Below are 57011 nucleotides of genomic sequence, written 5' to 3'. Positions count from 1 at the left end.
CCTTAGATATCGCCTTGGCAGAAGATTCGACCATGCAAGAGGCGATCAACGAAGCAAGTCTCACTGATCTCATGATGGAGTTTTTTCGTCACCTAACTTCTCACCACTGGGCAGGTCATGTGATCGCAATGCGCGCCCCACGCGGCCCTGCCTACATGAGTCTTTCTGAGCGCATGTGTGTTCTACTCGAGCAGGCCGGTGTAGAAGATCCGTTGGGTTCGGCATACCGCCTATCGAACCTAGTGATAGGAAGTGCACTCACCGCCCCCATGGCTTCTAATGAGAGACACTCTCCGATTGACGCTGACCAAGCCCCGACATACGCTCGCCTACATTCCGACCACCACATTAGCCCGGAGGCAATCCTCACAGACGGCATCAACGGCATTCTCGCTCACACGAACAGCGGTATAGCGTCGATGTGATGATCTACTGAGTGTGGGCGAGCAAAGACGGTCAGGCACGTACTTTCGATACGTTGAACCGCCGCCAATGTCACAAAGTAATGGCGTCGATTCTCGGGCTGCGTCAGCTAAAGCCACCTCAAACGCGCCTTTGCCCCATTACGTAATTAGGTGCTCCATCCGAGGGGTCCGAAGATTCATAGCCTGTTCCCTCGTATTGGGGCGGGCTATGTTTGTTTCCGTTCCTTCATTTGGAGGAACAAACGTCGCTGGCTTCGGTATGGCTAATTCCTGTCCCTGTCTGGAAATAATCCAGGGAGATGCCACCGAAGGCAGGGACATACTCCAACTGCTTATAGGAACCCGACCACGCGACATAACAGCGTGAAGTCTCAAAGTAATCTGGATACCAGTGCACGGTATGGATGACCACCCCCAACTATGTCTTTGGGATCCTGAAGCGCTTCCCTACTTCGTGAAAAGACTCAGCAGCATGAACCTTCGGAAATCACTTGTAGCTACCCTCGCAATCCCTCTACTCGGTCTAGCCGCCTGCTCCCAGCATGAGGACGCTCCCAACTCGGGTAACTCTTCCTCCACGAACAATTCATCTTCCGAGACAACGAAGGAAACTAAAACTACCCCTGCGAAGGAAGCTTCACCATCGTCTTCTTCACAGGCAGCTTCCACCACGACCGCGTCCCAACCAACCGCTGCAGGAACCTACGTCGTTGAATGTTTGCCCGGCACCCCTGGGCCTTCCCGCATGTCGGACGGCACGGTCCGGAACACGGAGTATTGCGGCAACCAACCCGGAGCTGCCGAGATTCTTGAAGCGGAGCGCAATGCAGGTCTCAACCCTTCTGAAATCCCCTATGCAAACGGTGGAACCTGCCCTGCTTACAAGTGCGGATACGGAATTGCACCCGACGGAACCCCGAACCGCAGCAGTGGCGAAATCCAATTCGAATATGGCTGCCGTGAGGGGTACATCGATCCTCAGCAGTGCGCGGAGGCCGGAAACTAAGAGCCATCTCGCCCTGATCGGATAGGTCACCGTTCGCGTCGTTGAGGTGAGGGCGTCAAAAAGAAACAACATTTCACCCCCGACATGCCATAGGTCACAGCTTACCCGCCGGAAGAACGTGATCTCCGTTAGTATGAGTCGCGGAGAATACCCGCAGTCCTTTCTTAAGGGCTGTTAAGTTACATACTCGCGACATTAGGAGAACCATGACGGAAGAGAACTTCGGTTCCAACGATCCCGTGAACCCCGCCAACAACGGCGCACCGCAGCAGCCCGAACAGCCGCAGGCTCAGGCCCAGGGCAACTGGGGACAGAACCCCTACGCACAGCCGAACCAGCAGCCCCAGCAGGACTGGAACCAGCAGGCCGCGCCGCAGCAGCAGGGACAGAACGCCTACGGTGCTCCACAGAACGTGCAGAACGGCTACCAGAACCAGCAGGGCTTCAACGGACAGAACGGCCAGGCCGGACAGTTCGACATTAAGCAGTACCTCGACTTCTCGAACAAGTCCGTGCTGTGGCTGGTACTTGCGGCGGCTTCCGCGCTGATCAGCTTTATCGGCAGCTTCATGACCTGGGGCAAGTTTTCCGGAACATACTTCGGAGCTGGAACCGTCACTGCCACCAGGTCGGGTACTGATGACAATGGCACGCTGACTCTGATCCTGTCGCTGATTCTCCTCGGCGGTATTGCAGCGATGCTGTTCGTTGAGCAGATGATCAAGCAGTGGTGGCGTGCCATTCCGGTGATCGCCATCGGCGCCGTTATGCTCCTTACCGCAATCTTCTCTTGGTCGGATCTCGATTCCGACTTTAATACTTCAGAGATCGAAGTCAGCGTTGGCGCTGGCCTAATCCTGGTCCTCATTGCATCCATCGCAATCATCGTCTTCGGCGTGCTTGCCCTCCTGAACGACAAGAAGCTGGCTCCGTCCGCTCCGCAGGCAGCATTCGGCCAGCAGGGTTACGGTCAGCAGCCGCAGCAGGGTTACGGTCAGCCGAACCAGCAGCAGGGCAACTTTGGCCAGAACAGCTACGGCCAGCAGCCACAGCAGAACGGCTTTGACCAGAACAATTACGGTCAGCAGCCACAGCAGGGCAACTTTGGCCAGAACAATTACGGTCAGAACGACTACGGCCAGCCGAACCAGCAGTAAGGTTTAGCTTTAGCCGGAAAGCTCCCGCTCCTCCCTTCAGAGGATGCAGCGGGAGCTTTTTCATTCTTTACCCCCACTCCACCCGCAACTAAAGCAAACGGGAACCGATTCCGCCAAGCATGCGACTAATGAAGCATGTCTCGCAGAATTATTCGCAGAGTCCATACTCTTGCAGGACTCTTCATCGCACCCCTCATCCTCGTAGCCACCCTGTCTGGCTTCTTCTACGCCCTCGCGCCCACCATCGAAAGTTGGGTGTACGACGGAGAACTCACGGCAACATCCTCCAGCCCCGCGCAACCCGTAGCCAAGCAAATCGAAGCTGCCAAGCGCATCCACCCCGACCTAGAGGTCGCTAAGGTGCAGATCCCTGACGAAGAGGGCAAGACCACTCGCGTACTCTTTGCCGACCCGTCACTGCCCTCGGAAAGCTACAGCCGAGCAGTTTTCGTCGATCCGGGTGACCTGCACATCACCGGCGAACTGACTCAGTACGGCAGCGCCGCCTCCCTACCGTTCCGTGCATGGCTATCCGAAGGCCACCGCAACCTGTGGCTCGACACGCCCGGCCGAATCTACTCCGAAACCGCCGCCACCTGGCTTGGCCCCATGGCCGTCACCGGCGTGGCCATGTGGTGGTTAATGCGCAAGCAGAAGAACCAACGCGCACCCAAGAAGAAGTCACGACGCCAGGCGATGAAGCGCCACACCATCATCGGACTGATAGCCGCACCGGGGCTGATCTTCCTGTGCATCTCCGGTCTGACGTGGTCCCACTTCGCCGGTGACAACATTGCACTAGTCCGCGAAGAGCTGAACTGGATCGCACCCAAGCCGAACACGAACATCAACGGCGAACGGTCTGCGCAGGACAGCGGTTCTGGCCACGGCGAGCACGCAGGTCACGCAGGGCATGCGGAGCACGCGGGTCACGGCGGCGCAGCAGCGTCCGAAGTGGACTTCGGTCAGGCCGATACCGTCCTGCAGGTTGGCCGTGACGAAGGGCTGACCGGCACGCTGCAGCTGGTTCCCCCGAGCAAACCTGGCCAGGCATGGACAGTCAGTGAGCCCCGACAGGCTTACAAGATGTACAACGACGCAATCACCGTAAATGGCGAAAACGGCGACGTTGTCGACCGCCTCCCCTTCAAGTCGTGGCCGATCGCAGCCCAACTGACCAGTTGGATTATCCAGCTACACATGGGCACCCTGTTCGGCCTGACCAGCCAGATCGCGCTGGCGCTGCTGGCGCTGGGCATCGGTGCGCTGATTGTTTACGGCTACATCATGTGGTGGCGCCGACGTGGCGGAAAGAACACCGGCGCCCGCGTGGATTTGAGCGCACTGACCTGGAAGCACTGGCTGGCACTGGCCGTCCTGCTCGGCGGATACAGCGTGTTGGCTCCGCTCTTTGCCGTAAGCGGTGCGATCCTGTTCGTCATCGCTTGGGCCCTGGACTTCCGCTCTAAGAACACGCAGAAGAGCCCCAAGGTCATTCTTAAGGAGCCCAACGACGAGGAGAAAGAGCCGGTGACTGTCGACAGTCACTAACCATTCAGGAATATTCACATATTCCGATATAATCCACTCTATGAGAATAAGCCGCCCTCGCTCGCTGGTCCGTTCCGTGGCCGGCGGCACCCTCGCGATCCTTCTTTCAGCATCGCTGGCGGGATGTGTGACCAACGAAGAACTCGGCAATCCGGAAGGCTGGGAGGAAATCCTCCCAGCGAAGAATCCCCAGCTAGCCGCCCTAGTGCCCCCGGACGTCCAGGCCAAGGGAAAAATCACCGTCGGCACCAACCCGCCCTACGCGCCCAACGAGTTTAAAGACTCCGACGGAAACATCATCGGCTTCGAAATGGACCTCATCCGCGCCGCCGGTGCCATGATGGGCCTTGGCGTCGAAGTGAATCAAATGGACTTCAACCTGATTCTGCCCGCCCTCAGCGCAGGATCAGTCGACGTCGGAGCTACCGCCTTCACCGACACCGAAGAACGACAAAAGAACTACGACTTCGTCGACTTCTACAGCGCCGGTATCTCCTGGGCCACCCAACCGGGCAACGAAAACACCATCGACCCCGACAACGCCTGTGGTCTGAAGGTCGCCGTGCAAAAGGGCACTTACTCCGACACGGACGAAGTACAGGGGCGCTCCGAAGAATGCGAGGCCCAGGGCAAACCTCCGATTGAAAAGCTCGTCTACGAAAAGGCCGACGCCGCCGCCACCGCAACCATCCTGAAAAAAGCGCAGGCGTACAGCTCTGACTCGCCGGTGATCGACTTCGCCATCGCCCGTTCTGAAGGCAAATTGGTGCGGGTTGGCGAACCTTTCGATACCGCCCCGTTCGGTATGGGCGTCAAAAAGAACGACCCGCTAGGAAAAGCGCTGGCCGCAACGTTGCAGACCATGATGAACGACGGCACCTACGAAGCGATCCTGAAGCAGTGGGGGCTAGAAGACGGTGGGCTTGACGCCGTGACGTTCAACCTCAAGCCGTACCAGCTGCCCCGCACGCTCCAAACGAAAGAAGGCACCAAGTGAGCACCCCAAACGCCTCTACAGCCTCTGACGCCACACAGCGCAGGCGCCCCACCGAAAACAAAGCGATCCCACTGCGCCACCCCGGTCGCTGGATCGCGGCGGTGATCCTCGCGGGGCTCGTGGTGTGGTTCATCATCTCCGCAGCCCAGAACGAGGCCTACCACTGGGATACCTACTTCCAATACCTGCTGGATACGCGCATCGCGAAGGCGGCAATGCACACCATCGCGCTGACAATCCTGGCGATGATCATCGGCGTAGTACTTGGCGCCATCGTCGCGGTGCTGCGCATGTCGCCGAACCCGGTGCTGCAGGGCGTGGCCTGGCTATTCCTGTGGATCTTCCGCGGCACACCCGTGTATGTGCAGCTGGTGTTCTGGGGTCTGCTGAGCTCCCTGTACCAATCCATCAACGTCGGTTTCGCCGAAATCAATCTTGAACAGGTACTACAGAACGCTTTCATGCTGGCAGTGCTGGGCCTGGGTCTGAACGAGGCCGCCTACATGGCCGAAATCGTCCGCGCCGGCATCCAAGCCGTGCCGGAGGGACAATCCGAGGCGTCAAAGGCGCTGGGCATGACCTGGGGCCAGAACATGCGCCGCACCGTTATGCCGCAGGCCATGCGCATCATTATCCCGCCGACGGGCAACGAATTTATCTCGCTGCTGAAGACCACCTCTTTGGTCATCGCCGTTCCCTACGCCGCCGAGCTCTACGGCCGTGCGACCGACATCTCGAACTCACTGTTCCAGCCCGTTCCCCTGCTGCTGGTCGCCGCCACGTGGTACCTGGTGATCACCAGCATTCTGATGGTTGCCCAGTTCTACGTCGAGCGCTACTTCTCTCGCGGATCATCGCGCCAGCTCACGCAACGCCAGCTCGCCGCCCTTGCCGACGCCGAAGGCGTGCCCCCGCGCAACATCACCGTCGGGCCGAACGAAAAGAAGGACTAGTAACCACCATGTCTGACAACAACGCACCGATGATTGCCATCAAGAACGTGTGGAAGCGCTACGGCCGACTAGACGTTCTAAAAGGCATCGACCTGGAAGTCCCCCGCGGTGGCGTGACCTGCCTGATTGGCCCATCCGGTTCCGGCAAATCCACCCTACTACGCTGCGTGAACCACCTGGAGAAAGTAACCTCCGGGCGGATCGAAGTCGACGGCGAACTGATTGGCTACCGCGAAAAGAACGGCAACCTCTACGAGCTGACGCCGAAGCAAGCAGCGGCCCAGCGCGTGGACATCGGAATGGTGTTCCAACACTTCAACCTGTTCACCCACCGCACCGTGCTGGAGAACATCATCGAAGCACCCGTACAGGTGCGCGGCGAAAACAAGGACGACGCGATCGCACACGCCCGCAAGCTGCTGGACCAGGTGGGGCTCGCCCACAAGGCAGACGCCTACCCCGTGCAACTATCCGGCGGACAGCAGCAACGCGTGGCCATCGCCCGCGCACTGGCAATGCGGCCGAAGCTGATGCTCTTCGACGAGCCAACCTCCGCCCTGGACCCGGAACTGGTCGGCGAAGTGCTCAACGTCATGCGCCGCCTGGCCGACGACGGCATGACGATGCTGGTGGTGACCCACGAGATGGGATTCGCCCGCGAAGTCGCCGACGAAGTTGCGTTCATGGACGGCGGTGTGATCGTGGAGCATGGCCCGTCCCAGGAAGTCATTGGAAATCCGCAGCACGAACGCACCCAAGAATTCCTATCGAGCCTGCTCTAGGGGTGAAAATGAGGGGGCGTCGATAAGAAGGGGAAGGGGTTGTCCGGGGCCGTGTGTAAGGTAAGCGGCACTCGGACAAGAAGGGGGCAAAAATGGATGCCGACGAGATGCGGCGGATGTGTAATAGGGTCGACGCGGCGTATGCATACAGCGTGATCGACGACCCGACCGTGGCGCGGATACAAGCGCTGCGGAAGGCGGGGACGGCGGATGCGATAGTGTTCTCGCACGCGGCACAGATACTCGCAGTAATGAACATGCTCGGGCTGGCAGCGCTCAAAGCCGGAATGATCGGCGTGCGGCACCTAGAACAAGTGTGGCGGGTGCGGAAAACCTACGCAGCACAGCTGACAGAGCCCGACGATGCAGGGCACGCGATCATGGACATGGAACAGTTCAACCGCTACCTAGAAAAACACGCGGTGGACTGCATCAGCGCACGCGAAGACGGACCGACGGCGAAGGAGCTAGGCGAATACCTGTGCGAAGTGATCGCGCGAGACTTCCCTACCCCCTTTGCCGAAGGAGAGAAGGCAGCGGCGGAGGAACGATCCGCGACGCGGGGATCCGTGACGACGCTGGGCGGAACCGCCGAGCTTTCCCGGTGGACGCTGAACATGCCTAAAGACCAATCGCAGCGCATGTGGGAAGCGGTAACGAAGAAGGCGAAGGCCCTGGCCGACGAGACGGACTGCGATCTGGCGCAAGCGCGGCTAGACGTAATCGCAGGGCTGATCAGCGGCGAAGAACCCAACACGGTGGTGCACGTGCACGTATTCCGGTGGGAAAACGGGCCAGGGTTCATCCCGGGAGTCGGCGCAATCAGCACTAAACAGGCCGATTACTACGAAGGGTTCGCCACGAAAGTCGATAGCGTGACAGTGCCGCCGGCCGTGGAACAGTACACACCAAGCAGGGAAATGAAGGAATTCATAGTCGGACGGGACGGGACATGCCGATTCCCCGGTTGCGAACACCCCGCACCAATGTGCGACAAAGACCACATCGTTCCGTACAACCACAAAGCGCCCGCGGACGGCGGACCGACGGATGTGCGGAACATGCAGTGCTTATGCCGCACCCACCACAACCTGAAAACCAACGGTCAGTGGCGGGCAAGCACCGACGACGGGGGCTGGACGATCAAGTGGGTGAACCACCACGGGGAGGAATTCACCACACACGCAAGGGGGGTTATACCGAAGCCACAGTGACGTGCCACGGCACGCGGGGTGTGCCAGGATCATCCTGAACCTGGCGCAGAATCGGCTCGGCAGGTTCCTTCTCGCGAGTCGTGAGGAGCTCGGCGAAGTGCATCGCTAGGCCGGATACGGAACCGATGTCATAGCGGATAACGTCGACAGTTAGCTCGGCGCCGGTGGCGGGGTCGGATCCCTCATCGGGGCTTTCGCCGAAGAGCTCCACCCAGGTAGCGACCAGTTCGGGGTCTGCAGGGAGCCCGGACTGGAGATTCAGCGTGCCCTCAAACGCCTCGCCGAGGGCGGAGATCATGGAGCGGAAGTCCTGCACGATGGCAGCCAGCTGCTCTTTGTTGGCCAGCAGCCGGAAAATAATCTTTGGCATTCCCCTAGTGTGGCAGCACGCGGTGGCGAACAGCAAGCACGGTCAAGCCCCGACAGTGTGATCGGCGGAATAGGAAAACGACTAAACTGTGTGCCGTGATTGGTTCCCATGCTTCGCACCCAGCGCCCGTGCCACCCCTAACCACCCTGCCGGACGGGACGATCAAACAGGTCAATCCGTTTTCCGGCACCGAAGTGTGGACAGTCCCCGGCCGCGGCAACCGCCCCATCGCCGAGCACCGGCCGGAGGTCCGCACCGTAGGCGACCGCGACTCCGCCACCGCATTTGGGCTGAATCGCAAGCTGGATACCCCACCGGAGAAAGCCCGCCTGGTGCTGGACGAAGACGGCAAGGCCCACATCCTGCGAGGTCTGCCCGTCAGCAAGCTGGAAGACACCGAGCCGCTATTCCGCCGCGTGGCCAACCTCTTCGAGATCCTGACCTACGACTACTGGCTCATGAACTACGGCTACCGCATGAACCCCGCGGCGGCGAAGCACATGACCGACTACCTTGCCGAAGAAGCCGGCCAAGACCACGTAGAGCAGATACTGCGTGCCAAGTGGTCTGCCAGTGGCATGACTCGGGAAGAACTCGACGAGCTCTTCTCCCCCGACAACCGCCTACAGACCCTCTACGAAAAAAGCACCGGCCTCTTCGCTGGCGGCCACGATGTGATCATCGCCCGCGACCACTACGTCCCCGGCGCCGACACCACCGACCAGCTGGCCTCCAGTGGCACGCTCGGCTGGGAAAACCACCGGCACTTCATCGCCTTCACTGTCGACGGCATGGATCACCTCTACCGCGCCAACCGCTACGTGCGCTACGTTGCCGCCTTCCAGAACTGGCTAGCCCCCGCGGGCGCCAGCTTCGAGCACCTCCACAAGCAACTCGTCGCCATCGACGAGCACGGCCTGCAGAACGAACTCGAAATCGCCCAGGTCCGCGCTAACCCGAACATGTACAACGAATGGGCTGTGGACTACGCTGCCCGCCACAACCTCGTCTTCGCCGAGAACGACCACGCCATCGCCTTCGCAGGCTTCGGGCACCGTTGGCCGACCCTCGAGGTTTTCTCCAAGTCCGCCACGACCGAACCTTGGCTGATGTCGGACGCCGAACGCGACGCCGTCTCGGATTTGGTTCACGCCTGCCACGTCGCCGCCGGGCCACACGTCTCCTGCAACGAAGAGTGGCTGCACCGTCCCCTCGACGTTGACGTGCCCATGCCCTGGCGCATCGTGATTAAGTGGCGCGTGTCCACCATGGCTGGATTCGAAGGCGGCACGAAAATCTACATCAACACCATCTCCCCCGCCGACCTGCGCGACCGGGTTCTCAATGCCCTGTACACCGCCCAGGAGGAAGGCCTGCTCGCCCCAGGGATCCGTCTCGGCGACGACTGCGCCACTCGCCCCAACATGCTGAAGTACAACCCAGCGATCCGTTAAGCGGAGACGTAGGCGTCAATAGGAAAGAAAGAGAGCACCGCAATGAGCAACGAAGCGGCAACAGCGAACATCGCCGAGTTCATTTCGAACCACGGTGTCGACCTCAGCTGGCAGGACAGCTTTTACCAGTGGATGCACGAAAACCCCGAACTGTCGCTGCAGGAAGAGCAGACGGCGAAGCACATCACCGCGCGACTGGCGCAGATGGACTGCGAGGTCACGACGGGCATCGGCGGCCACGGCATCACGGCGGTGTTCCGCAATCCGGGGAGCGCCGAAACCAACGCAGACGAGCCGACCGTGCTGATGCGCGCCGACTTTGATGCCCTGCCCGTGCAGGAAATCACGGGCCTGCCCTATGCGTCCAAGAACGACGGCGTAATGCACGCCTGTGGCCACGATATGCACGCCACGGCGCTGATGGGGCTGTGCGCCGTCCTGGACGAACGTCGCGACGCATGGCACGGCACCTTCATTGCGCTGTTCCAGCCCGCGGAGGAAGTAACCGCCGGCGCCAGCAACATGATCAACGATGGCCTGGCTGACAAGATCCCCACCCCCGATGTGTGTTTGGGCCAGCACATTCTGCCTGGTCGGCTCGGCACTGTGATGTCGGCGCCCGGCCCGGTTTTGGCGGCGTGCGACACGATCACCATCACTCTGCACGGCAAGTCTTCCCACGGTTCGAGCCCGCAGGATTCCATCGATCCGACGTTCCTCGCCGCGATGATTGTGGTGCGCCTGCAGGGCATCGTTGGCCGCGAGGTTGCGCCGTCCGATTTCGCCGTCATCACCGTCGGCACGCTATCGGCCGGGCACACGAACAACACGATCCCCGACACGGCAACTTTGGTTCTGAACTGCCGTTTCTACGACACGGGCGTGCGCGACAAGACCTACGCCGCGATCGAGCGGGTCGTCCGCGCCGAGTGCGATGCCTCTGGCTGTGAGGTCCCGCCCGAGTTTGTTTACTCCGCCCACGGTGAGTTGACCGACAACTCGCCCAGCACGTTCGAGCATGTTCGCCCCGTGTTCGATGCGGTTTTCGGGGAAGATTCTATTGACGCCGAACCGTGGACCGCTTCCGAGGATTTCTCAGAGATCCCGCGTCATTTCAAGGTGCCGTACTTGTTCTGGACGATTGGCACCACGGATCCTGAACTGTGGAATTCCGGCGAGCCGGTGCCCGGCAACCACCATGGTGCTTTCGCGCCGAGCATTGAGGCGCTGGGCACTTCCACGGACGCGGCGTTGGCCGCGACCTTGAGTTACCTCTTCCGCTCCTGACCCAGCAGGTGCACCTGGATCATGTTGGTGTTGCCGGAGATCCCGGGCGGGGAGCCGGCGACGACGACCATCATGTCGTCGTACTTGTACTCCGGCATGGCCAACAGGTGGTGGTCGACTGTGTCCATCATTTCGTCGGTGGACTTCACGTCTTCGATGAGGAATGTTTCCACGCCCCACGTCAGCGCCAGCTGCGAGCGCACCGCCTGGGAGGGCGTGAAAACCAGCAGCGGCAAGTGCGAACGTAGGCGCGCCACGCGTTTGGCAGTATCGCCGGAGGACGTGAAGGCCACGAGTGCCTTCGCGTTGAGGCGCTCGCCGATATCCTTGGCTGCGTAGGAGATCACGCCGCGGCGGGTGCGCGGGCGGTGCGTCAGCGGCGGTACTTCACCGTCGATCTCTGCGGCGCGCACGATGCGGGCCATGGTCTCTACTGTGGTAATCGGATGCTTGCCCACGGAGGTTTCGCCGGAGAGCATCACCGCATCCGCACCGTCGAGCACGGCGTTGGCCACGTCGGAGGCCTCGGCGCGCGTCGGGCGGGAGTTCTCGATCATGGAGTCCAGCATCTGCGTCGCCACGATCACCGGCTTGGCGTTCTCGCGGGCGATCTGGATGGCGCGCTTTTGTACCAGTGGCACGTCCTCCAACGGTACTTCTACGCCCAGGTCACCACGGGCAACCATGATGGCATCGAAGGCCAGGATGACGGGCTCCAGCGCGTCGACGGCTTCCGGCTTCTCTAGCTTGGCGATCACCGGCACGCGGCGGCCAACTTCGTCCATGATGTCGCGCACCAGCTCCACGTCGGAGGGGCTGCGCACGAAGGACAGGGCAATGAAGTCCACGCCCAGCTGCAAGGCGAAGCGCAGATCCTCGGTGTCCTTCTCGCTCAGCGCCGGCACGGAGATATTCATGCCCGGCAGGGACACACCCTTGTTGTTGGAAACCGGGCCACCCTCGGTGACCTCGCACACGACGTCGTTGCCGTCGACTTCCTTACACACCAGCGCGATCTTGCCATCGTCGACCAGCAGCCGGTCGCCGGGGCGTGCGTCGCGAGCCAGACCCTTGTAGGTCGTGGACACGCGATCGTGCGTGCCCTGCACGTCGTCGACGGTAATACGCACGGTTTCGCCGGTTGCCCACACGGTTGCGCCCTCGGCGAAGCGTCCCAGGCGGATCTTCGGCCCTTGCAGGTCGGCCAGCACACCGACGGCCTTGCCGGACTCGTCGGTCGCCTCTCGAACCCAGTTGTAGTTCTGCTCGTGATCAGCGTGCTCGCCGTGGGAGAAGTTCAGGCGCGCAACGTTCATTCCTGCGTCTACGAGCCCGCGGATCTGCTCTTTCGAGGCGACCGCGGGACCCAGGGTGCATACAATCTTGGTTCTTCTATTCACGAGTTCGAGGATAGCCCTGCGCCGTTGTCCTCGCTACTTCTTAGGTAGTGACGCCCTCTCGCTTGCGTTCCTTGATTGTCCACCAGACGAACAGCGCTGTCGCAGCGAGGAACACCACTGCCGAAACCACGACGTTGATGCGTATATCCCCGAAGACAGTGGTGGCTGCATCGGTGCGGATGTTTTCGATGAAGAAGCGCCCGAAGGTGTACCCCATGACGTAGAGGGTGAACAGCCTGCCCCCGCTGACCCGCCAGTGGCGCTCGGCGATGAGCACCAGCGCAACGACGAGCAGGTTCCACAGCAGTTCGTAAAGGAACGTCGGCTGTACCGTGGCCAGCACTTCGCCGGTGGAGTGTCCGGTGACTGGTGCGGAATAGCCGTTTTCATCCACGCGACGGTAGATTTCCAGGGCCCAGGGGGAATCGCTTGGCCCTCCGTAGAGCTCTTGGTTGAACCAGTTGCCCAGGCGCCCGATGGCCTGCGCCAGCGGGATCGTGGGAGCCGCGGCGGCGGCGAAGGTGCCTAGTGGCAGCTTCTTCGCCTTGAAGAGCAACCACACGGCCAGGGAGCCGAGCACGATTCCGCCCCAGATTCCCAATCCTCCGTTGGTGATGTTGAAGACCTGCGTTGGGTCTTTCCCCTCGCCGAAGTACTTATCGTGGTCGGTGATCACGTGGTAGAGCCGGGCGCCGATAATGCCCGCGGGCACGGCAACCAGCAGCGCGTCGACGGCCACTTCCGGGTCGCCGCCGAGCTTGGCGTAGCGCCGGCGCGTCCAGAAGTAGGCCACGATCACGCCGGTGAGGATGCACAGCGCGTAAGCGCGGAGGGGGATGGGGCCTAGCTCCCACACCCCTTGGGGCGGCGATGGAATGGCCGCCGCGATCATGCGCGAACACCTCGTGCCAGCTCGGCGGCCAGCTCGCCCAGCTTGCCTTCGGCAGCGGCCTGGATGAGGGCGGAGCCGACGATCACGCCGTCAGCGTAGGAGGCGATGTTCGCCGCATGTTCCCCTGACTTCACGCCCAGCCCCACTGCCACCGGCAGATCCGTGGCTTCGCGGACGCGGGCAACGAGTTCCTCGGCGGAGTGCGAGACTTCATCCTGTGCCCCCGTTACTCCCATGTGGGACGCAGCGTAGATGAAGCCGTCGGCGGCGTCCACAGTTAGGGCCATACGCTCGGGCGTGGTAGACGGCGCGACAAGATAGACCGGCGATAGGTCGTTGGCCTTGCAGGCCTCCGCCCAGCGCTCGGCTTCCTCCGGCAGCAGATCCGGGATGATGGATCCCAGTCCCCCGGCGGCGGCCAGGTCGGCGGCGAACTTTTCCGGGCCGTACTGCAGCACGGGGTTCCAATAGGACATGATGACGGCCTGGCCGCCGGCCTCGGTGACGGCCCGGACCACGTCGAGAGCGTCTCTCACGCGGAAGCCATTAGCCAGCGCCTCGTCGGCGGCGGCCTGGATGGTGGGGCCGTCCATCATCGGATCGGTGAATGGAATTCCCACCTCAATCAAGTCGGCGTGCTGCGCCAACTCCTCGACCAGTTCCTTGGACTTAGCCACCGTAGGGTAGCCGGCCGGGAAGTAGGCCACGAGTGCGGCCCGCCCATCGGCGCGCGCGTCGGTGAAAACCTGTGAAAGTCGGGAGGTCATGGGTTAGCTGTCCTTCTTGCTCGTTTGGCCCAGCATGTCGAACCACTTCGCAGCCGTCGTTACGTCCTTGTCGCCGCGGCCGGAGACGTTGACGATCAGCGTCGCGCCCGGCTTCTCGGCGGCAACCTTGACTGCGGCGGCCACGGCGTGGGAAGACTCGATGGCGGGGATGATGCCCTCCAGGCGGGTCAGCTGTTGGAAACCGTCCATGGCCTCCGCGTCGGTGATAGGCAGGTAGCGGGCGCGCCCCTCGGCGTGCAGCTTGGAGTGCTCCGGCCCCACGCCCGGGTAGTCCAGGCCAGCAGAAATGGAGTGCGATTCGATGATCTGCCCGTCCTCGTCCTGCATCAGGTCTGCGTATGCGCCTTGGAACACGCCCTGCATTCCCAGGGTGATCGGCGCAGCGTGGCGGCCGGTCTCCATACCGTCGCCGGCGGCCTCGGCACCGATGATTTCCACGCCCTCGTCCTCGATGAACGGGTGGAAAAGACCAATTGCGTTGGAGCCACCGCCCACGCAGGCGATGACTGCGTCGGGCAACTTGCCGGTCTCGGCCAGCAGCTGCTGGCGCGCCTCCACGCCGATGACGCGCTGCAGATCGCGCACCATCTGTGGAAATGGGTGCGGGCCGGCGGCGGTACCGAAGCAGTAGTAGGTGTCATCAGCGTTGGATACCCAGTAGCGCATGGCCTCGTTGATGGCGTCCTTGAGGGTGCGGGAGCCGATCTGCACCACTTCCACGTGGGCACCCAGCAGGCGCATGCGGGCGATGTTCAGGGCCTGGCGTTCGGCGTCCACAGCCCCCATGTAGATCCGGCACTCAATACCAAGCAGAGCGCAAGCCGTCGCCGTGGCCACGCCGTGTTGTCCCGCGCCGGTCTCCGCGATCACGCGGGTCTTGCCCATGCGCTTAGCCAGCAACACCTGGCCCAGCACGTTGTTGATCTTGTGGGAGCCGGTGTGGTTCAGGTCCTCGCGCTTCAGCCACACGTGCGCACCCACAGCCTCGGAGAAGCGCGCGGCGTAGTACAGCGGCGACGGGCGCCCCGTGTAGGTGCGATGCAGCTCGTCGAGTTGATCCAGGTAAGCCTGGTCAGAGCGCGCCTTCGCCCAAGCATCGGTGATCTCCTCGATCACGGCCATGAGGGCTTCCGGGACGTAGCGGCCACCGAATTCCCCCCAATGTCCGCGCTCGTCGGGTTCGTGGTGGGTGGCGGTGCCCAGAATCTCGCCTACCGTCGGCAGGCGCTTGCCCTGCGCGTCGGCGTTCTTGGAGGTCTTTTCGGTAGTCACAGTGTCACATGCTATCGGTTAGGAACTCTTCTGTGGGCAAGCGGGGTGTTTCCCGGCTGCTGCGAGGTCCCGGCACGCCTGTGCGGGGTTACCTGCGGTGACCAGCCCCTCGCCGACAAGCACTGCGTCCGCGCCCGCTGCGGCATACGCGTTGAGGTCGTTTTTATTCTTGACGCCTGATTCTGCGATCTTCACGACGCCGTCCGGAAGCAGCGGGGCGATCTTGCCGAACACTTCCGGGTCAACGTCCAGGGTCTTGAGGTTTCGGGCGTTAACGCCGATCACCTTCGAACCGGCCGCGACGGCGCGTTCTGCTTCCTCTGCGGTGTGTACTTCGACGAGGGCGGTCATGCCCAGGGTCTCGATGCGATCCAGCAGGGATTCCAACCGCTGCTGTTCGAGGGCGGCGACGATCAGCAGCACAATGTCAGCGCCGTGGGCGCGGGCTTCGTGGATTTGGTAGGGGTTGACGATGAAGTCCTTGCGCAGCAGTGGAATATTCACGGCGCTGCGCACTGCGTCGAAGTCGGCGAGTGAGCCTTTGAACCGGCGCTCTTCGGTGAGGCAGCTGATCGCCGTCGCGCCGTTATCCTCGTAGGCCTTGGCGAGAACTTCAGGCTCGGCGATGTCGGCGAGGTGGCCCTTGGAGGGGCTGGCACGCTTCACTTCAGCAATGAGGCTGACCCCTGGGGCGGCCAGCGCAGCGTGGGCATCCATTGCCGGAGGGGCGTCCAGCGACATGGCCTTGATTTCCTTATAGGGAATCTTGGCTTCGCGCTCGGCCTGGTCTTCGAGTACTCCGGCGATGATCTGGTCGAGAACAGTCATGTGTGTCACATTTCAAAGCTTATCGCCCGCGCTTGGTGCGGGAGAAATCGGATTCTTCGGTCGGATCCACCCCCGCATCCAGGGCATCCCACAGCACGCGGGTGGAGTCCGGATTCTCTGCGAGGTCTTCCTCTGCGTCCGCGCGGCGCACCTCCGGGGTTTCGTAGCGGCTGTGTCCCTTGGACTGCTCGCCCGGGCGCAGAATAAGGATCGCACCGCCGACCACGCCGAGGGCGGCGGCGAGGAGCACTAGCACGATTCCCATCGTGTGCACTTCGCCGCTGACCACCTGTGCCCACTCGGAGATCTGCACCGGGTCGGATTCCTTCTGCGTGGCCGCCCCGCTGGATAGCAGGCTCTTGGCTCGCGCGAGGTCTACGTCGTTGCCCAGCAGCTGCACGGCACGGAAGCTGGCGGTGGCCGCCAGCGCTGCGATCACTACGCCCAGGATGCGTCGAACCATCGGCTGCACCGCGATCGACAGGATCAGCGAGGCCACCATCGCCAGCGCCAAGGGCACCAACGCGGGATCCCACACGGAGCCCACGAGCTCCTTGGTCGAGGCTCCGGCCTTGTCGTCGTCGACGGCCACGGTCACGAACTTCAGGCGACTTGCGCCCCACAGCCCCGCGGCGCTCAGCACCACGCACAGCAGAGCGATCTGTCGGATGCGCTTGGCTTTCTGTGTTACGTCCTCTACCTTGCTCACTGCTTCTCCCCTGCGTTCTTCATGGTCTCCGCCGCCGCTACTGCTCGCAGCACTGCCGCGGCCTTGTTGCGGGTTTCCAAGTCCTCAGCCTCGGGGTCCGAATCGGCAACGATTCCCCCGCCAGCCTGGACGTACACCGTGCCGTCCTTGTACAGCCCGGTGCGGATGGCGATGGACTGATCGGTGTTGCCGGAAAAATCGAAGTAACCGACCGTGCCGCCGTAGACCCCGCGGCGCGTGTCCTCCAGCTCGTCGATGATCTTGAGCGCCGAGGGCTTCGGCGCTCCCGACAGCGTGCCAGCCGGGAAAGTCGCGGTGAACGCATCCACCGCTGTCTTGCCCGCGGCCAGCTTGCCCGTCACACCGGAGACCAGGTGCATCACTGCGGAATAGCGCTCCACGTGCCTAAAGTCGTGCACCTCCACCGTGCCGGGTTTACTCACGCGCCCGAGGTCGTTGCGCCCCAGATCCACCAGCATCAGGTGCTCCGAGTTCTCCTTCTCGTCATTGACCAGCTCGCGCTCGAAGGCGAAGTCCTGCTCCACCGTCTCGCCGCGCGGTCTGGATCCGGCGATCGGGAATGTCGTGACATCGCCATCCCGGACCTGCACCAGCGATTCCGGGGAGGAGCCGATGATGTGGAACGCTGTGGCGTCAAAACCCTCGGTAGGAACATTGACCAAGTACATGTAGGGCGAAGGGTTCGATACCCGCAGCATGCGATAGATATCGATCGGGTCAACGTCGGTATCCATCTCGAAGCGCTGCGACAGCACCACCTGGAAGGCATCGCCAGCCTTGATGTGCTCCTTGACCTTGCCGATGCGCTCGCGGTGGTCGTCGTAGGTGCGCTGTCTGCGGTAGTCGGGCGCAGGGTTGTCGTAGGTAGTGACGCCCCCCGCGTCGCCCGTGGCCAGCCGTTCCACCATGGTGCCTAGCCGCTCCACTGCCTCGTCGTAGGCCTCGTCCACGCGCTCGTCGGAGTTATCCCAGTTGATCACGCTGGCGATCAGCCAGATCGTTCCCTCGTGGTGATCGACGACGGCCATGTCCTCGACCAGCAGCTGCACCATGTCGGGAATATCCAGGTCGTCGGTGCAGGTGTCCGGCACGGATTCGATGTAGCGGATCATGTCGTAGCCCATGTATCCCACAAGGCCGCTGGTCAGCGGTGGCAGGCCCGGCATCGGAGCGGTCTGCAGGTGGGTCAGGGTGTTGCGGATCGCGTCCAGCGGATCGGTGCCCGCGGGGATGTCGACGGGCGGCTGGCCAATCCAGCGCGCAGCGCCGCCGTCCACGCTGCCCTTAGCGGTCAGCGCGCAGCGGGCGCCAGTGCCGATGAAGGAGTACCGATCCCACGACTGGCCGTGCGCTGCCGATTCCAACAGGAACGTGCCGGGGCGGCCGTCTGCGAGCTTGCGGTAGGCCGACAGTGCGGTCTCTCCATCGGCGAGGACTTTGCGCACGACGGGCACCACGCGGTGCTTCGCCGCGAGCTCGCGGAAAGTGTCGCGGCTTGTCAGTTCACCGACGGAATGGCTCGAAGTATTGTCACCCATGGCTAACATGCTAGGCCAAGCGGTCGGCGTCGAAACAAGTGCGGTCGCCGGTGTGGCACGCAGCACCGGTCTGCTCGATCTTCAGCAGCACCGTGTCGCCGTCACAGTCCAGGCGCACCTCTTCGACGCGCTGGGTGTGGCCGCTAGTTTCGCCCTTGATCCAATAGGACTGGCGGGATCGGGACCAGTAGGTGCCCTTCTTGGTGGCCAGGGTATGGGCCAGGGCGTGGTCGTTCATCCACGCCATCATCAGCACATCGCCATTGTCGACGTCCTGGACGATAGCGGGCACGAGGCCGTCTGCGTTGAAGCGGACGCGCTCGGCGATGACTGGGTCTAGGTCGTAGGTTGCCGGATCTGTGTTGGGGTCTGGGCTGCTCACAAGCGCACCTCGTAGCCCGCGTCGGCCAGGGCCTGCTTGACTTCGCTGATCTCCACTTCTTGGAAGTGGAAGATAGAGGCAGCTAGTACCGCATCTGCGCCGGCTTCCACGGCGGGCGGGAAGTGCTCCGGGGCGCCTGCGCCACCGGAGGCGATGACCGGGATGGAGACGGCCTTGCGTACGGACTGCAGCATCTCGATATCGAAGCCGGCCTTGGTTCCGTCGCCATCCATGGAGTTCAGCAGGATCTCCCCCACGCCCAGTTCCTCGCCCTTGCGGGCCCAGTCGATGGCGTCCAGCCCAGCGGACTTGGTACCGCCGTGGGTGGTGACCTCGAAACCGGAGGGGTACTTGTCCGCCTCGGAGGGATCCTTCACGCGGCGGGCGTCCACCGATAGCACGATGCACTGCGCGCCGAAGCGCTGCGAAAGCTCCCGCAACAGCTCGGGGCGGGCGACGGCGGAAGAGTTGACGGAGACCTTGTCGGCTCCGGCGCGCAGCAAGGCGTCCACGTCTTCCTCGCTGCGTACTCCCCCGCCGACGGTCAGCGGGATAAATACCTGGTCTGCGGTGCGGCGGACGACGTCCAGCATGGTGCCACGGCCGTCCTTGGAGGCGGAAACGTCCAGGAAGGTCAACTCGTCAGCGCCGAGCGCGTCGTAGCGCTTCGCCAGCTCCACGGGATCACCCGCGTCGCGCAGACCCTCGAAGTTCACGCCCTTGACTACGCGGCCGTTGTCCACGTCCAAACAAGGGATGACGCGCACGGTAACGCTCATCGGATGCCTCCTCGATCGCGGATCTCCTGGGCGTTGCGGGCGGCTGTGCCGATCGGCACAGCCTGGATGTGCTGCAGGATGGTGGCGTGTACCTCTGGCTCGCCGGCGACCAGGCCGGACACGCCCGGGCGCCAGGGATTGCCCGCGAAGTCGGTGGCAATGCCGCCGTTTTCTTCCACCGCGAGGATGCCCGCAGCGTTGTCCCACAGGTTCGGGCTGAATGTCACCGTCCCGCCGAACACGCCGGCGGCGGTGAAGGCCAGGTCGATGCCCACCGAGCCGGTGACGCGCATGCGTGGGTAGGACTTGCCGATCTCGTTCAGCATGTCCTGGCGGTAGGAAATCGGCAGGTTACCGCGGCGCTGCGACAGGATAGAGCCGAAGCTGATCTGGGTCACGCCCGGGTCCGATGGCGGCATGGCCCGAGCCGGGTGCCCATCCACCAGCAGTCCCTCGCCACGTCGCGCGGTGATGCGCTTGCCCAGCAGCGGCATCTCGGTCACAGAAACCATGGTCTGCCCCTGGTGCACCAAGGAAACCAGGATGCAGGCAAAGGGGTTGCCCACCGCGTAGTTGGCCGTGCCGTCGATGGGGTCGACGACCCAGAAGGTCTCCGGCAGCTCTTGGTCCCCGGCTTCCAGGGATTTCCGTCGCGGGCCGTCCAGGCCGTCGGCCATCGCGTCGCTGGGGTTCGGCTCGGTGATATTCTCCCCCGGAACCTCACCGGGGCGGACCGTGCCGAACTCCTCGCCGTGCACGGGCAGGCCAGTGTATTGGGTCAACAGAGTGCGTAGCTGGCGCTCGACGGTCAGATCCGCCTCAGTGGCGAAATCACCGGGGGACTTGATGACCTCGGGCTCCGCGCCGACGGCTGCGGTGAAAGTCGTTTCCGCTTCGTCCACTGCGGCCTCGGCAATGGCCAGCAGCGAGCGGGTATCCAGCTCTTCTGGGGGGACTCCGTGGAAGGCTGTCATTAGTTATCGACCCCGCTCGCGACTTCCAAGGCCTGCTCCAGGGTGAACTTGCCGGCGTACAGGGCCTTGCCCACAATCGCAGAATCCACGCCCTCGTTCACCACGGCGGTCAGCGCACGGATGTCATCCAGGCTGGAGATACCACCAGAGGCCACGACCGGCGCATCGGTGGCAGCCGCCACGTCGCGCAGCAGATCGATGTTCGGGCCGTTCAGCATGCCATCACGGCTGACGTCGGTGACCACGAGTCGGGACACTCCCTGGGAGTCCAGGCGCTCCAGCACCTCCCACAGCTCACCGCCGTCGGAGGTCCAGCCGCGACCGCGCAGGCGCCACTCGCCGTCAATCTCGCGGGTATCCAGGCCGATGGCGACCTTGTCGCCGTAGCGGGCGATAACAGACTCGCACCAGTCGGGGTCTTCCAGTGCGGCGGTGCCGATGTTCACCCGGCGGCAGCCGGTGGATAGGGCGCGCTCCAGCGACTCATCGTCGCGGATGCCGCCGCTCAGCTCAACGTTGACGTCCAGCTGGCCGGTGACTTCCTTGAGAAGCTCAAAGTTGCTGCCCCTACCGAACGCGGCGTCCAGATCCACCAGATGGATCCACTCCGCCCCCGCGTTCTGCCAGGCCAGGGCTGCCTCGATCGGCGCTCCGTAGCTGGTTTCCGTGCCCGCTGCGCCCTGTACTAGGCGGACGGCTTGGCCGTCGGCAACGTCGACGGCAGGAAGCAAGGTCAGGGCACTGGAGTTATCTGTAGAAGCCATAGGGAGAATCCTAACGCGTATAAACTTCGGCGACGTTTGAAACAGGGAAACTAGTGCTAGTTCTAGAGCTAAAGTGTCTCCACCCAGTTGCGCAGAAGGCGAATGCCCGCCTCCCCCGACTTCTCCGGGTGAAACTGCGTGGCCCACAGCGGGCCGTTTTCCACGGCCGCCACGAAGCGGCTGCGTCCGTGAGCTGCCCAGTGCACCAGCGGGGGCTCCGTGCGTCCGTCGGTCATTAGCTCCCACTCCCGCACGCCGTAGGAGTGCACAAAGTAGAACCGCTCAGAATCCTCGATCCCGGCGAACATCTTCGACGGCTCGCTCGCCGCCGCGCCCAGAGCGCTGGCGGAGGATCCGTCGCCACGCTCTACCGTGTTCCACCCCATGTGCGGCAGCACGTCGGCATCCAGCTTTTCCACGGTGCCCGGCCATTCGCCCATTCCTTCAGTAAAAGCACTTTCCCCATCCCCAGTACCAGTGCCGTCCCCAGCGCCGTCCCCAGCGCCTTCCGCGAACTCCACTCCCCGATCGAAAAGGATCTGCATGCCCACGCAGATGCCCAACACCGGGCGTCCTCCCGCCAAGCGCTGGCCGATCAGGCGATCACCGTACACACTGTGCAGCTGCTTCATGCACGCGCTGTATGCCCCCACACCCGGCACCAGCAAGCCGTCGGCCCGCTGTACCACTTCCGGGTCCTTCGTCACTTCTACCTCGGCGCCGGCTTTTTCTACGGCTCGCTGGGCAGAACGTACATTTCCGCTGCCGTAGTCCAGCAGGGCGACGTGTGGGCGTCGAGAAGAAAGAGAAGTCGAAGGAGTCATAACCAGTTAGTCTAGCCGGACTTACCCGGGCGCAATTCACGTCGGCGTACTCTACGCAGGGTCTCGCGGACATTGCCGTAGTCGGTTACGCGGTGACGCCCCACGATTCGGTCGAGGACAGCCACCACACAACCGAACGCGGCAACCGCCCCGGCCGCCACGAACGCACCCTGGTACGTCAGCGCTCCAGCAACGAAGCCCAGCAGGATCGCACCCGCTCCCGTGCCACCGTCGAAGGTCATGTTCCACAATGCGGAAGCCTTGGCGGATTCCTCCCTGGGAAGGCGATCGAACAGCATCAACAGCGCCTCGGTCTGGTTAATGCCGAAGCCCGCACCGAACAGCGCAGCCGACAGCAACGACCATCCCAGTAGCAGCCCGCCACTGGGATGCACACCCAGCATCACCGCGGCGGATCCGAGGCCCACCACGCACAGAACCAAGCCCAGCGCGTTGAGGCGCCCCGGCTCGCCCACCCGGTCGGCGTACCAACCGCTGAACAATCGCGAACCGATCTGCATCAGCCCCACCACGCTCAGCGCCAGGCCAGAGATCGTGGCGGCCACGCCAGCGTCGATCTCGCCCGCGGCAGGCGCCAGGAACGTGCTGAAAGAGGCAAAACCCACGGCCGCCGCACCGATGGACAGACCCGGCACGGTGGCCAGCTTCCACGTCGCCACGCGCGGGGCTGCCGGGGTGAAGTCCGCCTGTGCGGTCGCGTTAGCGGGAATGTCGGCCGCCACGCCGGGCGAATTCTCGCGCTCCACCTTCGGCAGGCGCAGCGCCGCCAGCGCGCCGACGATCGAGTACACCGCAGCCGCGGCACACGCCCAGGCCAGGCCGTAGCTGTCGTATAGCCACATGCCCAGCGGGAAGCTGATCAGCTGTGTCACACCCACCGTCGCGCCGAACACGCCAGACGACCGGCCCACCAGCCTGGGCGGCACCAGCTCTGCGATCAGCGCAGCCTCCGTCACCGTCACCGCGCCGAAGCCCACGCCACGCACCGCGGCGATCGCCAGCACCGTCACCGCCGACATGTCCGCAACATAAACCAGAGCCGGTAGTCCCAGCAGCAGACCCGCGCCGAACATCACCGGGGTGTAGCCCACTCCGCGCAGCAAGCGCGGAGTAAAGGCCTGCGTAAGAACAGTCGCGGCCATGAACACGCCCGTGGACAGGCCGGCCACGCTATCGGTTCCGCCCCCAGCGATCACGGCCATGGGGATGACCGGCAGAAGTAGCGCCCAACCACCGAAAGCACAGAAGACCGAGACCAGCGTGGCCTTCAGCCCGGGGGCCTGCCACACGGAATCGATCTTTTCTAGTTCTTCAATGCTCAGCGCCTTCGGGCGCGCCATTACAGCGTTCCCTTGGTCGATGGCACCCCACCTACGCGCGGGTCGTCCTCCACTGCGGCGCGTAGCGCGCGGGCCACGGCTTTAAACTCCGCTTCGGTGATGTGGTGCGGGTCGCGGCCGTACAGGCAGCGCACGTGCAGCGCGATGCGTGCGTTCAGCGCCAGCGTCTCGAAGAAGTGCTGGTTAATCACCGTGGCGTAGTGTCCACCGATCACGGCGCTCAGCATCTGCTCCGGCTCCCCCACGCCCACGTAGTACGGACGACCGGATACGTCCACTGCCGCGTGCGCCAGAGTTTCGTCCATGGGGATGAAGGCATCACCGAAGCGACGGATGCCCGCCTTGTCTCCCAGGGCCTGCGCCAGCGCCTGGCCCATGACGATGCCGGTGTCTTCCACGGTGTGGTGGGCGTCGATCTCCACGTCGCCACGGGCGTGCACGGTCAGGTCAAAAGAGCCGTGTGCGCCGAGGGCAGTCAGCATATGGTCAAAGAACGGCAGACCCGTATCGATGTCGGTCTTGCCGGTGCCGTCCAGGTTCCACTCAACCTGAATGTCCGATTCTTTGGTGGCGCGCTGGGCCTTCCCGATGCGCGGGGTGGGGTTCGTTGCCACGGTGTCTCTGTACCTACCTCTCCGTCTTTTGCTGTCTTTTCCTCTTGAAACGTCAGCCTAATCGTCCATCATCTGCGCCGCGGCGGCAAGAAAAGCGTCGTTTTCCTCCGGCAGTCCGACGGTCGCGCGCAGCCAGCCCGGCACGCCGACGTCGCGGATCAGCACTTCGCGGTCGAGGAAGCGCTGCCACACCGTGGGCGCGTCGCCTAGCTTGTCGAAGTTGCCGAAGAACACAAAGTTGGAATGCGAATCAATGACGTCGAAGCCCAGCTCGCGCAGCTCGGCGACAACCCGGTCGCGTTCCTCGCGCAGCTTCGCCACCGTCTGCAGCGTTGCCGCGGAGTGTTCCAGTGCCACCTCCGCCGCCGCCTGCGACAGGGTGGCCAGGTGGTATGGCAGGCGCACCAGCATCACAGCTTCGATGAAAGCCGGGTCGGCCACGAAGTACCCCAGCCGTCCGCCGGCAAAGTCGAAGGCCTTGGACATGGTGCGGGAAACCACCAGCTTCGTCGGGTAGTCCTCTAGCAGTCCCACCGCTGAAGGCTCGTCGGAAAACTCCGCGTAGGCCTCGTCCACGATCACGATTCCGGGGGCTGCCTGTAGGATCCGCTCGATGTCGGCCAGGGGCGTGATGTTGCCGGTGGGATTGTTGGGGGTGGTGATAAACACCACGTCAGGGGCGTGTTCCGCGATGGCCGCGAGCGCCTCTTCAACATTAATCGCGAAGCGGTTCTCGGCGCGACGCTCGACCGAAATGAACTCGGTCTGCGTACCTGCCGCCAGGATCGGGTGCATGGAGTAGCTCGGCACGAAACCCATCGCACTACGCCCGGGCCCACCAAATGCCTGCAGGAGTTGCTGCAGTACTTCGTTGGAACCGTTGGCCGCCCATACCTGTTCTTTTGTGACGCCCACACCCGTCTGCTCGCTCACATAAGCCGCTAGGGCCGCACGTAGCCCCACTGCGTCGCGGTCGGGATAGCGGTTCAGCTGCTGGCCCAGCTCCGCCACGCGCCGGGCGATGCCCTCGACGATCTCCTGCGACGGCGGATATGGGTTCTCGTTGGTGTTGAGTTGATTGGCAACATGCAGCTGCGGGGCGCCGTAGGCGGACTTGCCGCGCAGCTCCTCGCGCAGCGGCAGGTCGGATAGCGAAATCTTCTGCTCGGTCATGGTTCTTAACCCTCCGTCGCGTTGATACGTGCGCTGATGGCCTCGCCGTGCGCGGGCAGCCCCTCGGACTTCGACAGGGTAATCACCGTGTCGGCCACGCCCCGCAGGCCTTCTTCGTTGTAGTCGATGACGTGCACGGACTTCAGGAATGTCAGGGTGGACAGACCGGAGGAATGCCGGGCCGCGCCGGAGGTCGGCAGCACGTGGTTGGAGCCCGCTGCGTAGTCGCCCAGCGGCACCGGGCTGAAGCGGCCGATGAAGATCGCACCAGCGTTAGTGATCTGTGCGGCTACCTCGTGGGAGTCCTTGGTGTGAATCTCCAGGTGCTCCGCCCCATAAGCGTTGGCCGCACGGATGCCCGCGGCGATGTCGTCGACCAGCACCACACCGGACTGCTGGCCGTTCAGTGCCTCTGCCACGCGCTCCGAGTTCTGGGTGATGTGGTAGCGCTCGTTCATCTCGGCCACCACTGCGTCGGCCAGCTTCTCGCTATCGGTGATTAACACGGAGGCCGCCATCGTGTCGTGCTCTGCCTGGCTAATCAGGTCGTAGGCGATCTCCACCGCATCGGCACTGTCGTCTGCGAGCACGGCGATCTCGGTCGGCCCTGCCTCGGAGTCGATGCCCACCACGGAACGGCACAGTCGCTTGGCCGCGGTGACGAAGATGTTGCCCGGGCCGGTCACCATATCCACCGGCTCCAGCTCCTCCCCACCGTCGGCAGTGGAACCGTGAGCCAGCAGTGCGACCGCCTGCGCGCCACCGACAGCCCAGACCTCTTCCACCCCCAGCAGTTTGCAGGCCGCCAGCACGGTCGGGTGTGGCCAGCCGCCCCCCTGGGGCGGGGAGGCCACCACGAGCGATTCCACTCCGGCCTCCTGGGCTGGCACGACGTTCATAATCACGCTCGACGGGTACACCGCGTTGCCGCCCGGCGCGTATAGGCCCACGCGCTGAACGGGGATGAAGCGCTCGGTCACAGTGCCACCCGGCGCGACCTCCACCTGCTTGTCGGCGGGGCGAATGGCGGAGTGGAATGCACGCACGCGCTCAATGGCATCCTCGAGTGCAGCGATGACGCCGTCGGCCAACGTGCCCACGGCGGCGTCAATAACCTCGGCAGGAACCCGCACCGAATCCGGGGTCACGCCATCGAAACGCTGCCCGATCTCCAGCGCCGCGCGCGCACCACCCGTACGCACCTGGTCGACAATGGGAGCGACGGTGGGAATCACCGCGTCTACGTCTGTCCCTCCACGGGGAAGTCGGCGGCGCAGCTCGGCGGTCGTTGGGGCCTGCCCACGCAGGTCGATCCGGCTAAAGTCCAGCTGGGCGAGGGTCATGGTGTACGCAGCTTCCTTCCGAGTGCTTCATTTAATGCTGGGCTAGAGTTTACGCCATGGCCCAGACACTCCTTTCACTGCTCCGCGACAGTCGCTCGGCCGCCGCTTCGGGGGCGCACGCTGCGACGAGTTGGCGCCTAGCCAGCGACTTCGCCCGGCAGTACTGGCTGGCCACCCCGGACGAGGTTCCGGACGAGCTGCGCGGCGAGTTCTACAGCATGCGGGCCAGCGCCGCGGACCACTTGGGCTTCGCCGACGAGGCGGTCGGCGCGCTACGCGACCTGCGGCATTGGGCGCGCAGCCACGACGATCACGCGCTGGCGCTGGAGGCCTTTGCTCTGCTGGCCCACCAGGCTCTCGCCCAGGAGGAAGACCCCACCGCCTTCGCCGAGCTGCACTCGCCGAGCGAAATGCTGGCACAGCTGGCGCAGGGGTTCGACGACTTTCGCCCGCACCCGGATTCCCCCACCCTCGGCGAGGCTCCGCACATCACGCACCGCGACCTCGACCCAACTGTTGCCGATCGGCTGACTTCGGCGGCCACGACGGGCTTTGCGGTGGCTACGAACCTTTCTGGTTCTTTGGAGGATGACGCCACCGCGTGCGACTTCGCCGATACCTTCGCCAAACTTGTGCGCCGGTTCGGCCGGAAACCCCCGAGCGCGGCCGACCGGCAGCTGTGGTTCGCCCAAGAGGCCTGGTTCCGCGGGCGCCGCGAAGAGGCTTTCGAGCTGGTCACGGCACTGGTCGAGAGGCTGGAAGAAGGCGAGGAAGACTCTGTGTCGAGCGGTGGCGGCTCCGGCGCGCAAACAGTTTCGCTGTACGAGGCGCACGACATGCTGGCGCATTTCGAGATGTTCCGGGCGGCAGAGAGCGAAGCGAGTTCCCTTTTGTCCGTCGCCGATCACTGGAGAACCTGCATGGCGCTGGCAGGTGAACTCGACGCGGGAGTGATTGCGTTGCGCTGCGCGGGGTTGGCGGCGATGGCTCTGCTGGGCGAGGGATACCCCGGCGAGGCCTGGGAACTGGCCAACGCCGAGCTGGACGCCACCGCGGGCTGTCCCCTATCCCCCGCGGTGCTAAACCTGCGCTACACACTGGCGGAGGCCGCACTGAACTGCGGACTGTTTGAGGAAGCCCTGGCGAATGCGCGCCTGGTGGCGGAGTGGTCCGAGTTCAGCGCCGACGACGAGCGCACCATCGGCAGCTACACGATGGCACTGGTGGCGGCCACAGAATTGGGCCACGAAGCGATCGCCGCGGAGATCGACGAACGCCGCCTGGCCGCGCTGGAGCGGTGGGAATCTTGATAGGGTACGTGGCTTAATCCAGCCCGATGTCCAGCGCCTGCACGCTGTGGGTCAGGCCCCCAACGGCCACGGACTCCACGCCGGCAGCGGCGTAGTCCCCGGCGACGTCGAGCGTCAGCCCGCCGGAAGATTCCAACAGCACCTGCGGGGCCAGCTGGTTGCGCAGCTCCACTGCCTTGCGGGTAACTTCCACGCTGAAGTTATCCAGCAGCACCTGGGGCGGGTGGGGCCGATCAGTGGCCAGCAGCTCCGCGAGCTGGTTAAGGTTATCCACTTCGACCTCTACCCACGTGGTGGCGTCCTCCCCCAAGAAATCCCGCACCCGCGCATAGGCTTCGGCGGCACTCGACAGTTCGACGTGATTGTCCTTGACCATCACCTGGTCGCCCAGGTTGTAGCGGTGCGGGTAGCCACCGCCGTGCACGATCGCGCGCTTTTCCAGCATGCGCATGCCCGGCAAGGTCTTGCGGGAATCGCGCACCCGGCATCCGCGCGGGCTAGTGGCCGCAGCTTCCACCACGTCGACCCAGGCGCGGGTCTGCGTGGCGATGCCGGAGGCGTGGCTCAGAATGTTCAGCAGCGTGCGCTCCAGCATTAAGATGTGCTGGATCTTGCCTTCGACGCGGGCGACCTCGTCCCCCGCTTCCACCCGGTCTCCATCGGCCACCACCGCGGTGACGTCCACGTGCCGATCTGCGGCGACCTCCGCGACAATGTCCACTGCATCCAGACCACTAATAACACCCGACTGTCGAGCGCGCATGACCTTCACACCGGTCGCCTCGGCGGGCACGGTGGCCAAGGTGCTGACATCCGCACCATCACCGAAGTCCTCTTCCAGCGCTACCTTCGCCATGCGCAGGTACGCAGCCCTTATACGGGAGGGATCTGTGAGTTGGTTCGGGTAAGGCAGTTCCGTTTCGCTGTGTTCGATGTCTCCGTGTTCGACTTCTCCGTGGTCGACTTCTCCGTGGTCCACTATTCCCCACTTCCCGGGTTGCCGATAGCGATCATGCGTTCCACGGACCGGCGCGCCGCCGCCGCGGTCTCCTCATCCACCGTCACCTCGTCCTCGCCGAGTGCCAGGCAGCGCAGCAGCGCCGCCGGGGTGATCATCTTCATGTACGTGCAGGCTGCCCGGTCGTTGACGGCACGGAAGTCCACGCCCGGGGCTGCTTGCCGTAGCTGGTGCAGCATGCCGACCTCGGTAGCCACCAGAACGGTGGACTGGCTGGTTGCCTTCGCTTGCGTGATCATGTCGCCGGTAGACAGCATCTTCACCCGCTCGGGTTCCACAATGCCCTCCCCGGCCAAGTAGATCGCGGAGTTCGCGCAGCCACACTCCGGGTGGATAAACAGGTCGGCCGTCGGGTTGTCGTGCGCCTGCTGGCTTAACTCTTGCCCAGAGATCCCCGCATGCACGTGGCACTCGCCCGCCCAGACGTGGATGTTGTCCCTCCCGGTTTCGCGGCGCACGTGCGCGCCGAGGAACTGATCGGGCCCGAACAGCACCTCCTGATCCTCCGGCAGGCTGGCCACCACATCGACAGCATTGGAGCTGGTGCAGCAGATATCCGTCAATGCCTTCACGTCGGCGGTAGTGTTCACGTAGCTGACCACCACGGCCTCCGGGTGCTCGGCCTTCCACTCGCGCAGCTCGTCGGCCGTAAGGGAATCAGCCAGCGAACACCCCGCGGCGGCGTCCGGAATAAGAACGGTTTTCTCCGGCGACAGAATCTTCGCGGTCTCCGCCATAAAGTGCACACCGCAGAAGACGATCACGTCGGCGTCCGTCTCCGCGGCAATGCGCGACAGCGCCAGAGAATCGCCGGTGTAGTCGGCAATGTCCTGGATCTCCGGCAGCTGATAATTGTGCGCCAGAATCAGCGCATTCTTCTCTTCCTTGAGGCGACGAACCTCCGTGGCCCACTCGTCGAGGGAGACTGTGTCCGGCATGTCCCACCGGCCATCCACGCGAGTGATGCTCTCTAACATGTTGCTCAGCATTCCATCCACGCTAGTACGAATGCTGAGCTAAAGGGGCTACTTCCCCTTTTCCCCTTTCCCTTCACCTTCAAAGTCCTCCGGGTCGGCGAACGTTGCGCCCAGCCAGTACACAATCAGCGCCAACGCCGGGGCCACCACCAGCCCCACCGAGGGGTTAGCTACCTCCAGAAGCTGGATCACGTCCCCCGGCTGCGGGTCGGCAGGCACCGGGTCGGAGTGCAGCTTATCGGCCACCCACGCCCCCAGCGACCAGGTCGCCGTCGTGCCCCAGAGCACCGCCAGTGTGGTCCACAGCATCATCAGCAGACCACGGATGCGAGTGCGATAAGCCCAGATGGTAATCGCAACGCCGCCCACAGTGGTCAGGCCAAGGTAGTAAACATAAGCCCGGAACGAGGCATCCTCCGTCCCCGGCACTGTGTCAGCGCTCCCGTGGGCCGTGACCTTCAGCTCTGATGTGGGGTGAATCGCGCCCCACACCACGCCCAGCAACAAAAACGTGACCAGCGTGACGAATAAGACCAGCGCTGCTTCCCCGATCGGGCGGGGGATTAACTGGCGCTGGTTCTTCTGGTCCAGCGCACCGTCACGAAACTTCATGTGGCTCACCCTACGGCAATCTAGTCCACTACTCTGGGACACTGTGCAGTTAAACCGCAAGAAAATCGTGAGCACCGCAGTCGACATCCTGCAGCAGTACGGCCTGGCCGACCTCACGATGCGGCGGCTCGCCCGCGCCCTCGACGTCGCGCCCGGCGCCTTGTACTGGCACTTCCCCAACAAGCAGGCCCTCCTCGGAGGCATTGCCGAGTCAATCCTCACCGCCGTGCCCGCCTGCCCCGGCAGTGCGGCCGATTATTGTTCTTTTCTTTTTGACGCCCTCACCTCCCTCCGCGATGGCGCCGAAATCACACTGGCAGCGGTGGCCAGCGACACGCTTGACAGAGAACTGGTGGCCGAGCTGGGCGCAGAACTGGCCACCGAGTTGAATGCCGGTGTAGTGGACGATGCCGTGGACGGTGCCGTGGACGTCACAGAGGCCGCTTCCAAGCTGCTCCTGCGTTTCGTATTCGGCTCCGCGCTGGAGCTGCAGGCGCGCCAGGGCGTGGCCTTGAGTCTGGGCACGGCAGAGGAAGATGCAGGAAGTTCCCACCGCCTAGCACGGGAGGATCTAGTGCTGGGAGTAGAAACAATATTGCGCGGTTTTAGCCGTTAGAATGGTGCACATGACTTTCGGACTGTCAGATAAAAGTGGATTGCGAGCGCCCGGCGAACCCCTGGTCGGGTGGCCTGGAAAGCCCTACCCTCTCGGCGCCACCTTTGACGGCAACGGCACCAACTTTGCCCTGTTCACCGAAGTAGCAGAAGCCGTGGAACTCTGCCTCTTCGATAGCCAGGGGGCGGAGACTCGGGTGAAGATGGAGGAAGTCGACGCGGACATCTGGCACTGCTACCTGCCCGGCATCGTCCCCGGCCAGCGCTACGGCTACCGAGTACACGGCCCGTGGGATCCGGCTCGTGGCTTGCGCTGCGACCCCTCGAAGCTGCTGATGGACCCCTATGGCAAGTCTTTCGACGGCGCCTACGACGGGCACCCTTCGCTGTTCAACTACGACATCAACGATCCTGATAATCCGGAGGCGCGCAACCAGGAGGATTCCGCGCCGCACTCGATGCGCTCGGTGGTTATCAACCCCTACTTCGACTGGCACAACGACCGTCGCCCGAACATCGAGATGCACAAGACCGTCATCTACGAAACCCATGTCAAGGGCCTGACGATGACGCACCCGGATGTCCCAGAGCACCTGCGTGGCACCTACGCCGGCCTGGGCCACCACTCGATCGTGGAGTACTTCAAGGATCTGGGCGTCACGGCCGTGGAGCTGATGCCGGTTCACCAGTTCATCCACGACGACCGCCTGCGGGAGCTGGGACTGCGCAACTACTGGGGCTACAACACCCTGGGCTTCTTCGCCCCGCACCGCGACTACGCGGCCTCCCCCAGCGCGGAGGGCGCGATTGCGGAATTCAAGCAGATGGTGCGCAGCTACCACGACGCGGGCATCGAGGTGATCCTGGATGTGGTCTACAACCACACCAGCGAGGGCAACCACATGGGCCCCACCCAAAACTTCCGTGGTATCGACAACGCCGCCTACTACCGCCTGGTCGATGGCGACGAGGCCCACTACATGGACTACACGGGTACGGGTAACTCCCTGAACGTCCGCCACCCGCACACCCTGCAGCTGATCATGGATTCCCTGCGCTACTGGGTCACGGAAATGCACATCGACGGTTTCCGCTTCGACTTGGCCTCCACACTGGCCCGCGAGTTCCATGACGTCGATCGCCTGTCCGCCTTCTTCGACCTGGTGCAGCAGGATCCCATCGTTAGCCAGGTCAAGCTCATCGCCGAGCCCTGGGACGTCGGGGAGGGTGGCTACCAGGTGGGTAACTTCCCGGCTCTGTGGAACGAGTGGAATGGTAAGTATCGCGATACGGTCCGCGATTTCTGGCGTGGCGAGCCCTCGACGTTGGGCGAGTTCGCCTCCCGCCTGACGGGCTCCTCCGACCTCTACACCGGTCGCCGCCCGACCGCGTCGATCAACTTCATCACCGCCCACGACGGATTCACACTCAACGACCTGGTCAGCTACAACGAGAAGCACAATTCCGACAATGGCGAGGACAACCGTGACGGTGAAAGCCACAACCGTTCCTGGAACTGTGGCGTGGAAGGCCCGACGGATGACGAGGAGATCCTGCAGCTGCGCGATAAGCAGCGCCGCAACTTCCTGACCACCCTCTTGCTCTCCCAGGGCACCCCGATGATTTCCCACGGCGATGAGATCGGCCGCACCCAGGGCGGCAACAACAACGTCTACTGTCAGGACAACGAAATCTCCTGGATGGACTGGGAAAACATGGACGAGGATCTGCACGCCTTCACGCGCTACCTCATCCACCTGCGCCAGGCGCACCCGGTGTTCCGCCGCCGTCGCTTCCTGGCCGGCGGCCCGCTGGGCCAGGACGTGGCGAAGCGCGACATCGCATGGCTCACCCCGGACGGCTCCCTGATGTCCGATTCCGATTGGAACGCGGACTTCGGAAAGTCGCTGATGGTTCACCTCAACGGCATGGCCATCGAGGAGCCGGATCCACAGGGTCGCCCGGTGGAGGACGATTCCTTCATCTTCTGCTTCAACGCCCACCACGAGCCGATCACCTTCACCCTGCCGCGTCGCCACAACGTGATGCACGTCGAGCCGAGTGAGGAGGAAAGCTGGACCGTCGTCGTCGATACGGCAGAGCCGACCGGTGTGCCAGAGGAAACCCGCCGTTTCTCCGGTGGCAATACTCTAGAGATCGCCGCGCGGAGCACGGTGGTTCTGCAGCGCCCGATCACCACGGAGGTCAAGCTCTAAGCATGGCTTCCGGATCGTCCCCCTCCCCTGCGTCTTTCCCCGCCCGGGGCGCGACCGTCACGCTCTCCGAGCAGGAAATCCGGGTGACTCGCTCGCCGCTGAATTCCTCGCTGTACCCCGATGTTTCTCGCCGACCCGACGAGCTTATCGGCTGGTACAAGCAGGCGCCCGATGGCTGTTCGCCGGGGTATATCCAATTACTTTTTGACGCCGAACGCCCCCGCGTGAACTTCTCTCCCTCGCACGCGGACGAGTTCGCCGCCCTTGATCTGCAGCTCACGAATTTGCAGGCTGGGTACCCTCTGGAGGCCGGCCAGGAAAGCGCTGGCTCGAACACGGAGAACAGCGGAAGCGTCTCCGCCGCGGAGTGGGTCAGTTCCGCTGAATCCGCCGGTGGCGGGGACGAGGGGGCGTCACCAAGAAAGAAACAGAAGCGCTCCCCCGCGCCGTGGGCGAAGGTCGCTACCCCGGACGAAGTGCCGGAGGCGAACGATGAAGCAGATATCGACGGCCCCATCTATGGGCAGACGGTGTGCGTGACCGGCGACGTGGAACCCTACGACAAGGGCGAAGTGTGGGACATGATTGCCTCCCGCGGTGGCGTGGTGGCGAAGAACGTCACCAAGAAGACGACGATGTTGATCGTTGGCGAATGGCCAAGCGTGACCTCGAAGGAAAAGCGTGCCCGCGAGCTGCAAAGCAAGGGCCAGGAGCTGCAGATCATAGGGTTTGAGGAGTTCCTGCAGCTAATCAAGTAGGCAAGTAGCCTAGGAGGCATGTCAGCGACCTATCGCCTTCAGCTCCGTGGCCCCGGATCCGACCCCGCCCAAGCCTTCACTTTCGCCGATGCGGAAAAGCACCTGCCGTACTTTTCGCGCCTGGGTGTCTCGCACCTCTACCTGTCCCCGGTGATGCAGTCGCCAAAAGCCTCCACGCACGGCTACGACGTGACAGACCCGTCGACCATCAACCCGGAACTCGGTGGCATCGAAGGCTTGCGGTCCCTGGCCGACAGAGCGCACGAGCTGGGCATCAAGCTGCTGCTGGACATCGTGCCGAACCACGTAGGTGTGGACGACCCGCAGCTAAACCCCTGGTGGTGGGATCTGCTGAAGAAGGGCAAGGAATCCGAGTACGCGGACTACTTCGACGTGGACTGGTCGCAGGACAACGGCGCTGGCGGACGGCTTGGGCTGCCGGTGCTGGGCAGCGAAGAAGACGTGGCGGAGCTGCGGATCGAAGAAGGCGCCGAGGCTGGGGCCGACGGCGAGGGCGCCGAACCGGTGCTGTGCTACTACGACAACCGCTTCCCCATCGCCGAGGGCACCCTCGGCGGCACCCCGCAGGAGGTGCACGACCGCCAGCACTACCGCCTGATGTACTGGCGCGACGGGGTGATTAACTACCGTCGCTTCTTCAGCATCAACGGTCTGGCGGGCTTGCGACAGGAAGACCCGGTGGTGTTCGAACATTCCCACCGCATTCTGAACCAGCTGATCGCGGCGAACATCATCGACGGCGTGCGCGTGGACCACCCGGATGGCCTGGCCGATCCTTTTAACTACCTGAAGCAGCTGCGCAAGCTGATCGGCGAGGATCGCTGGCTGCTGGTGGAGAAGATCCTGGGGGTCACCGAGCCGCTGGATCCCCGCCTGACGGTCGACGGCACCACCGGCTACGATGCGCTGCGTGAGCTCGACGGCGTGTTCGTGCACCGCCCGGCCGTGGGCACCATGGGTGAGCTGGCGCTGGACATGACGGGCTCTAAGTGGGACGCCGAAGCTTTCGACAACGCCGAGTACGAGCTGAAGTCCGAGGTGGCGGGCCAAGAACTCGCGGCGGAGGTGCGCCGCCTGGCCCGCGCGATCCGCAGTGATAACTGGTCGACATCCGGCGAGGCAGTGTCGGACGAAGAACTGCGCGACACCCTCATCGAACTCATCGCGGCAATGCCGGTCTACCGCGCGGACTACGAATCCCTGTCCCGCGTGACCAGCACCGTGATCGCCCAGATGATCATCCGCTACCCGGAACGCGCAGACGCGCTGGACCTGATCGCCACCGCCCTGATTTCCCGCGGCGAGGCAAACGTACGCTTCGCCCAGGTCTGCGGCGCGGTGATGGCCAAGGGCGTGGAGGATACCGCCTTCTACCGCGGTTCGCGCCTGGTGAGCTTGCAGGAAGTCGGCGGAGCTCCCGGCCGCTTCGGCGTTTCCCCCGCCGAGTTCCACCTGCTGCAGGCCGAGCGCGCCCGCCTGTGGCCGAAGGCGATGACGACCCTGACCACGCACGACACGAAGCGAGGCGAAGACGTGCGTAGCCGCATCAGCTGCATCACCGAATCCGCCGAGCGTTTCGCCGAACTCTGCGATGGCATCGAGTACACCGACGGCGGCACCTGCCACTTCCTACTGCAGAACATGATCGGCGTGTGGCCGGTGGACGGCAACGTCTCCAACGAACTGCGGGAGCGCCTGCACGCCTACGCCGAGAAGGCCATGCGCGAAGCTGGAGTACACACCACCTGGTTCGATGTGAACGAGGAATTCGAAACCTCCATCCACCAGTGGATCGATGCCACCATCGATAACCACGGGGAGGACATCACCACCTTTGTTGCGGAGATCGCACCTGCGGCGGAGATGGTCTCGCTATCCAAGAAGCTGCTGCACATCATGGGGCCGGGTATCCCGGACATCTACCAGGGCACGGAGTTCTTCACGGATTCGCTGGTCGACCCGGATAATCGCCGCCCGGTGGACTTCGCCCAGCGCCTGGAGGCCCTGGATCGCGTCTCCCGCGGCGATGTGCGCGACAAGGACGATGAGCGCCTCTACCTCATCGCCACCGCCCTGCAGATCCGCAACCAGTTCGAGCTGGACAATGCCAGCTACCTTCCCGTCATGGCCACCGGCACCATGGAGCGCCACGTGCTGGGCACCCTGCGCGGCGACGACGTGATCACCCTGGTCACCCGTCGCCCGCTGGATATTCTGCGCGACGGTTGGGCAGACACGACGGTGGCTCTGCCAGAGGGCGTGTGGGAGGATCGCCTCTCCGGCAGCATGTGGGAGGGCGAGGTCCCGCTGGCCAGCCTGTTCAGCGAGCGCGGCCAGGCGATCCTCACGCGCATGGGGGCCTGATGTCTGCGCTGCAGGATTACGACGCCTGGATCCACGCCCACCCCACCGTCGCCGCCGACCTGGAGGCGCACGTCATTGATGTTCTTGATGACGCCGGCCTGACGTTTGACCGCGTCAGCGTTCGCATCAAGGATCGAACGAGCTTCGCCCGCAAACTCTCCAACGAGGCGTACCCGGATTACGACTCGTTTACCGACGCGCACGACGTCATCGGCGTGCGGGTCATCACCTTCCACTCCTCGGAGATCCCCCAGCTCAAGGATGCACTATCCGACCTTTTCACCGTGGTGCGAGTCATCGACAAGGCCGCCGAGACCGCCCGCGAGGGGCGCTTCGGGTATGCCAGCCAGCACCTGATTGTGTCCGCAAAGGACGAGCCGTGGGCGGCTGACGAGGGGGCGTCACCAAAGTACATAGAGATACAACTGCGTACGGTGCTGCAGCACGCATGGGCCGAGTTCGAACACGACGTGCGCTACAAAAACCAGGAGCACCCAGACACCAGCGCCCCTGAGGTTCAACGCGCGTTTACGCTGGCCGCGGGGCTCATCGAGCTGGCGGATGAGCAGTTCGACAAGATCGCGAGCATCATCGGAACCCCCGGCGAGGACGTCGAGGGGGCTCTGGACGAAGCATCGCTACCACGCGTGCTTACGCGGATTGTGGGCGAGAAATACCCGACCTCGCGCGTGGATTACTACCGCTATGCCATCGACATGCTGGCGGCTCACGAGATCACGACGGTAGCGCAACTGCGGGAACTGCTGGCTCCGAAGCGACTGAAGGCGCTGCGTAAGGCCATGAATTACCCCTACTACCCCGGCCAGGTGCGCCTGGTGGACGACATGCTGCTGTTCGCCTATGGGCGCGAACACATCCGCAAGACGGTGCACATCGGCGACAATGCGCAGTCGCGCCCCGGCAGACTGGGCACCAGGTGGCAGCAATTGGGGCAAAAGACGGGCTAGAGCTCGCCGGGGAGTTTAGATCTCGCCGCGTTTGAAACGCTCCAGCTGGCGGCGCTCCCGCTTCGTCGGGCGGCCCGCTCCCCGATCCCGGCGCGGCATCGCGGGGATCACGGGCGGGGGTGGCGAATGGTCGATGTAGGCCTTGCGAGCCAGCTCCGCGCCGACGCGCTTGGACAGCAGCTGAGTGACCTCCACGATGTGCTCGCGGTGGTTGATCCACACGCGCACGGTATCGCCCACCACAACCGGCTGGGCGGGCTTCACCGACACGTCGTTGATTTTTACGTGCCCGGCGCGGCAGGCTTCCGCGGCCTGGGAGCGAGTCTTGCACAGGCGGACGGCCCACACCCATGCGTCGATGCGGACCTTGCTAGAAGGGCTAGAAGGGCTAGAAGTTGCAGGGCTGGCCAACGGGGTGCGTCACCACTGATCTTTGTGCTCGACGATCCCCTTGATCTGAAAGCCGCTGTAGGCGATGAACGCCACTGCCAGGAGGGGCACGATGATGGCGAAGAAGGTGGTGGGCAGGATCGTTAGGCCACCGACCAGGCTGACTGCACCCACGGCACCGGCGATCTGAATGTTCCGAGAGTGCTTGCGAACCTCGGCCTTGCGCTGGGCGATGGGGTCGTTGCCCGCACGGCGGGCGGGCAGGTTGCCGTAATTGCTCATGGTTCTCCAGTGTAGTTAATCGGCGTGTCGTTAATCGGCTACAGCGTGTCCTCGATCCAGCGCTGCCCCTCCAGGTGTGGCTCCGCTGCCCCGCTGGTGATGCTGGCCAGGAAGTCCGGCAGCGGCGCGCCGGGCTCACAGGCGATTGATAGCTCCGCCACGGCCTTGTATTCCACGCCCACCACGGTGTAACCGGCGGCGCGCACTTCGGCTTCCACACGCCCGGCATCTGCGTGCGGCACGTCGCAGGTGTATAGATCTAGCTGTCGGCGCAGCACCAACGGCACCTGTTGCAGAACCTCGCGGGTGGCCTCCTGGTAAGCGCGCACCAGTCCGCCGGTGCCCAACTTCACCCCGCCGAAGTAGCGCACCACGACGACCGCAACATCCTGCAGCGGTTCCGGGGTGTGCCAGCCCTTCAGCACTTCCAGCATGGGCTGACCCGCAGTGCCGGCGGGTTCGCCGTCATCGCTGGAACGTTCAATCGGCTGCGCGGAGTCCACGTGCACCACGAAGGCGCTGCAGTGGTGACGCGCATCCGGGTACTCGCGCCGTATGCTGCTTATAAACTCGCGCGCCTCGTCCTCGCTGGTGCAGCACTCGGCCAGCGCGATGAAGCGGGAGCGTTTAATCTCCACCTCCGCGGTGAACCGCCCCTGCTGCGGGCGGACGTAGGAAGGTTCGGGCCGGGAGGCGCTGAGTGGCGCTGTATCGTCGGGCATTCTCCCATTATCGCAGCTAGGGTGGAACCCATGTATTCCGTGTGGGCTCCTTTGGCCGAAAACGTAGAACTAGTCTTGCGACCTGCAACAACCGGTACCGAACAGCGCATCCCCATGACCCGCGAGGCCGATAGCTGGTTCCTCGCCGATGTGCCCGCCAATCCCGGCGACCGCTATGGATTTTCCGTCGACGGTTCGCCCGTATTCCCCGACCCGCGCTCCAAGCGCCAGCCCGACGGTATCCACGGCTTGTCGGAGGTCTGGCAGATCGACAAACCCCGCACGCAACTGAACCGCCCGCTGCAGGGCGAGGTTATCTACGAACTTCACGTCGGCACATTCACCGCGGCAGGCACCTTCGACGCCGCAATTGAGAAGCTCGACGAACTCAAAGCGGTGGGCGTCACCGCCATAGAGCTCATGCCCGTGCAACCCTTCGGCGGCAAGCGCAATTGGGGCTACGACGGCGTGATGTGGCAGGCAGTCACGGACGTTTACGGCGGTCCGGACGGTCTGTTGAGGTTTATCGACGCCGCCCACGACCGCGACCTGGCCGTGGTGTTGGACGTGGTGTACAACCACTTCGGCCCCGACGGTAACTACACCGGGGTGTTCGGCCCCTACACCGCCGGCGGCTCGACCGGTTGGGGTGATGTGGTGAATCTGCAGGGCCGGGATTCCGACGAGGTGCGCGCCTACATCCTGGAAGCGGTGCGCCAGTGGACCCAGGAGTTCGGCATTGACGGCCTGCGCCTGGACGCGGTGCATGCGCTGGATGATACGGGCGCGGTGAGCCTCATCGAGCAAATCCGCGACGCTGCGGAGCCGGCCTGGATTATCGCCGAGACGGACCAGAACGATCCCGTGTACACCGAGGGTTACAAGGTCGCGCAGTGGAACGATGACATCCACCACGCGATCCACACCGTCGTTTCCGGCGAGGATCACGCCTACTACTCCGATTTCGGGACGGTCGAGGTACTCGCCACGACGTTCCAGCGGGTGTTCTGGCACGACGGGCGCTTCAGCTCCTTCCGCGGGCGCACGCACGGCCGGCCGGTGACGGATCCGGAGCTGTGGCGTTTCGTGACGTACACGACCACCCACGACCAGACGGGCAACCGCGCGGCAGGCGATCGGCCGAGCATGAACCTGTCGGTGAAGCAGCAACTGGCCAAGGCCACCTTGGTACTAACCAGCCCGTTCACCCCGATGCTGTTTATGGGCGAGGAATGGGGTGCATCCACGCCATTCGCGTTCTTCGTCGACCACGAGAACGAGGAACTCAACCAAGCCACCCGCGAGGGTCGCATGCGCGAGTTCGCGCGCGCCGGGTGGGATCCAAAGGACGTGCCGAACCCGGCTGCCGAGGAGACCTTCCGGGACAGCGTGCTGAAGTGGGCGGAGCGCACGGAATCCCCGCACGCGGAAGTCCTGCGCGGCTATACGGACCTGCTGGAGTTCCGCCGCACCCACCGCCTGGCCGAGGCCGAGCTGCTGGACGTGAGCTGGTGGGCCGACGGCGAGGAACCAGTCAGCGAAGCCCTGGCGGGTGTGAACCCGACGGTGCCGCCGATCGACGCGGACGACGAGCTAGCGAGCGGCCGCTGGATCGAGCTGACCTACCAGGCCCCCGATTCCTTGGTGAAGGTCACCGTGAACTTGGCCGACACGCCCCACGATGGGCTGGGGCTCGGCCCGTGGGAGGCGCGCTACGGCACCGAATAGTTAGTTGGCCAGTAGCTGGCCGCGCAGCAGATCTAGGAGAAAATGCCCTCCCAGGTGGAGGCCTTCAAAGCGCCCATCAACGATGGAGACTTGTTCACACGCATCTCGGGGCCGAGCAGGAACTGAACTTCCTCCTCCCCGTCGATGAGGGTCAGGTAGACATCTGAGTCACCCTTGTTTTGGCTGAGCACGCGGCGCAGGTTGGCCATGTTGCCCGGCGTGGCCTGATCCACGCGGATGTTCAGCCGCAGTGGCACACCGGATCCAGCGCCAACCGTGAGCTCTGCGGACTTGAGATCCTGGCAGAACAGACGCATGTCGTCTTCTCGGTAGTTAATCTTCGCCTTCGCCAGCACGATGTTGTCCTCGACGATCTGCGGGGCCACCATCTGGTAGGTCTTCGGGAACACCAGCAGCTCTACCTGTGCACCATGCTGATCCTCCAGCGTAGCGATCGCCCAGGGGTTGCCGTTGCGGTCGATGCGGCGCTCGACGGCCGAGATGATGCCGCCGATCTTCAGATCCTTGTTGTTCGGCAGTTCGCCGGACAGCACGGTCGTCAGGGGCGTGTCGATCTGCGCGTCCAGGGCATCCTCAAAGCCGTCCAGGGGGTGGCCCGAAACGTAGAGGCCCAGCATGTCGCGTTCCAGCGCCAGCTGGTGCTTGCGCTCCCACTCTTGGTCGGGCACCTCCACGCGGAAGACATCGCCCGCGTCGTCGTCCCCGCCCAGGCCGGCGAACAGGTCGAATTGCCCCTTCGCTGCGGCCTTCTTGGTGGCAGTGACGGCGTCCACCGCGTCCTCGTGCACCAGCACCATGCCCTTGCGCGGGTGGCCCAGCGAGTCGAAGGCGCCGGCCTTAATCAGCGACTCTGTGACGCGCTTATTCGCCGCTACCAGGTCGATTTTGTCCAGGTAGTCAGAGAAGTCCTTGAACGCGCCCTTTTCCTCGCGGGAGGCGATGATGGAATTCACCACGTCCTCGCCCACGTTGCGCACCGCACCCAGGCCGAAGCGAATGTCCTTGCCAACGGATTGGAAGGTGTAGCGCGAATCGTTCACGTCCGGGGACAGCACGTGAATGCCCAGGTGGCGGCAGTCTGCCAGGTAGATCGCGGACTTGTCCTTCTTGTCCGCCACGGAAGTCAGCAGCGCAGCCATGTACTCCGGCGCGTAGTTCGCCTTCAGGTAGGCGGTCCAGAAGGAGACCAGGCCATAGCCCGCGGCGTGGGATTTGTTAAAGGCGTAGCCGGCGAACGGCAGGATCGTATCCCACAGCGTCTTGATGGCATCGGCGGAGTAGCCGTTGGACTTCATGCCCGATTCGAAGGTGACGAATTCCTTTTCCAGCACTTCCGGCTTCTTCTTACCCATCGCCTTGCGGAAGCCATCTGCTTGGCCCGCGGTGTAGTTCGCGACCTTTTGGGAGATCTTCATGATCTGCTCCTGGTACACGATTAGACCGTAGGTCTCCTCCAGGATTTCGTGCAGCGCCTCTTCCAGCTCCGGGTGGATCGGCACAATCGGCTTGCGGCCGTTCTTGCGGTCGGCATATTCCCAGTGCGCGTCCACACCCATGGGGCCCGGGCGATACAGCGCCAACGCGGCCACGATGTCGTTGAAGCCCGTCGGCTTCATGCGCTTTAGCAGCTTCTGCATGCCCGCGGAGTCCAGCTGGAACACGCCCAGCGTCTCACCGCGCGCCAACAACTCGTAGGTGGGATCATCCACCGTATCGAGGTTCTCCAGGTCCAACTCGAAGTCGCGGTTGGTCTTGATGTTATCGAGGGCGTCACCAATAACCGTAAGGTTTCTAAGGCCCAGGAAGTCCATCTTCAGCAACCCGATGGCCTCGCAGGCGGGGTACGGCCAGCCGGTGATCAGCGCGCCGTCCTGCTTGCGCTTCCACATGGGGATGCAATCCAGCAGCGGCACGCTGGACATAATGACGGCACAGGCGTGCACACCGGCCTGGCGGATCACGCCTTCCAGACCGAGTGCATCCTTGTAGATCTTCGCCACGTCCGGGTCGGTTTCGATCAGCTGGCGCACCTCGGCGGCCTCGGGGTAGCGCTCGTGCTCCGGGTCGGTGATGCCGTGCAGCGGAATGTCTTTAGCCATGATCGCCGGGGGCAGGGCCTTGGTGATCCGGTCGGCCATCTGGAATCCGGCCTGGCCGTAGTGGGCGCGGGCGGAGTCTTTAATGGCCTGCTTCGTCTTCACCGTACCGAAGGTGATCACCTGTGCGATCTTGTCCTCGCCCCAGCGGTCGGAGGCGTAGCGGATCATCTCACCGCGACGGCGATCGTCGAAGTCGATATCGATATCGGGTGCGGACGGGCGCTCGGGGTTCAGGAAGCGCTCGAACAGCAGGCCGTGTTCCATCGGGTCGATATTCGTGATCGTCAGCGCGTACGCGACCAGTGCACCGGCGGCCGAACCACGGCCGGGACCGACACGGATGCCCACGGAGCGGGCGTACTTGATCAGCTCGGCGACGATCAGGAAGTAGGACGGGTAGCCCTTCATGTCGATCACACTGATCTCGTACTTGGCGCGGTCGATGTACTCGGCAGGGACGTCCTTGCCCGGGAAGCGCTCCTCCAACCCCTTCATCACTTCGTGGGTCAGCCAGGTCGTCGGCGTGTGGCCTTCCGGCACGTCGGCGATGGGCATGCGGTCGTGCGGGTGCTCCTCCCAGATCTCGGAGTAGTCCTGCACGCGCTCGGCCACCCAGAGGGTGTTGTCGCAGCCCTTCGGTACTTCCTTATCCCATTGCGCGCGGATGTCCTCGGCGGTGCGCAGGTAGTAGCCGGTGCCGGAGAACGCAAAGCGCTTACCGCCCTGATCCAGGGTGGGTTCGTCCAGCGTGGAGCCGGTCTGCACGCACAGCATCACCTCGTGCGCCGGGGCCTGCTGCTCCAGTACGTAGTGGCAGTCGTTGGTCACCAGCGGCGGCAGTTCCAACTTGCGGCCGATCTCCAGCAGGTCGTCGCGCACCCGCTTTTCGATCTCCAGGCCGTGATCCATCAGCTCCAGGAAAAAATTTTCTTTGCCGTAGATGTCCTGCCACATGGCGGCGGCTTCCAGGGCCTTGTCGAACTGTCCCAAGCGCAGGCGAGTCTGCACGTCGCCGGACGGGCAACCGGTGGTGGCGATGATGCCCTCGGAGTGTTGGGCGATCAGTTCGGCATCCATGCGCGGCCACTTGCCCAGCTGACCTTCGTAGCTGGCCATCGAGGACAGATAGAAGAGGTTGCGCAGCCCCGTCGCGTTCTCTGCGATCATCGTCTGGTGCAGGTACGCACCGGAGGCTGAGACGTCGTCAGATTTCTGCTCCGGCTTACCCCACCGCACGCGCTGCTGGTTGAAGCGGGATTCGGGGGCGATGTAGGCCTCAATGCCGATGATGGGCTTGATGTCGGCGGCGGTCATCGCCCGGTAAAAAGCATCCGCACCGAACATGTTGCCGTGGTCCGTCATACCGACTGCGGGCATCCCCTGCCGCTTGGCTTCCGCGGCCAGCATATCGACTTTAGCCATGCCGTCGAGCATGGAGTATTCGGTGTGGTTATGCAGGTGGACGAAGGAGGAACCGCTCATGGTTGGCCATCTTAGCGTGTTGTAATAATCCCTTTTTTCGGCACATGGGATTCCTTATCGCTATACAGTTACTTTCCATGAAGAAAGATACCCGCCTCGCAGTGGCGCACCTGGACGCACCCTTCGCGGTGCTCGATCTGGATGCCGCCAGAGCCAACGCGCAAGACATGGCGCACCGTTCTCGCGGTACCCCGATTCGGGTGGCCAGCAAGTCGCTGCGTATCCGTTCGCTGATCTCGGAGGTCCTTACCCTCCCCGGTTATCGCGGCATCTTGGCCTACAACCTGAACGAAGCGCTATGGCTCTGCAAGGAGCAGGTCAGCGATGACATCCTCGTTGCCTACCCTTCTGCCCACCGCGAGGCGCTGCATCGTTTGATCCACGATGCGCGCGCCCGCGAGGCCATCACCCTCATGGTCGATTCGGTCGCTCACCTGGACTTTATCGACTCTGTGGTGCCGCCCCACGAGCGTGGAGACATTCGGGTTTGTATTGATATTGACGCCGCGTTGCGCGCCGGCCCCGTTCACATCGGAGCCTTACGTTCCCCTCTGTACACGGTGGCGGAGGTTCGCGACTTCGCCCGCCAGGTCCGCCAGCGCGAGGGATTCCGTTTGGTCGGCCTCATGGCCTACGAGGGTCAGGTCGCCGGCACCACGGACACCTCCCCTGCCATCGCGGCGATGAAGGCGCTGTCAGTGCGTGAGCTGGCTAGCCGTCGCGCAAAGATCGTCGCCGCCGTCGCCGAGGAACTGCGCGTGGCGGGTCTGCCTCCTCTGGAGTTCGTCAACGGTGGCGGCACCGGCTCGATCGAAACCACCAGCGCGGAGGCCGCCATCACCGAGATCGGCGCGGGCTCCGGCATCATCGGCCCCGGACTTTTCGACCACTACCGCCAGTTCCAGCCAACTCCGGCGGAATGGTTCGTCGTGCCAGTGGTGCGCCGCCCTGGGCCGGAGACAGTGACGGTCGCCGGCGGAGGACGTATCGCCTCTGGTCCCCCGGGCAAGGATCGCCTGCCGGTCGTCGACTGGCCAAGGGATCTAAAGATGGCCCCGCTGGAAGGCCCCGGCGAAGTGCAGACTCCGCTGAGCGGTTCCGCAGCCCGGAACTTGCGCCTCGGCGACCACGTGTGGATGCGCCACGCGAAAGCCGGCGAAGCAACTGAATACATCGATAGCGTGCTGGTCGTCTCGGCCGGTGAAATTGTCGCGGAATGGCCCACCTACCGCGGCGAAGGAAAGAGTTTTGTCTAATGAGCACCACTATTACCCGCAAGCCCGCCCATAACTCCCGCTGGTCCAACTGGTCCGGCGTGACCACCGGCCAGCCGCGCAAACAGGTGGCTCCGCGCGATGAGGCGGAACTAATCCAGCTGATCCAGCGCGCCGCCGCATCCGGGGAAAGGATCAAGCCCATCGGCGCCGGGCACTCCTTTACCTCCGTCGCCGCGACCGATGGCATCCAGGTCAGCCTGGACAACCTAGCGGGCTTGATCCACTTTGACCCGCAGAAGATGACCGCCCGCCTGCGCGCCGGAACCCGCCTGCGGGATGTGCCGGGCATCCTGGCTCCCCTGGGAGTGGCACTGGCCAACCAGGGGGATGTCGATCCGCAGTCGTTGGCTGGCGCGATCGGCACCAGCACCCACGGCACGGGTCTGGGATTCACCGGTTTTGCTGGCATGTTGCGAGCTTTCCGCATCATCACCCCGGACGGCCACGCCCACGAATGCTACGCCGGCGCAGAGGGCATCGCCGGAGAGCTCTACGACATCGCCCGAGTCTCGCTGGGCGCCTACGGCATCATTACCGAGGTAGAGCTCGACGTAGTGGATACTTTCGTTCTGCATGCGGTCGAGCGGGCGGAACCAAACGCACAGGTGGTGGATAACTTCGCCGAGCGCGTGCGGGGCGAGGACCACCTGGAGTTCTACTGGTTCCCCGGCACCGACGTGGCCCACGTGAAGACAAACACCCGACTGCCGGGCAATACTCCAACCAACCCAGTACCACGCTGGAAGGAGGTCTTCGACGACGAACTGCTCAACAATGGCGCCTACCGCGCGATGTGCGACCTGGCGCACTTCTTCCCCCGGCTGAGCAAGCCCTTTGCGAAGCTGAGCGCGAAGACCCTGGCGCAGCGCGAATACTCCAACGGCGCCCACGACGTGTTCGTCAGCTCCCGGCGCGTACGTTTCAACGAAATGGAGTACAGCGTTCCCCTGGCGGACGCCCGCGAGGTACTGCGAGAGGTCCAGCACACCATGAACACGTGCGGCGAGCAGGTGCTGTTCCCCATTGAGGTCCGCGCAACCGCGGCCGATGACGTGCCACTGTCCACGGCGAAGGGGCGTGAATCCTGCTACATCGCCATCCACCGCTACAACAAAGACAGCCACCAGGCTCTGTTCCGGCACATCGAGCCGATCTTCAAGTCCGTTGCTACGGGGCGCCCGCACTGGGGGAAGCTGCACACCCTCACCCACGAGGACCTCTTGGCGCGGCACGAGGATCTGGCGCGTGCCTGCGAGGTACGCGCAAAGGTGGATCCGCAGGGCATGATGCGCAATGCGATGGTGGATCGGGTTTTCGGCCTGGCCTAGCTCAGCTTCTTCACCCGCCGTACCCGCGGCGGGCGGTTGCTTACCAAGTCAACGATGAAGACAACCACCGCAAGCCAGATCAGCACGAAGCCGACCCAGCGGGCGGGTTCGATGTGCTCGCTGTTCACAAAGACCGCCCACAGCATCTGGATCACCGGCGTGATGTATTGAACCATGCCCAGGCTCGTCAAAGACATCTCCTGGGCGGCGCGGGCGAAGCACAGAAGCGGCAGCGCTGTCACCACGCCCGCCAGCATCAGCAGTGCGGCGTGGCCAGCGCCCAGCTGCACGTAAGTGTTGGCGCCCCGGGACTGCAAAAATCCCAGGTAAATCAGCCCTACCGGCGCCAGGACAAGGGTCTCGGCGGTGAGGGACTGAATGGGCGTCAAACTAACCTGCTTTTTGACGAGCCCGTAGAACCCGAAGCTAAAAGCCAACGCCAGGGAGATCACCGGCGGCGACCCCAGCGCGACGGTCAACACCACGACGGCGATGGTGGCGATGCCGACAGAGACAAACTGCAGACGGCGTAGCTTCTCCCCCAGCACGATCACACCCAGCAGCACGCTGACCAGGGGGTTAATAAAGTATCCAAGGGCGGCATCGGCAACGTGATTGTTGTTGACCGCATAGATGTACAGCCCCCAGTTCACACTGATCAGCAGCGCGGCGATGGCGACGGTCCGCCACTGCCGGGCTGTGATGGAGCGCAGCTGCTTAAACCCGCGTATGGCGGCGAGCACCAGCAGCATAAACACCAGCGTCCACACAAAGCGGTGCGCCAGGATCTCCATCGGCGTGGCCGGTTGCAGCAGGGGGAAGAAGGCGGGAAACAGCCCCCACATCAGGTAACACAGCAGGCCCCAGATCAACTATCTCGCTCCCATCGGTCGAATCCCAATGCGTCCGTACACCGCCCCCGGATCTGCAGGTTCCACGGCATAGGCGCGTTTCGCCAGCTCACGGAGCTGCTCCGGGGTTGCGTGGACTAGCACTCCGTCGATACGCAGCTTATCCGGTTGTGTGTGCGCACTCCGCGCCATGCGCCCCACGGCGCGGTTGATAACGTCGGCGCGGGTATGCCCCACCGCAGGTTCCGGCAGCGTCGCATAGGCCGTCGCGCCGAAGTAGAGGGTGCTCACGCGCGCATCGATGCCCTTGAGCAGCTCGATCACCTCGCTGGAATTCCATGCGTGCTCCGGTGCCGGGGAAACTAGCGCCCAGCGCGGTTCTTCGCCGGTCATGTGGTCGAGTTGTGCGCGCGCGTGCTCGCGGTACTGCGCCGGGGTGCCTTCGAAGGGGCCGAGCTGGTCGCCGTTGATGTTCGGCGCTTTGGAGGTCAGGTCTGATGCGCCCATGGCAATGACGCCACATCCCATCGCAATGAGGCAAATGCCGGACAGCCAAGCGACCCATCCTGGTCGGCGGGTGTCCTCCCAGTCCAGCTGGCGCTGGCGCTTCTTGTTAGCTTTCAGCTGCTGCGGGCTACGCCCCCGATACTGCTGATCGGGGTGTTGCTGGAACTGGCTCACGGCTGGTGGCCTCCAGCGTTCTTCGTGCCTTTCGCGCCGATGCCGTTGGCATCCCGCAGCCTATCCAGCGCCTGCTGCAGATCCTGGGGGTATGGCGATTGCACGGTTCTCCACGACCCATCCGGGTGCGGGAACCCCAGCTCCACGGCATGCAGCCATTGGCGGTTGAGGCCTAGCCTTTCGGAGAGCTTCGGATCGCTACCGTACATCGGATCCCCACACAGTGGGTGGTGCAGGGCAGAGAAATGCACGCGGATCTGGTGCGTGCGGCCAGTCTGCAGTTTGACCTCCAGCAAGCTGGCTTGGCGGTGAGCCTCCAGCGTGTCGTAGTGGGTAATCGCGTGCTTGCCATCCTCGCGCACGCTGAAGCGCCAGCCTGCGGAGGGGTGGCGTCCGATGGGGGCATCGATGGTGCCGGACGTCGGGTCGGGGTGCCCTTGCACCAGTGCGTGATAGGTCTTGGAGACCTCGCGATCCCGGAAGGCGTTCTTCAGCACGCTGTAGGCACGCTCGCTGGCTGCCACAATCATCACGCCGGAGGTGCCGACGTCCAGCCGCTGCACGATTCCCTTGCGCTCAGGCGGACCGGAAGTAGAAATGCGGAAGCCCGCGGCCGCCAGACCGGAGGTCACCGTCGGGCCATCCCAGCCGACGGTGGGGTGGGCAGCCACGCCGACGGGCTTGTCCACCGCGATGACGTCCTCGTCGGAGTACAGGATCTCCATCCCCTCCACATGCCGGGCCGGTTCGGCGGCCAGATCCCGAGGCGGGGCGGGAAGGGTCACGTCCAGCCATGCGCCCGCAATGAGCCGATCGGACTTCCCCACCGGCGACTGGTCCTGCAGAATGTCGCCATCGGCGGCCAGCTCCGCAACCGCGGTACGGCTGAGCCCCAGTAGCTTGGACAGTCCTGCGTCCACGCGCATTCCCGCCAGGCCATCCGGCACCGGCATCACTCGGTTTTCCCGGGTCATCGGCTCTCCTCCCCCTCGCTCACCTCGCTGGTATCGCTGGTATCGCTAGCCTCACTGGACTCGCTAGCCCGCTCGGCGCGCACATGATTCGCCGGCTCGATGAAGAATGCGTAGATCACGTAACACGCCACTCCGACGGTGATGGCGGCGTCAGCAACATTAAAAATGGCGAAGCTACCGAAAGACAGAAAGTCCACAACGTGGCCGTGCATACCTCCCGGCTCGCGAAAAACACGGTCGATCAGGTTGCCCGCTGCGCCGCCCCCGATCAGGCCAATCGGCAGCGCACCTGCCAAGTAGCGTGTGCGCAGAGCCAGAACGATACAGGCCAGGAAGGCGATCAGCTGGAAGCAGGAAAAGAAGATGGTGGCGCTGGTTCCCATCGAAAACGCCGCACCCGGATTGCGCACCAGGTACAGGCGGAAGAATTCGCCGATAACGGGGTAGGCCCGCTGTGGCTCGAGGTTCTCGACGACCGCCCATTTCGTGATCTGGTCGACGGCGATGATCCCAAACATCAGGGTCAAGGCTGCGATAGATGCGCGTTTCGAAGTCACGGTTAAGTAGTCTAATGTCCGCCTGTTACGCTGTGAACTTGTGGGTAATTCTAGGAAGTCCGCGCTAGCCGTGTGCAGCGCCATTGGCCTGGCCTTTGCGGCCGTTGGTTGCTCCGATACCGAGGAGCCGCAATCTAAGCCAGCCGACGTGGCTGTGCCGGGTGTAAAGATCGAGGTGCTGAACCGTGGCGCCACCCCGCAGGAACCCCTCGTGTGGTTCTCCCAAGGGGGCAACCAAGAGGTTTCCTTCGACGCCACCCAGGGCTTTGAACAGCACACGAAGGGGCATGACAAAAATAGTCCCGATGTTGCGGAGCTGGATTACGACGAGGTGACGATGCACCTGCCGCTGTCCGCCGAGGCTTCCACCGATGGCAAGGGCCGCCAGAGCACCGTGACCGTGGGCAAGCCATCCGGCACGAATGAGGACAAGAACGACGACATCGCCACAGCCGAGGGCTTTAAGGTGTCCTCCGAGCAAGACGTCGACGGCCGGGTGACCTCGCGCAGCTACAGCGCCCCCGATAGTGCCAGCCAGACCGCCCGCGCCAGCGTGGAATCCGCGCTGAACCAGATGAATGACTTCCCCATCGTCTTCCCCACCCCGGCAGTCGGTGTGGGCGCGAAGTGGACAGTGTCCAACCGCGTCGATGGTGATATATCGATGAAGCAGGACATCACCTACACCCTGCTGGAGCGCCAGGGTCAGTCTGTCTCCTTGAAGGTAGAGGTTCAGCGCCTGCCTGCTGTGTCTACGCTGGCGCAGACCGATTTGAAGGTGCTGTCTGTGAACACGGAGTCCACCGGGCAGATCGCACTGGACCTCAACAAGGTACTGCCGACCCGCGGGCACATTAACGTGAAAACAAAGATCATCTACGGGCAGGACAAGTCCCCGGTACATGTGGTGCAAACCACGACCTCGAAGTCCAAGTGGAGCCCCAAACAATAAAAGCGGCCCCCGGTGTGGGAGCCGCTAGTTAAGGGTGGAGCTTAAAGCTCATTACACATCGGCGGAACCTGGTCCGGCAAAACATTTTCTACCAGGGTGCAGGCCCATCCCTGATCCAGCTTCCACTTACCGCCCTCGTTAACGAACTCCACGTCGCTGACCACGTGCGGTTCCTGGTTCGGCACGGTCAGCTTCACGGTGGCGTTGACGTTGCCCGGGTTCAGGCTCGGCAGTACGGGCTCGACGACCTCAAGGGTCGCACCGGACTCGGTGCGGGACTTCGTCAGGGCGTCAAAAAGCTCCGGTGCCTGCTCGCCGTTGACAACCGTATCGGTCTTCTGGTCCGTCGGCACCTTGGGGTCCACGGCGCGGTTCAGCACGGCAGCCAGCTGCTCTACGGTCGGGGTTTTGCTATCCCCCGCACCTTCGGACTGGGCGGCGCTGGACTTAGCGGAGCTGGAGGTCGAGGAATTGTCGGAGGAATCCTCATCGCCACCACAGGCAGACAGGGTTAGGCCAGCGGCCAGCATGGCGGAGATAGCCGTTGCGCGGGTAAAGATCTTGGTGCTGCGAGAGTGGCGCTGGGTAGAACGCACGAGAATGCTCCTTCGATGGTTGGACAATGTAATGCTACTGATCGTGTGCAATTAGCCGAGTAAGAAAATAGTGCTCTGTGGCACACTGCCGTAGACAGCTGTGCACATGGAGTACACATCCCAAGAAATTTGGGGAACCAGGTTCCGACTATACAAGCCATACTGTTGCAGATGTTATTCGTGTGATTTGCGCCAAAACGCACGAACCGTCGACCAGGGATGGACATGACAGAAGCAGTCTCCCCCATGCGTTGGCATACACGACTATTCCGTGGAGCTCATGTGCTGCCGAGCAAACTGACTGAGCAGCGCCAGTACTGCTACGCTCGCCGCGGAAATGCAGAGAACGGTTGGTGTCGCATCTGCGGAAACCAGTAAAGCCCCGAAGATTGCCCCCAGTGCGGACCCCAAGTAATTGGCGGAAGCATTCGCAGCCACAGCTGTAGCCCCGTCGGCCGGATTCGCCTGAAGCAAGATGTGTTGCTGAGGTGCGAGCGAGGCCCACCCGCACATTCCCCAGAGAAACAGGCTAGCGACCAAAATCCACGCGGTTTGGTCTTGCGTCATGCCGAGCAGCGCGAAAGTGAGGCCTCCGAGTATAACCATGCTTAGTTGCAACGGGGCACGCCGGTCTAACAGTCTGCCTACGCCTAGCGCTCCCACCGCACCCCCAATGCCCCAGACCCAGATCGCAAGCGTCTGGTGAGACGCCAAGCTCCCTGAGGACAAAATCACAGTCATGTAGGTGTAAAGCCCCAGAGAAGCGACACCTGTCAGAAGAGTTACGGTCACCGTAACTAAATTTTTGGGTCGCGCGATCGAGAGCAACCGTTCACGAGCGCCCGAAGCAGGAATAGCAGGCAGGTCGCGGCCCCGCAGAAAAGTTCCCGCCAGCGCCGCGCCTCCGATAGCTGCGATCAGCAGGATGGCGGCTCGCCATCCCCAGTACTGCGCTAGTGCCAGACCTGCTGGGACTCCAAATACGGTGCCAACTGCCAAACCCGCAAGGACTAGCGCCAGTGCACGTCCACGACGTACTTCCCCTGCAATCTCTGCCGCGACCGCGGACGACAGCGGTGAATACACACCCGCTGCTGCGCCAGCCACCACTCGGGAGCCTAAGAAGAACTCAACAGTCGGCGAGAACGCCGTGGCTAGGTTTGCCACAGTGAAGATAAGCAGGGACACGATCAGGCTCTGTCGTGACCGCCTTCCCGCGCGTCCAGCTAACAAGGGGCCTGCTATCGCATATGAGCCGGTGAAGGCCGCTACTCCCAGGCCGACAGTAGCTTCGCGTGCGTCTAGAGATGAGGCGATAGTAGGAAGGAGACCGGCGACAACATATGCGTCCAGCCCGAGCGCGACACTGCCCACCACGAAGGGCCAGAGCCGCCCCATCATTCCTGTACCTCTGTAGGGACAGCATTGGCCACCACTGCTGAAAGCACTCCAGGGAACAAGCGATCGAGATCCTCCCTCCTCAACCGGATCAGACATGCACGCCCCTCCCCCCGGGTCCATGTCACCCCTGCCTCCCGCAACATGCGGGTGTGGTACGTCAGCGTCGACCGGGGCAAGTCGTCCGCGAGCTCGAGACTGTCGTGCTCGAGCCCGTCAGCCAGACGACGAATCATCTCGAGACGCGTGGGATCGCTCAAGGCTGCCAGCACCCTGGCCAGGGTAATTTCATCAGGCTCCGGGTGGTGGTACTTGCGAGGGGACATGGAACCTCCTTCAATCGTGCAGCAATACCTGCATAATAATCATGCAAGTATTCCTGCACAACTCCGTCCTATTCGCCGAAACTCCATCAACATCTTCGATCAACGCGACTAAGCGTCACGTACATTGGTCACATGACTTCCACCCCCTCGCGGAACTGCCTGCAGATCCCCGTCCTCGGCACCGGCGGCACCATCAGCTGCACCCACTCCCCCGAAGGCGACCTTGTTCCAACCCTGACCTGTGCAGACATTGTCAGGCAGGCTCACGTTCCGCAGGGGTTCGAGGCCCTGCCACACGACATCATGAGCATCGACTCCAGCTCCATCACCCTCCCCCAGATCGACCAGCTCGTCGCCCACATCGCACGCTTCTACTCCCCCACTCCGGCGGGCATCGTGGTGTTGCACGGCACGGACACTATGGAGGAATCCGCCCTCGCCGCCGCGTGCGCCCTGGATCTGCCCTGTCCTGTGGTGTTTACGGGTGCCCAGCGCCCGGGTGATGACGCCGCACCGGACGGCCCGGCCAACCTTTCCCGCGCGTTCGCCGCGCTTGCCTCCGGTGAGCTCTCCCCGGATGTCCACATCGTTTTCGGGGATGCCATCCTGCCCGCCCGCGGGGCGTACAAGGCGCACACAACGGCAGAGACCGCCTTCCGCAACGCGCTGGCGGACTCCGGTCAAGAGGCACCTTCACCCGGCTCAGAAGGAACGGGATCCGGCTCGGAAGAAACAGAGCCCGAACCCGCAAGCGCCCCCGCCCCGCCGCAGATCGCGGGCCTGAACGTGCCGATAGTCACCACCTTTGCGGGCGATGACGGGCTGCTCATCCGCGCGCTGCGGGAGCGCGACGGCGCGGTCCACGGCCTGGTGCTGGCTGCCATGGGCTCCGGCAACATCCCCACCGCGGTCGCGGCAGAGCTGTCCGCCTGGCGCGCCGATCGCAGTGCCCAGGCAGGGGAGCTTCCCGTGGTCGTGTGCAGCCGCGTGCCCACCGGAGGGGTTTCCTTCGTCTACGGCGGCAGTGGCGGCGGGGCGCAGCTCGCCCGCGACGGCCTCCGCAGCGGCGGGGCGCTGCGCCCCAGCCAGGCGCGGATCGAACTGCTCTACGAAATCGCCCGCGGCCGCTAGCGCCCCGTGCCCCGCTCTCGCTAGGCTCACTCCTCCACTAGCCCGTCCAGATCCCAGCCCAAACTGTCCAACGGATCCGCGGGGCTTAGATCCTCGTCGTCAATCCGGAAGGTGCGGGTCTTCCCCGGGCCGGTCGCGGCGGTCTCGAAACGCACGCTGACCACCCCGTTGCCAGCCCCTTGGACCCACCCGTGCCCATACTCCACGTGCGAAACATCCTGGGTGGCGCGCCAGCGGGGCTGGGCCGTGGTGGCGTCATGAGTAAAGACAGAAAGACCCGATTCGGTCTCGTCACCAGCGACGATGGGCAGGGGCGGGCCGTCGAGTTCGGGGAACAACAGCTCCTGGCGATCGGCCACCAGGCCGGAGACGCTCACGCCGACCAGGCGAAAAGCACCGGCCTCCTCCGGGCGCGGCAACAGGCGCTGGGCTAGGGCGAAGATCTTGTCGAAGTCCTCCGTCGGCGCGGGCAGCCCGGCGGACTTGGTGTGCAGCTGGAAGTCGGTGGTGCGGGTCTTGACGGTAACGGTGCGGGCAGCGCGGCCGTCTTTTAACAGACGGCGGTGCATCGCCAGCGCGGTCTCGTGCAGCACGCGCATGGCCTCCGCGGTGGTGCGCGCGTCCACCTGCAGAGTCTTTTCGGCGCTGACCTGTTTGGCGGGCGCGCGGGGAGCAACAGGGCGCGGATCATCCCCGGCGGCCATGCGCTGCACCTCCGCGCCGACGGACCCCAAAGCCCCGCGGATATCGGCGGCATCCGCTGCTACGAACTGGCCGATCGTATCGATACCCATGGTGTGCAGCTTCCCCTGCGCCACTTTGCCGATCCCCCACACTTCGCCGACGGACCGGTCGTCAAAGACCTCCATTCGGGACTCCGGCGGCACAACGAACACCCCATGGGGCTTGGCTAGATCGCTGGCCATCTTCGCATCCAGCTTGGTGGCGGCCATGCCGACAGATGCTGGCAGGCCGGTCTCTTCTTCCACCGTGGCCTGCAGCTTTTCGGCCCACTCGCGGGCCTCTTCGACGCTGGTCAACCCCTGCGGCTCGGCAAAGCCCTCGTCCACGGAGAGCTGCTCCACCACGCCCGCGTGCGCCCTAATGACCTGGAAGATGCGCCGCGAAGCCGCGGTATAGACCTCCTTGCGCGGCAGCACCACCACCGCGCGGTGGTTGCACAGGCGTACGGCCTGGCTCATCGGCATTGCAGAACGCGCGCCGAAGGCACGGGCTTCGTAAGAGGCACCGGCCACCACCCCACGGCCACCCAGCCCGCCGACCAACACGGGCCGGTCGCGCAGGGTCGGCCGGGTGAGCTGCTCGACGGAGGCGAAAAACGCATCCATGTCGATGTGAGCCACCCAGCGCATGTTCCTACCCTGCGGGTCTAACTGCCCTTTTCTTTAGGACGCCACCGCGATGTCCGCCGAGCAGCCGTCGGCAACGTCGTGGCTGAGCTGCTCGCCGACGACAATCTTCACGTCCGTGGCCAGCACCTCCTTGGCGATCGCATCCGCGTGGGTGCGGGCCCACTCTTCCTTGTCCGCAGGAACGGACAGGGTCAGGTGGATCCGGTCTGTGACCTGCAGGTCGGCGGCCTTGCGGGCCTCCTGCAGGCCGCGGACGCGGTCGGCTGCCCAGCCTTCGGCCTCCAGCTCCGGGGTGGTCTGGGTATCCAGCACCACCAGGCCGTCCTGACCGGAGACCTCGGCGGTGTGGTCCGGGTCGGCGGCGACGAGCTTGCGGGTGAATTCGCCATCCTGCAGCTCGATGCCATCAGCGGTGACCGCACCGGCGCCGTCGACGGTGTAGTTGCCGGACTTCACAGCCTTGATCACGCGCTGGACATCCTTGCCCAGGCGCGGGCCAGCCGCGCGGGCGTTCACGACAACCTCGAAGCGACCGACCTTGTCCACGTCCGCAGTCAGCTCGACCTCCTTGACGTTCACTTCGTCGGCGATGATCTGGGTGAAGTCCTCCAGGGCGTCGGCATTCGGCAGCGCGACGGTCAGCTTCGGCAGCGGCAGGCGGTTGCGCAGCTTGTGTGCCTTGCGCAGGGAGCTCGTCGCGGAGCTCACGGCGCGCACGGCGTCCATAGCCGCCACCAGCTCGGCATCCGCAGGCAGATCGGCGGCGTTCGGGAAGTCCGCCAGGTGTACGGAGCGCTCGCCGGTCAGGCCGCGCCAGATCACCTCGGTGGTCATCGGCAGCAGTGGCGCGGCGGCACGGCTCAGGGTCTCCAGCACGGTGTACAGGGTGTTGAAGGCCTCTGGGTGAACCGCGTCGCCTGCCCAGAAGCGGTCGCGGGAACGGCGCACGTACCAGTTGGTCAGTGCGTCGCAGAACCAGCGGATCTCATCGCACGCGGTGGCGATATCGGTGTTATCCAGCGCATCGGATACGGCCTGCACAGTGTCGTGCAGCTTCGCCAGGATGTAGCGGTCCAGCACGTTGGTGGACGACGTATCGTACTGCGCGGGCTGGGAGGCATACAGT

General features: G+C 63.7%; 53 protein-coding genes (1 of these 53 cut by a window edge). 20 read left to right on the top strand and 33 right to left on the bottom strand.

Annotated features, from left to right (window positions below; all coding sequences use genetic code 11):
• Positions 1-1170: 1170 nt before the first annotated feature.
• From CRD15_RS01270 to CRD15_RS01240, 7 genes are all read left to right on the top strand, one after another.
• On the top strand, positions 1171-1431 hold the full coding sequence (locus tag CRD15_RS01270) for a hypothetical protein (RefSeq protein WP_187401734.1): 261 nt from the start codon (positions 1171-1173) through the stop codon (positions 1429-1431).
• Between the two features lie 206 nt (positions 1432-1637).
• Positions 1638-2588 carry a DUF5336 domain-containing protein gene (locus CRD15_RS01265; RefSeq protein WP_187401706.1) on the top strand — a complete coding sequence of 317 codons (951 nt, stop codon included), beginning with the start codon at positions 1638-1640 and terminating at the stop codon, positions 2586-2588.
• A 135-nt stretch (positions 2589-2723) separates the two neighbouring features.
• Entirely contained in the window at positions 2724-4139 is a 1416-nt protein-coding gene (locus CRD15_RS01260; RefSeq protein WP_187401705.1) for a PepSY domain-containing protein, read from the top strand.
• A gap of 40 nt (positions 4140-4179) precedes the next feature.
• The gene (locus CRD15_RS01255; RefSeq protein WP_035008418.1) at positions 4180-5136 is read left to right on the top strand and encodes an ABC transporter substrate-binding protein; all 957 of its coding nucleotides are present in this window, start codon (positions 4180-4182) and stop codon (positions 5134-5136) included.
• The gene (locus CRD15_RS01250; protein WP_034980753.1) at positions 5133-6089 is read left to right on the top strand and encodes an amino acid ABC transporter permease; all 957 of its coding nucleotides are present in this window, start codon (positions 5133-5135) and stop codon (positions 6087-6089) included. Before CRD15_RS01255 ends, CRD15_RS01250 begins: the two co-directional genes overlap by 4 nt.
• 8 nt (positions 6090-6097) lie before the next feature.
• Positions 6098-6871, top strand: a complete 774-nt coding sequence (locus CRD15_RS01245) for an amino acid ABC transporter ATP-binding protein (RefSeq protein WP_034969946.1) — start codon at positions 6098-6100, stop codon at positions 6869-6871.
• 92 nt (positions 6872-6963) lie between these two features.
• The gene (locus CRD15_RS01240; protein ID WP_187401704.1) at positions 6964-8085 is read left to right on the top strand and encodes an HNH endonuclease signature motif containing protein; all 1122 of its coding nucleotides are present in this window, start codon (positions 6964-6966) and stop codon (positions 8083-8085) included.
• Here CRD15_RS01240 and CRD15_RS01235 read toward each other — a convergent pair.
• Entirely contained in the window at positions 8066-8455 is a 390-nt protein-coding gene (locus CRD15_RS01235; protein ID WP_187401703.1) for a hypothetical protein, read from the bottom strand. The two genes, CRD15_RS01240 and CRD15_RS01235, sit on opposite strands and share 20 nt — an antisense overlap.
• A gap of 95 nt (positions 8456-8550) precedes the next feature.
• On the opposite strand from CRD15_RS01235, the gene CRD15_RS01230 reads away from it, so the two are divergent.
• Together CRD15_RS01230 and CRD15_RS01225 are read left to right on the top strand one after the other, a co-directional pair.
• Positions 8551-9909, top strand: a complete 1359-nt coding sequence (locus tag CRD15_RS01230; RefSeq protein ID WP_034969957.1) for a DUF4921 family protein — start codon at positions 8551-8553, stop codon at positions 9907-9909.
• 42 nt (positions 9910-9951) lie between these two features.
• Positions 9952-11196: an amidohydrolase gene (locus CRD15_RS01225; protein WP_187401702.1), complete on the top strand. Its 1245-nt coding sequence runs from the start codon at positions 9952-9954 to the stop codon at positions 11194-11196.
• On the opposite strand, the gene pyk is transcribed toward CRD15_RS01225, so the two are convergent.
• From pyk to hisD, 16 genes are all read right to left on the bottom strand, one after another.
• Positions 11178-12596 carry a pyruvate kinase gene (pyk, locus tag CRD15_RS01220; protein WP_051879479.1) on the bottom strand — a complete coding sequence of 473 codons (1419 nt, stop codon included), beginning with the start codon at positions 12594-12596 and terminating at the stop codon, positions 11178-11180. The genes CRD15_RS01225 and pyk overlap by 19 nt on opposite strands.
• Positions 12597-12636: 40 nt before the next feature.
• Positions 12637-13488, bottom strand: a complete 852-nt coding sequence (gene lgt / locus CRD15_RS01215) for a prolipoprotein diacylglyceryl transferase (protein WP_187401701.1) — start codon at positions 13486-13488, stop codon at positions 12637-12639.
• Positions 13485-14255: a tryptophan synthase subunit alpha gene (gene trpA / locus CRD15_RS01210; protein WP_187401700.1), complete on the bottom strand. Its 771-nt coding sequence runs from the start codon at positions 14253-14255 to the stop codon at positions 13485-13487. The genes lgt and trpA overlap by 4 nt, the downstream gene beginning before the upstream one ends.
• A 3-nt stretch (positions 14256-14258) precedes the next feature.
• Positions 14259-15548, bottom strand: a complete 1290-nt coding sequence (gene trpB / locus CRD15_RS01205) for a tryptophan synthase subunit beta (protein ID WP_187401699.1) — start codon at positions 15546-15548, stop codon at positions 14259-14261.
• A gap of 18 nt (positions 15549-15566) precedes the next feature.
• Complete coding sequence (trpC, locus tag CRD15_RS01200; protein ID WP_035001437.1) at positions 15567-16376, bottom strand: indole-3-glycerol phosphate synthase TrpC; 810 nt, start codon at positions 16374-16376, stop codon at positions 15567-15569.
• A 19-nt stretch (positions 16377-16395) separates the two neighbouring features.
• On the bottom strand, positions 16396-17085 hold the full coding sequence (locus CRD15_RS01195; RefSeq protein ID WP_187401698.1) for a TIGR02234 family membrane protein: 690 nt from the start codon (positions 17083-17085) through the stop codon (positions 16396-16398).
• Complete coding sequence (locus CRD15_RS01190) at positions 17082-18653, bottom strand: anthranilate synthase component I (protein WP_187401697.1); 1572 nt, start codon at positions 18651-18653, stop codon at positions 17082-17084. Before CRD15_RS01190 ends, CRD15_RS01195 begins: the two co-directional genes overlap by 4 nt.
• Position 18654: 1 nt before the next feature.
• On the bottom strand, positions 18655-19026 hold the full coding sequence (hisI, locus tag CRD15_RS01185; protein ID WP_187401696.1) for a phosphoribosyl-AMP cyclohydrolase: 372 nt from the start codon (positions 19024-19026) through the stop codon (positions 18655-18657).
• On the bottom strand, positions 19023-19805 hold the full coding sequence (gene hisF, locus CRD15_RS01180) for an imidazole glycerol phosphate synthase subunit HisF (protein WP_034991778.1): 783 nt from the start codon (positions 19803-19805) through the stop codon (positions 19023-19025). The genes hisI and hisF overlap by 4 nt, the downstream gene beginning before the upstream one ends.
• Positions 19802-20779, bottom strand: a complete 978-nt coding sequence (locus tag CRD15_RS01175) for an inositol monophosphatase (RefSeq protein WP_034972128.1) — start codon at positions 20777-20779, stop codon at positions 19802-19804. The genes hisF and CRD15_RS01175 overlap by 4 nt, the downstream gene beginning before the upstream one ends.
• On the bottom strand, positions 20779-21543 hold the full coding sequence (gene priA, locus CRD15_RS01170; protein ID WP_035001435.1) for a bifunctional 1-(5-phosphoribosyl)-5-((5-phosphoribosylamino)methylideneamino)imidazole-4-carboxamide isomerase/phosphoribosylanthranilate isomerase PriA: 765 nt from the start codon (positions 21541-21543) through the stop codon (positions 20779-20781). Before priA ends, CRD15_RS01175 begins: the two co-directional genes overlap by 1 nt.
• Positions 21544-21611: 68 nt before the next feature.
• Entirely contained in the window at positions 21612-22367 is a 756-nt protein-coding gene (locus CRD15_RS01165; RefSeq protein WP_043012203.1) for an imidazole glycerol phosphate synthase subunit HisH, read from the bottom strand.
• An 11-nt stretch (positions 22368-22378) separates the two neighbouring features.
• Positions 22379-23728, bottom strand: a complete 1350-nt coding sequence (locus CRD15_RS01160; protein WP_034970007.1) for an MFS transporter — start codon at positions 23726-23728, stop codon at positions 22379-22381.
• A complete protein-coding gene (hisB, locus tag CRD15_RS01155; protein ID WP_034970008.1) occupies positions 23728-24342 on the bottom strand; it encodes an imidazoleglycerol-phosphate dehydratase HisB in 615 nt (204 codons plus the stop codon). The genes CRD15_RS01160 and hisB overlap by 1 nt, the downstream gene beginning before the upstream one ends.
• Positions 24343-24399: 57 nt before the next feature.
• Positions 24400-25515, bottom strand: coding sequence for a histidinol-phosphate transaminase (locus tag CRD15_RS01150; RefSeq protein WP_187401695.1), 1116 nt, complete (start codon positions 25513-25515; stop codon positions 24400-24402).
• Between the two features lie 5 nt (positions 25516-25520).
• Positions 25521-26858 (bottom strand): histidinol dehydrogenase, encoded by a 1338-nt coding sequence (gene hisD, locus CRD15_RS01145; protein ID WP_187401694.1) that lies wholly within the window; start codon positions 26856-26858, stop codon positions 25521-25523.
• 56 nt (positions 26859-26914) lie between these two features.
• Here hisD and CRD15_RS01140 point away from each other — a divergent pair, with 56 nt between their 5' ends.
• Positions 26915-28168, top strand: a complete 1254-nt coding sequence (locus tag CRD15_RS01140; protein WP_187401693.1) for a hypothetical protein — start codon at positions 26915-26917, stop codon at positions 28166-28168.
• Positions 28169-28181: 13 nt separating this feature from the next.
• Here CRD15_RS01140 and nadC read toward each other — a convergent pair whose 3' ends face one another.
• Genes nadC through CRD15_RS01125 form a run of 3 tightly spaced genes read right to left on the bottom strand, consistent with a single transcriptional unit; the run spans position 28182 to position 30775 of the window.
• A complete protein-coding gene (gene nadC, locus CRD15_RS01135) occupies positions 28182-29147 on the bottom strand; it encodes a carboxylating nicotinate-nucleotide diphosphorylase (protein WP_237743903.1) in 966 nt (321 codons plus the stop codon).
• Positions 29147-30175 (bottom strand): quinolinate synthase NadA, encoded by a 1029-nt coding sequence (gene nadA / locus CRD15_RS01130; RefSeq protein ID WP_187401692.1) that lies wholly within the window; start codon positions 30173-30175, stop codon positions 29147-29149. Before nadA ends, nadC begins: the two co-directional genes overlap by 1 nt.
• A 36-nt stretch (positions 30176-30211) precedes the next feature.
• Positions 30212-30775, bottom strand: a complete 564-nt coding sequence (locus tag CRD15_RS01125) for a membrane protein (protein WP_034970026.1) — start codon at positions 30773-30775, stop codon at positions 30212-30214.
• A 67-nt stretch (positions 30776-30842) separates the two neighbouring features.
• On the opposite strand from CRD15_RS01125, the gene CRD15_RS01120 reads away from it, so the two are divergent.
• From CRD15_RS01120 to CRD15_RS01100, 5 genes are read left to right on the top strand one after another with little or no spacing between them, the layout of a single operon-like run.
• Positions 30843-31391, top strand: a complete 549-nt coding sequence (locus tag CRD15_RS01120; protein ID WP_187401691.1) for a TetR family transcriptional regulator — start codon at positions 30843-30845, stop codon at positions 31389-31391.
• A gap of 10 nt (positions 31392-31401) precedes the next feature.
• On the top strand, positions 31402-33606 hold the full coding sequence (glgX, locus tag CRD15_RS01115) for a glycogen debranching protein GlgX (RefSeq protein WP_051891444.1): 2205 nt from the start codon (positions 31402-31404) through the stop codon (positions 33604-33606).
• Positions 33607-33608: 2 nt separating this feature from the next.
• On the top strand, positions 33609-34364 hold the full coding sequence (locus CRD15_RS01110; protein WP_034970035.1) for a BRCT domain-containing protein: 756 nt from the start codon (positions 33609-33611) through the stop codon (positions 34362-34364).
• 18 nt (positions 34365-34382) lie between these two features.
• A complete protein-coding gene (treY, locus tag CRD15_RS01105; protein WP_034970038.1) occupies positions 34383-36749 on the top strand; it encodes a malto-oligosyltrehalose synthase in 2367 nt (788 codons plus the stop codon).
• Positions 36749-37717 carry a GTP pyrophosphokinase family protein gene (locus CRD15_RS01100; RefSeq protein ID WP_034970041.1) on the top strand — a complete coding sequence of 323 codons (969 nt, stop codon included), beginning with the start codon at positions 36749-36751 and terminating at the stop codon, positions 37715-37717. Before treY ends, CRD15_RS01100 begins: the two co-directional genes overlap by 1 nt.
• A gap of 15 nt (positions 37718-37732) precedes the next feature.
• Here the strand turns inward: CRD15_RS01100 and CRD15_RS01095 are convergent, their stop codons facing one another.
• From CRD15_RS01095 to CRD15_RS01085, 3 genes are read right to left on the bottom strand one after another with little or no spacing between them, the layout of a single operon-like run.
• Positions 37733-38128, bottom strand: a complete 396-nt coding sequence (locus tag CRD15_RS01095) for an RNA-binding S4 domain-containing protein (protein WP_051891441.1) — start codon at positions 38126-38128, stop codon at positions 37733-37735.
• Positions 38129-38137: 9 nt separating this feature from the next.
• Positions 38138-38389, bottom strand: a complete 252-nt coding sequence (locus CRD15_RS01090) for a hypothetical protein (RefSeq protein ID WP_051873952.1) — start codon at positions 38387-38389, stop codon at positions 38138-38140.
• A gap of 38 nt (positions 38390-38427) precedes the next feature.
• A complete protein-coding gene (locus CRD15_RS01085; protein ID WP_034970045.1) occupies positions 38428-39111 on the bottom strand; it encodes a YigZ family protein in 684 nt (227 codons plus the stop codon).
• A gap of 30 nt (positions 39112-39141) precedes the next feature.
• Here CRD15_RS01085 and treZ point away from each other — a divergent pair, with 30 nt between their 5' ends.
• On the top strand, positions 39142-40839 hold the full coding sequence (gene treZ, locus CRD15_RS01080; protein WP_034970049.1) for a malto-oligosyltrehalose trehalohydrolase: 1698 nt from the start codon (positions 39142-39144) through the stop codon (positions 40837-40839).
• A gap of 32 nt (positions 40840-40871) precedes the next feature.
• On the opposite strand, the gene dnaE is transcribed toward treZ, so the two are convergent.
• Positions 40872-44441 (bottom strand): DNA polymerase III subunit alpha, encoded by a 3570-nt coding sequence (gene dnaE / locus CRD15_RS01075; RefSeq protein ID WP_034970053.1) that lies wholly within the window; start codon positions 44439-44441, stop codon positions 40872-40874.
• A gap of 77 nt (positions 44442-44518) precedes the next feature.
• Between dnaE and CRD15_RS01070 the strand changes: the two genes are divergently transcribed.
• The gene (locus CRD15_RS01070; protein WP_034970057.1) at positions 44519-45697 is read left to right on the top strand and encodes an amino acid deaminase/aldolase; all 1179 of its coding nucleotides are present in this window, start codon (positions 44519-44521) and stop codon (positions 45695-45697) included.
• A complete protein-coding gene (locus tag CRD15_RS01065; RefSeq protein WP_187401690.1) occupies positions 45697-47046 on the top strand; it encodes a D-arabinono-1,4-lactone oxidase in 1350 nt (449 codons plus the stop codon). Before CRD15_RS01070 ends, CRD15_RS01065 begins: the two co-directional genes overlap by 1 nt.
• On the opposite strand, the gene rarD is transcribed toward CRD15_RS01065, so the two are convergent.
• Genes rarD through lspA form a run of 4 tightly spaced genes read right to left on the bottom strand, consistent with a single transcriptional unit; the run spans position 47043 to position 50109 of the window.
• Positions 47043-47918, bottom strand: a complete 876-nt coding sequence (gene rarD / locus CRD15_RS01060; RefSeq protein WP_034970064.1) for an EamA family transporter RarD — start codon at positions 47916-47918, stop codon at positions 47043-47045. The two genes, CRD15_RS01065 and rarD, sit on opposite strands and share 4 nt — an antisense overlap.
• Positions 47919-48578 (bottom strand): hypothetical protein, encoded by a 660-nt coding sequence (locus tag CRD15_RS01055; protein ID WP_080719583.1) that lies wholly within the window; start codon positions 48576-48578, stop codon positions 47919-47921.
• Entirely contained in the window at positions 48575-49552 is a 978-nt protein-coding gene (locus tag CRD15_RS01050) for an RluA family pseudouridine synthase (protein WP_034970068.1), read from the bottom strand. The genes CRD15_RS01055 and CRD15_RS01050 overlap by 4 nt, the downstream gene beginning before the upstream one ends.
• Positions 49549-50109, bottom strand: coding sequence for a signal peptidase II (gene lspA, locus CRD15_RS01045; protein WP_034980684.1), 561 nt, complete (start codon positions 50107-50109; stop codon positions 49549-49551). Before lspA ends, CRD15_RS01050 begins: the two co-directional genes overlap by 4 nt.
• 40 nt (positions 50110-50149) lie before the next feature.
• Between lspA and CRD15_RS01040 the strand changes: the two genes are divergently transcribed.
• On the top strand, positions 50150-51061 hold the full coding sequence (locus CRD15_RS01040) for a DUF6263 family protein (protein ID WP_230580329.1): 912 nt from the start codon (positions 50150-50152) through the stop codon (positions 51059-51061).
• Between the two features lie 41 nt (positions 51062-51102).
• On the opposite strand, the gene CRD15_RS01035 is transcribed toward CRD15_RS01040, so the two are convergent.
• From CRD15_RS01035 to CRD15_RS01025, 3 genes are all read right to left on the bottom strand, one after another.
• A complete protein-coding gene (locus CRD15_RS01035) occupies positions 51103-51657 on the bottom strand; it encodes a hypothetical protein (RefSeq protein ID WP_034970076.1) in 555 nt (184 codons plus the stop codon).
• 264 nt (positions 51658-51921) lie between these two features.
• Positions 51922-53055 (bottom strand): MFS transporter, encoded by a 1134-nt coding sequence (locus CRD15_RS01030; protein ID WP_237744466.1) that lies wholly within the window; start codon positions 53053-53055, stop codon positions 51922-51924.
• Entirely contained in the window at positions 53055-53381 is a 327-nt protein-coding gene (locus CRD15_RS01025) for a helix-turn-helix transcriptional regulator (RefSeq protein ID WP_034970082.1), read from the bottom strand. The genes CRD15_RS01030 and CRD15_RS01025 overlap by 1 nt, the downstream gene beginning before the upstream one ends.
• A gap of 132 nt (positions 53382-53513) precedes the next feature.
• On the opposite strand from CRD15_RS01025, the gene CRD15_RS01020 reads away from it, so the two are divergent.
• Positions 53514-54512 (top strand): asparaginase, encoded by a 999-nt coding sequence (locus CRD15_RS01020; RefSeq protein ID WP_187401689.1) that lies wholly within the window; start codon positions 53514-53516, stop codon positions 54510-54512.
• Positions 54513-54538: 26 nt separating this feature from the next.
• Here CRD15_RS01020 and CRD15_RS01015 read toward each other — a convergent pair whose 3' ends face one another.
• Together CRD15_RS01015 and ileS are read right to left on the bottom strand one after the other, a co-directional pair.
• The gene (locus CRD15_RS01015) at positions 54539-55885 is read right to left on the bottom strand and encodes a DNA polymerase IV (RefSeq protein WP_187401688.1); all 1347 of its coding nucleotides are present in this window, start codon (positions 55883-55885) and stop codon (positions 54539-54541) included.
• Positions 55886-55918: 33 nt separating this feature from the next.
• Positions 55919-57011: the 3' end of an isoleucine--tRNA ligase gene (ileS, locus tag CRD15_RS01010; RefSeq protein ID WP_187401687.1), read on the bottom strand. 2168 nt of this gene lie beyond the right edge of the window; only the last 1093 of its 3261 coding nucleotides appear in the window; the start codon falls outside the window, past its right edge; the stop codon is at positions 55919-55921.

Origin of the sequence: Corynebacterium sp. LK28 (genome assembly GCF_014335105.1) — a bacterium.
Taxonomy (GTDB): Bacteria; Actinomycetota; Actinomycetes; order Mycobacteriales; family Mycobacteriaceae; genus Corynebacterium; species Corynebacterium macclintockiae.
The sequence above is the reverse complement of the archived record's forward strand: the minus strand, read 5'-3'. Positions and strand labels throughout refer to the sequence as shown.

What these genes read in the sequence shown, in the direction of transcription:
- CRD15_RS01050 (WP_034970068.1), bottom strand. Translation starts at nt 49,552, where the DNA reads ATGACCCGGGAAAACCGAGTGATGCCGGTGCCGGATGGCCTGGCGGGA.
- CRD15_RS01030 (WP_237744466.1), bottom strand. Translation starts at nt 53,055, where the DNA reads ATGGGGCGGCTCTGGCCCTTCGTGGTGGGCAGTGTCGCGCTCGGGCTG.
- CRD15_RS01085 (WP_034970045.1), bottom strand. Translation starts at nt 39,111, where the DNA reads ATGCCCGACGATACAGCGCCACTCAGCGCCTCCCGGCCCGAACCTTCC.
- CRD15_RS01150 (WP_187401695.1), bottom strand. Translation starts at nt 25,515, where the DNA reads ATGACCGAGCAGAAGATTTCGCTATCCGACCTGCCGCTGCGCGAGGAG.
- CRD15_RS01270 (WP_187401734.1), top strand. Translation starts at nt 1,171, where the DNA reads ATGTCGGACGGCACGGTCCGGAACACGGAGTATTGCGGCAACCAACCC.
- CRD15_RS01225 (WP_187401702.1), top strand. Translation starts at nt 9,952, where the DNA reads ATGAGCAACGAAGCGGCAACAGCGAACATCGCCGAGTTCATTTCGAAC.
- CRD15_RS01260 (WP_187401705.1), top strand. Translation starts at nt 2,724, where the DNA reads ATGTCTCGCAGAATTATTCGCAGAGTCCATACTCTTGCAGGACTCTTC.
- CRD15_RS01160 (WP_034970007.1), bottom strand. Translation starts at nt 23,728, where the DNA reads ATGGCGCGCCCGAAGGCGCTGAGCATTGAAGAACTAGAAAAGATCGAT.
- CRD15_RS01125 (WP_034970026.1), bottom strand. Translation starts at nt 30,775, where the DNA reads ATGAAGTTTCGTGACGGTGCGCTGGACCAGAAGAACCAGCGCCAGTTA.
- CRD15_RS01245 (WP_034969946.1), top strand. Translation starts at nt 6,098, where the DNA reads ATGTCTGACAACAACGCACCGATGATTGCCATCAAGAACGTGTGGAAG.
- hisF (WP_034991778.1), bottom strand. Translation starts at nt 19,805, where the DNA reads ATGAGCGTTACCGTGCGCGTCATCCCTTGTTTGGACGTGGACAACGGC.
- CRD15_RS01140 (WP_187401693.1), top strand. Translation starts at nt 26,915, where the DNA reads ATGGCCCAGACACTCCTTTCACTGCTCCGCGACAGTCGCTCGGCCGCC.
- priA (WP_035001435.1), bottom strand. Translation starts at nt 21,543, where the DNA reads ATGGCTTCTACAGATAACTCCAGTGCCCTGACCTTGCTTCCTGCCGTC.
- CRD15_RS01020 (WP_187401689.1), top strand. Translation starts at nt 53,514, where the DNA reads ATGACTTCCACCCCCTCGCGGAACTGCCTGCAGATCCCCGTCCTCGGC.
- CRD15_RS01025 (WP_034970082.1), bottom strand. Translation starts at nt 53,381, where the DNA reads ATGTCCCCTCGCAAGTACCACCACCCGGAGCCTGATGAAATTACCCTG.
- CRD15_RS01265 (WP_187401706.1), top strand. Translation starts at nt 1,638, where the DNA reads ATGACGGAAGAGAACTTCGGTTCCAACGATCCCGTGAACCCCGCCAAC.
- CRD15_RS01255 (WP_035008418.1), top strand. Translation starts at nt 4,180, where the DNA reads ATGAGAATAAGCCGCCCTCGCTCGCTGGTCCGTTCCGTGGCCGGCGGC.
- hisD (WP_187401694.1), bottom strand. Translation starts at nt 26,858, where the DNA reads ATGACCCTCGCCCAGCTGGACTTTAGCCGGATCGACCTGCGTGGGCAG.
- CRD15_RS01190 (WP_187401697.1), bottom strand. Translation starts at nt 18,653, where the DNA reads ATGTTAGCCATGGGTGACAATACTTCGAGCCATTCCGTCGGTGAACTG.
- CRD15_RS01070 (WP_034970057.1), top strand. Translation starts at nt 44,519, where the DNA reads ATGAAGAAAGATACCCGCCTCGCAGTGGCGCACCTGGACGCACCCTTC.
- CRD15_RS01165 (WP_043012203.1), bottom strand. Translation starts at nt 22,367, where the DNA reads ATGACTCCTTCGACTTCTCTTTCTTCTCGACGCCCACACGTCGCCCTG.
- CRD15_RS01090 (WP_051873952.1), bottom strand. Translation starts at nt 38,389, where the DNA reads ATGAGCAATTACGGCAACCTGCCCGCCCGCCGTGCGGGCAACGACCCC.
- treZ (WP_034970049.1), top strand. Translation starts at nt 39,142, where the DNA reads ATGTATTCCGTGTGGGCTCCTTTGGCCGAAAACGTAGAACTAGTCTTG.
- dnaE (WP_034970053.1), bottom strand. Translation starts at nt 44,441, where the DNA reads ATGAGCGGTTCCTCCTTCGTCCACCTGCATAACCACACCGAATACTCC.
- CRD15_RS01015 (WP_187401688.1), bottom strand. Translation starts at nt 55,885, where the DNA reads ATGCGCTGGGTGGCTCACATCGACATGGATGCGTTTTTCGCCTCCGTC.
- CRD15_RS01240 (WP_187401704.1), top strand. Translation starts at nt 6,964, where the DNA reads ATGGATGCCGACGAGATGCGGCGGATGTGTAATAGGGTCGACGCGGCG.
- CRD15_RS01110 (WP_034970035.1), top strand. Translation starts at nt 33,609, where the DNA reads ATGGCTTCCGGATCGTCCCCCTCCCCTGCGTCTTTCCCCGCCCGGGGC.
- nadA (WP_187401692.1), bottom strand. Translation starts at nt 30,175, where the DNA reads ATGCTGAGCAACATGTTAGAGAGCATCACTCGCGTGGATGGCCGGTGG.
- lgt (WP_187401701.1), bottom strand. Translation starts at nt 13,488, where the DNA reads ATGATCGCGGCGGCCATTCCATCGCCGCCCCAAGGGGTGTGGGAGCTA.
- treY (WP_034970038.1), top strand. Translation starts at nt 34,383, where the DNA reads ATGTCAGCGACCTATCGCCTTCAGCTCCGTGGCCCCGGATCCGACCCC.
- CRD15_RS01100 (WP_034970041.1), top strand. Translation starts at nt 36,749, where the DNA reads ATGTCTGCGCTGCAGGATTACGACGCCTGGATCCACGCCCACCCCACC.
- CRD15_RS01235 (WP_187401703.1), bottom strand. Translation starts at nt 8,455, where the DNA reads ATGCCAAAGATTATTTTCCGGCTGCTGGCCAACAAAGAGCAGCTGGCT.
- glgX (WP_051891444.1), top strand. Translation starts at nt 31,402, where the DNA reads ATGACTTTCGGACTGTCAGATAAAAGTGGATTGCGAGCGCCCGGCGAA.
- CRD15_RS01065 (WP_187401690.1), top strand. Translation starts at nt 45,697, where the DNA reads ATGAGCACCACTATTACCCGCAAGCCCGCCCATAACTCCCGCTGGTCC.
- trpC (WP_035001437.1), bottom strand. Translation starts at nt 16,376, where the DNA reads ATGACTGTTCTCGACCAGATCATCGCCGGAGTACTCGAAGACCAGGCC.
- CRD15_RS01175 (WP_034972128.1), bottom strand. Translation starts at nt 20,779, where the DNA reads ATGACAGCCTTCCACGGAGTCCCCCCAGAAGAGCTGGATACCCGCTCG.
- trpA (WP_187401700.1), bottom strand. Translation starts at nt 14,255, where the DNA reads ATGACCTCCCGACTTTCACAGGTTTTCACCGACGCGCGCGCCGATGGG.